A 56,061-nucleotide genomic window follows, 5' to 3' on the forward strand; every position below is an offset into this window, starting at 1 on the left:
GTTCGCGGCGGGGTGTGCGGACGCCGGTGACGGTGCCGGAGGGGGTACGGAGGATCCCGGTGACCTCTTCGCCCAGGTAGGTCGTGGCGCCGGAGGCTGCGAGCAGGTGGGCCGCCGCCTTGGCCGGCTGGACCTGGGCGTCCTGGGGGTAGAGGAAGCCGCCTGTGTGGGAGGGGGCCAGGTGGGGTTCGAGTGCGGTCAGGTCCTGAGCCTGGATTTCCTCGGCCCGTACGCCCGATTCTCGTTGGGACTCGGCGAAGGCTCTGAGGGCCTTCAGGGTGGGCTCGTCGTGCGCCACGACGAGCCCACCCTTCGGCTCGTACTCGATGTCCGGCGGGAGTGCGTCGGACAGTTCGCGCCAGAGTCTCGTGGACAGCAGCGCGAGGTCGAGCTCGGGGCCCGTCCCCTTGTCGGAGACGAGCAGGTTGCCTTCCCCGGCACCGGTGGTGCCGCCCGCGACGGGACCGCGGTCGACGACGGCGACGGAGAGGCCGGAGCGGGCCGCGAAGTAGGCGCAGGCGGCTCCGATCACGCCGGCACCGATGATCACGGCGTCCAGGGAGTGTCTCTTGGGCACGGCAGTAATATGTCACATTCTTCAGGCGGTGCCCAGGGGCTGCTGCCCCTGGGCACGATTGACGGTCGGTCAGCTGCGCAGCGGGCCCTCGCAGCGGTAGCTCGACGTGCCCGCGACCCGGTTGGACCAGATCTCGATCGGTCCGAAGCTGCAGTTCATGTCGGCCAGGTTGTTCAGCCCGGACTCACGGGCGCGGTCGAGGACGAAGTAGTCGACGGTCTCGGACATGTCCTTGAAGTTCTGGTCGTCGCTGCTCCAGTTACTCAGGTTCGCCGTGATCCTTCCGGTGCAGATGAAGCGCCGCTTGCCGGTGTCGCCGTTCTCGACACAGTCCGGGTTGCTGTACGTGGCCCCTTCGAAGGCGGTCTTCACGCCGACGACGGTCGAGTAGGTGAGCCGGTCGTTGGGGGTGAACGTGGTGTTGGGCACGTAGAGGTCGTCGACCTTGGCGATCTGCGTGTCCAGGAAGCGGTCGTACGCGGCCTGGAGGCCGGGGTCGGCGCTGAGGCGTTCGCGCCAGGCGTCGTAGCCGGCGACGTCGTTCGCGCGCAGGCGCCCGTACATCTCGCGGAGCAGGCTGGGGCGCTCGGCCCACAGGAACTCGAAGAAGGTGCCCGCGTAGTTGTAGAAGCGGAAGCCGTCGCCGTCGTAGGTGGCGTGCAGGAGCTGGCGCACGTTCATGCGGGGGCCGCCGCCGGCGGTGTCGTTGATGATGCCGCGGACCAGGGACTTGCGGACGACGATGCCGTTGTCGCGGGTGGCGCCGTCGAAGAACTCGGCGGTGCCCTCGTCCATGGCGGTGGTGCGGTCGCCCTGGTACCAGGGGCCCTCGCCGAAGAAGCCGGGGACGGCGAACCGTCCGTTGAGGTAGTGGGTGTACTCGTGCCGGAAGAGCTCTTCGAGGGTCAGCGTGGAGTCCTGCGGGACGCGCCGCTGGTAGGTGTAGAAGGTGGCGCCGTTCTCGATGTAGATGCCGCCGTTGTTGGTGTCGTACCCGGTGAGCAGCGGGTGGTAGTTCTCGTAGTCGGCGCGCGAGGCGTACAGCACGATGTTCAGGGTGCTGTTGGGGTCGCCGGTGAGGGGCGTGTCGGTGCCGAGGACGCGGTGGAACTGGGCCTTGACCTGCTTGCTGGCGTAGTAGAGCTGGTCGACGGTGGCGCGGTCGAGGGCGGTGCGGACCTTGATGCCGCCGTTGTCGTAGCTGTACGTGTAGGGGAAGAGGCGCTTCTCGATGTCGGCCTTGCAGACGTTGTAGGGCGCGCAGGCGTCGTAGGTGTTGAGCCAGCTGACGATCTTGGCCCACGGCTGGCTGCCGTAGCCGAAGCCGGACTCGACGGAGGCGAGGAGGGCGCCGAGGTCGGCGACGACGGCCGGCTGGAGGCCGGATATCTGGCCGAAGCGGCCGTACTCGGAGAGCGCGTCGCGGACCACCCAGGCGTTGGCGGTGCCCTTGAGGTGGGTGTAGCCGGAGAAGGCCTTGAAGGCGGCGCGGTAGGCCGGGTCGGCCTTGGCGGCGGCGTGGAAGGCGGTGTCCTGGTTGCCCGGGTAGATCCCCAGGTAGTTGACGGAGAGCGCGGCGAGGGCGGCGCCCGCCCAGGTGGGGTCCTGGTTGGTCGCGGAGTGCGCGCCGTCCATGGTGGCGAGGACCTTCACGATCAGGCCGAGCTGGTACTGGCGCAGGCCGGGGGCGCTGCCGATGTAGAGGGCCTCGCGCAGGGTGGCGGCGTTGGTGGCGGTGACGTCGAAGGTGTGGGCGGCGTTGCCGAAGTCGGCGATGGCGCGGCGGACGGCGTCGACGGTCGGGGCGTCGGTGATGTCGATCTCGGTGCGGGAGAAGTCGTGGTAAGCCACCGCGTGGAGGTAGGTGAACATCTCCTCCAGATGGGTGGAGTTGCGTCCGTCGTGGGCGGCCGCGAGGGACGAGATGCGGCGTGAGACGGCCTGGACGTGGGCGTCGGACATGACCGGGGCCAGTCGGGCGTCCCAGGTCCAGATGAGGTCGCGCAGACAGCCGTCGGCGGTGACGGCCGGGTCGGCGAGGAAGTCCGCGAACTGCTCGGGCGAGAGGCCGGTGACTCCGTCGAGGGTGCAGGGCACGCCGGCGGCGAAGGCGGTGCGGGCCTTCGCACCCTTGGCCTTGGGCGCGGGGCCGGGGATCCGGGCCTTGGCCCCGGCGCCGCCGGGGGCGGTGGGCGGAGTGGGCTTGGCCGTACGGGGGTTGGCGAGGTGCTCGACCTCGTCGAAGGGGTTCTGCCCGGGCGCGCCGAACGCGGCGGGGAGCGGGGCGGGCGCCGGGGCCGGGGCGGCCGCGGGTTCGGCGGCCTGGGTCGTGGCCTGGCCCGCGGCGAGGAGGGTCACCGCGACGGCGGTGGCGAGCAGGGAGGTACGCACGAGTCTGCGCTGGGACACCTGGGCTCCTGAGGAGGGCGTGGGGGATGGCTGCATGCGCGGTGAACTCCCCTGACTCATAGGGGAGTTGACGGATGTCGGGTTCACCGGCTGAGCAGTAAAATAGTAATGTGAAATTGCACTGACAAGAGTTGTGCACCCATCAGTTCGCGGCACCCGCTACCTTGACCCGATGCCCGCGCTGCGCTCGCTCGCCCTCGACGCCCTCGACGACCCGCCCCTGCCCCCGCTCCCGGAGGCCGCGGCCGAGCTCCTGATCCGGCTGTCCGCCCCGCCCCGGCTCGTGGCACACCTGCGCGCGGTGCACGACGCCGCCGTACGGCTCCTCGACGCGATCGGCGCCGACGCGGACGCGCGGCTCGCGTTCCAGGGGGCGTACCCGGTGATGTGACCGGCGGTGCGGTTAACCTGGCGCCTCGACGCGAGGAGGCAGCATGGGGCGGATGCCGTCGGCGGAACGGCGCCGGCAGTTGGTGGAGGCGGCGGTCCGGGTCATGGCCAGGGACGGGGTGGGGCGGGCGACGACGCGGGCGATCTGCGCCGAGGCGGAGGTGTCGCTGAGCGTCTTCCACTACTGCTTCGACTCCAAGCAGGAGCTCCTGGAGGCGGCCATCGGGTCGATCACCGGGAACTACGTGGCCCGGGTGATGTCGGCGGTCGAGCCGCGGGCGACGCTGCGCGAGACCGTGCGGGGCGCGCTCGGGACGTACTGGGAGCATGTGCGGGCTCATCCGGCCGAGCACATGCTGACGTACGAGCTGACCCAGTACGCGCTGCGCGAGGAGGGCTTCGAGCATCTGGCGCGGGCGCAGTACGAGCAGTACGTGGCGTCCGCCGCGGTCCTGGTGGGGCAGGTGTGCGCCGTGCTCGGGGTGACGCCGAAGGTGCCGGTGGAGCTGGTCGCGCGGGTGCTCGCGGCGACGATCGACGGGCTGACGCTGCAGTATCTGGTGCTCGGCGACGAGCAGGCGGCCGAGGCGCTCCTCGATGCGACGGCGGATCAGCTGGTGGCGCTGATCGGCGGCTGAGGGCGGCTCTCGATCGCCAACAGGTCGTTTGACCCGGACTCTTGACTCACTGGTGGTTCACCGCGATCCTCGGCGCGAGCCCACTGTTACCGCCAGAAACACCCAGGACGGCTCGCAGCCCGGTATCCCCCATGACCGAAGGCATCGATGACCATGATTCGACCATCCACACGCGGGCCGGGCGGCCGATTCGCCCTCGTGGCCCTGTTCATCGCACTGGCCACCGTCGTCTTCGGCGCCGGCCCGGTCCCCGCCGCCGACACCGGCGGCCAGTGGTGGGAGCCCACCGCACGGCCGGCGCCCGATTCGCAGATCAACGTCACCGGCGCCCCGTTCAAGGGGACGGACGCGTCGGGAAACGTGCGCGGCTTCGTCGACGCGCACAACCACCTGATGTCCAACGAGGGCTTCGGCGGCCGCATGATCTGCGGCCAGACCTTCTCCACGGCCGGAATCGCCGAGGCGCTCAAGGACTGTCCCGAGCACTACCCCGACGGCTCGGGCGCCCTCTTCGAGCACCTCACCGGCGGTGACAACGGCAAGCACGACCCGGTCGGCTGGCCCACGTTCAAGGACTGGCCCGCCAACAACTCGCTGAGCCACCAGCAGAACTACTACGCCTGGGTCGAGCGCGCCTGGCGCGGCGGCCAGCGGGTCCTGGTCAACGACCTGGTGACCAACGGGCTGATCTGCTCGATCCTGCCGCGCGACCGCGGCTGCGACGAGATGGACGCGATCCGCCTGGAGGCGCGGAAGTCCTACGAGCTGCAGGACTACGTCGACTCGATGTACGGCGGCCCGGGCAAGGGCTGGTTCCGCATCGTCACGGACGCGGCGCAGGCCCGTTCGGTGATCGAGCAGGGCAAGCTCGCGGTCGTGCTCGGCGTGGAGACCTCGGAGCCGTTCGGCTGCAAGATGATCCTCGACGTCCCGCAGTGCAGCCAGGCCGACATCGACAAGGGCCTGGACGAGCTGTACGGGCTCGGCGTGCGCAGCATGTTCCTGTGCCACAAGTTCGACAACGCGCTGTGCGGTGTGCGCTTCGACAGCGGCACCACCGGTGTCGCCGTGAACATCGGCCAGTTCCTGTCGACCGGCACCTTCTGGGCGACCGAGAAGTGCGCGGGCCCGCAGCACGACAACCCGATCGGGCTGGCGGCGGCGCCCGCCGCGATGGCCGAGAAGCTGCCGGCGGGCGTGACCGTGCCCTCGTACGCCTCGGACGCGCAGTGCAACACCCGCGGTCTGACCCGGCTCGGCGAGCACGCCCTGAAGGGGATGATGCAGCGCGGGATGATGCTGGAGCTCGACCACATGAGCGTGAAGGCCGCGGGCCGGGCGCTCGACATGCTCGAGGCCGAGGAGTACCCGGGCGTCATCTCCAGCCACAGCTGGATGGACCTGGACTGGACCGAGCGGGTCTACCGTCTCGGCGGTTTCGTCGCCGAGTACATGCACGGCGCCGAGGGCTTCATCGGCGAGGCCGCGCAGAAGGCGGACCTGCGCAAGAAGTACGGCGTCGGCCTCGGCTACGGCACCGACATGAACGGTGTCGGCGGCTGGCCGGGCGCGCTCGGCGAGGACGCGCCGAACGCCGTGAAGTACCCCTTCAAGAGCTTCGACGGCGGTGCGACGCTCGACCGGCAGGTGACGGGTGAGCGCACCTGGGACCTGAACAAGGACGGCGCCGCGCACAACGGCCTGGTCCCGGACTGGGTCGAGCAGATCCGGCTCACCCCGGGCGGTCCTGGTGTGGTGGACGAGCTGGCGAAGGGCGCGGAGTCGTATCTGCGCACGTGGAAGGCGACCGAGCAGCACGAGATGGGCGTCAACCTGGCCTCCGGCCGGCCCACCGGCGCGTCGACCACCCAGTGGTGGAACCCGTTCGTGGACTACTCGCCGGGCCTCGCCACCGACGGCGACACCGGCACCCGCTGGGCCAGCGAGTGGTCGGACGACCAGTGGTGGCAGGTGGACCTGGGCGAGTCGCGCCGGATCGGCCGGGTCACCCTGGACTGGGAGGCCGCCTTCGGCAAGGCCTACCGGATCGAGCTGTCGGACGACGGCGCGAACTGGCGTTCCGTGTGGTCCACGGACGCCGGTGACGGTGGTTACGACACGGCCGAGTTCGCCTCGCAGCAGGCCCGCTATGTGCGGGTGCACGGCGAGAAGCGGGGCACCGGCTGGGGCTATTCGCTGTACGAGGTGAAGGTCACCCGGACCTAATCAGCCGACGTACGTACGAAGGGCCCGCCGGCGCTTGTCCGGCGGGCCCTTCGTCGTGTCGCGACAGGTGCTACAGGGTGCGGCAGAGCAGGGCGTCGGGGGTCTTGCCCTTGGCCCAGGCGCCGGTGAAGGCGAGGCCCGCGACGTACTCGGTGGTGGCGCACTGGCCCTTGTAGTCGCCCTCGGCGAACTCGCCGCCGGGGGCGCCCGTGGCGCCGGCGGGGCGGTTGTCGCCGCGGTCGAACCACAGGGTGCGGCCCGTCAGCGGCAGGGCGCGGCTCGCTCCGGTGCAGAGCAGGGCGGAGACGGCCTGGCCGCGGACGCTGTAGCCGGTCGCGAACTGGCCCTGGGGGCACTGGAGTTTGGTGTAGCCGCCGGCCCAGTCGCCCTCCTTCACAAAGCGCTCGTCGCGGACCACGGTGACCGGTCCGGTGGGTGCGGTGAGGCCGCGTGCGCCGGCGTCGGTGCACAGGCCGCGTCCGTCGCGGTGGGCGAGGCCGATGAGCCGCTGCCCGTCGGGGCAGACGCCCTTGCGGGCGCCGGAGTCCCAGTCGCCGCCGGCCCGGGTGCGCAGGGACTGGACGGCGTCGGCGTGGTCCAGGTTGAGCATGTCCCAGGTGTCGGTGACCGGGACGGGCCCGGTCGTGGCGGGGGCGGTGACGAGGCGCTGCCAGTCGGGGGCCCGCCAGTCGGTGCCGTCGAGGAGGCCGGAACGCCGGCCCGCGGGGTCGTAGTCGAGGAGCTTCCAGCGTCCGTGGCCGGTGAAGCCGACGAGCGGCCAGTAGGCGAAGTCGGCGTCGGTGGCGATCAGGTAGTCGACGAAGTGGGTGAACCAGGCGCGGGCCTGGGGGTCGGTCTCGTCGGCGCCGATGCCGAACTCGCTGATCCAGACGGGGGCGGTGTAGTGCCGTTCGGTGTCGGCGGTGACGAAGAAGGCCTGGCGGTGCAGGGTCGCGAAGAGTTCGTCGCGGGAGAGTTCCTGGTAGCGCCAGTCGTGGGTCTCGCCGGTGCCGGTGGCGCCGGTGTGGTTCGGCCCGGTGTAGCCGTAGAAGTGGGCCGAGTAGACCAGTTTGTTCGAGGCCACGAGGGTGTGGGAGAGGGTGCGGGCGGGTTCCAGGGTGGGGCGCCAGTGGAAGAGTCCGTCGGCGGGGATGCCCTGCCAGTTGATGCCCTCGACGATGACGAGGAGGTCGGGGTTGGCCTCGGTGAGGAGGCGGTCGCCGAGGCGCTGGGTGGCGGTCCACCAGTCGTGGTCGTCGCCCCAGCCCCAGTTGGCGTCGTCCATGATCGTGCGGCGGACCTCGTTGTAGAGGTCGGCGCCGACGACCCGCTTGTTGGCCTTGTAGCGCTGGGCGAGGAACAGCCAGTCGTTCTCCCACTGGGCGGTGGACTGGCTGGTGTTCCAGCGTTCGTTGCCGTCGAGGCCGCAGCACCAACGGGAGGTGTTGGTGTGGTTGTTGAGGACGACCGCGAAGCCCTCGGCGGTGGTCGCGGCGATCACCGCGTCGAAGACCTGGAGCGGGGTGCGGCCGCGGAGCTCGGGGTTGGCGGCGACGGCGGCGTCCGGGACGGGCCGGGTGTCGTGCAGCATCTCGTTGGAGAAGGGCAGCCGGAGGCTGTTGAGGCCGAGGGCGTGGAAGTCGGCCAGAATTCCGGCGAGGGGTTTGCGGTCGAGGCCGAGGGGAAGCTGGTCGGACTTCTCGGCGTCGTGGTGGCTTGCCGGGTCGGCGAGGTCGCCGGAGCCGTTCCAGGAGCCCTGGGCGCCGTGCCAGTTGCCGGACTTGAGCTTGAAGCGGTTGCCGTTCGCGTCGACGACATGGCGGCCGCGGGTGCTCAGCGGGGGCTGCCAGCTGTCGGCGAGGGCGGTGCCGGCGTCGGTGACGGTCACGGATTCCGTGACGGAGGCGGGTGCGGCGGCCGGTGTCCCGGCAGCCAGGAGGGCCGCGGCGAGCGCGGCCCCCAGAAGTGTTCTCTTCACGGTGTCCTTCGGGTGAGGAACGGGGAGGGAGGGAGGGAGCGTTCAGGGGGCCGTGGGGCCGGTCCAGTCGGCGGGGACGTGGGCGAGCCGGACCCGCTGGGGGTGGTCGCCGACCTGGACGGAGGCGACCCGCCGCCCGGTCGTGAAGTCGATGGCGCTGACCCGGTCGGCGCCGCTCTCGGAGACCACGCAGGAGCGGCCGTCGCCGCTGACGGTGGCCCAGTAGGGCTTGGCGGTCTCGACCAGCGGGCCCTCCTGGAGGGTGGCGCGGTCGACGACGGTCGTGTAGTCGTCCATGGTCCCGGCGACGCACAGCTTGGTGCCGTCGGGGCTCATCGACAGGCCGTGGTGGCGGGAGTCGTTGACCCAGGTGGTGCGGTCGGGGTTCAGGTCCGGGTTGCCGGGCAGGTTCTTCAGGCGCGTGACGCGGTCGGTGGCGACGTCGTATTCGAGGAAGCCGTTGAAGAAGGACACCTGGAAGTAGATCTTCTTCTCGTCGGGGGTGAAGACGAGCGGGCGCACGGCGTCGGAGAGGTCGCCGCGGCCGAAGGCGTCGAGTCGTTCGCGCATGTCGATGACGCGCACGGTCTGGAAGGTGTTCGCGTCCACGACGGTGATCCTGCGGTCGCCCTTGGTCCAGTCGAGCCAGGGCGCGTCGAGCGCGGTGGTGACCTCGCCGATGGACATGTTCCACAGCAGTCCGTCGGAGGTGAAGACGTTCTCGTGGGGCTTGTCGCCGGTCTTGAAGGAGCCGACCTGGCGGCCGGTGACGATGTCGAGGACGTGCACCGTGTTGGCGGTGGAGGCGGAGACCGCGACCCGGGTGCCGTCGGGCGAGACGGCCATGTGGTCGGAGCGGTAACCGGCCACCGGGAACCGCCAGTTGATCCGCCCGGTGCGCAGGTCGACGGAGACGACGTCGGCGAAGCTGGGCCGGGAGACCACCATGGCGGAGCCGTCGGGGGTGGCGTACATGTCGTCGACGAACTGGTCGTGGCCCTCGCCCGGCCCGCTGCGCACGCCGAGGAAGAAGGCCAGCTTGATCGGGTCGAGGTAGATCTCCCGCATCCGCTCCTCGCGGTCGGGGATGACGTTCACCCGGCCGATCCGGCGCAACTCGCCCGCGGACTCGATGACATCGGCGGTGCCGTCCCAGTTGTTGCCGACGAACATCACCTCGCGCAGCAGTCCGTCGGCGGTGGTACGGGCGGGGGCGGGCGCCGCGGCGGCCGGGGAGGCGACGACGCCGGAGCCGGCGACGGCGGCGAGCAGCGCGAGCGCGGCGGCGAGGGAGCCGACGGGGCGCCGGCGGACCCGGCCGCGCGGGGACCCGGGGCGGGGGCGGGGACGAGGCTCACGGGGTGAGGGCATGGGGGTTCCTTCTTCCGGCTCCGGACAAGGCATTACCCGCGGTAAGCAGGCTGGTCCCCCCGAGGGAAGCATGGACCTGCCGCCCTCAACAAGCCCTCGGTACGGGCCTGTTACCCCCGAGTACGACCGGTCGCCACAGCTCGCGCACACCGCCTTCACACCGTCCGCAAAACGGCTGGTAGCAGCCCTGTCGGCGGATGCCCGCTCGGGCACAATGCGGGGCGACGGGGGCAGTCGGGCACGGTGGTATGGGAGGCACGTCTTGCCGGTGGGGTCCTTATCGATGGGGTGGACACGCGCGCTGCGCCGGCCGGAGGGAGTGGGCTCGGCCCTCCAGCGGGCCCGGTCCTTCATGATGCTCACCACCCTGCTGTACCGGGCGAGCCATCTGACCGTCGGCGTGCTCGCCGTCGCCCAGCGCCGCGACGGGCACCCCGTCCCGTACCTGGGCATCGCCGCCGCCCTCGGGCTCAGCCTGCTCACCTACGGGAGCGGGCTGCGGCGCGGCTGGTTCGACCCGCGGCACGTGCGGGCCGACGTCCTGGTCACCGGCTGCGCGCTGCCCCTCGCCCTCTACGCCTGGGGCGGGGTCCGGGAGACCCCGGCGATCGGCTGGGCGATGCTGCTCGGCGGCTCGGCCAGCGCCGTCGCCGCCGTCGCGCTCCCCCGCGCCCAGGCCCTGGCCGGCCTCGGGCTGCTCGTCGCGACCCATCTCGCCGGTTACCACCTCGTCGGCGCCGGCCGGGCCGTGCTCGGCGGACACCTCAACTCGCTGCTGTCCTCGGCCGCGATGGCCTGGGTGATGTGGTGGTACCTGCGCCGGCAGGGCCGGCTGCTCGACGAGGCCAACGCCCGGGCGCTCGCCGCCGAGGCCCAGAAGGCCCGCTACGCCGAACGGCTCGACCACCACCGCGCCCTGCACGACACCGTGCTCGCCACCCTCACCACCCTCGCGGCCGGCGGCGTCGACGCCAACGCCCCCGAGGTGCGCGAGCGCTGCGGCCGCGAGGCCGCCTATCTGCGGCGGCTCGTCCAGCAGACCGCCGAGGAGGTCCACCACCCCGGCCTGGGCGCCGCCCTGGAGGAGGCCGTCAGCTCCGTGGAGAGCCTGCGGCTGCGGGTCACCGCCCAGTACCACCGGCTCCCCGAGGTGCCGCCCGCCGTCGCCGGGGCCTTCGCCGACGCCGCCCGCGAGGCCCTGAACAACGTACGGCGGCACGCCGGCACCGGACACGCCTGGCTTACCGCGACCGGTGACACCGACGGCAGCGGGGCGGTGATCACCGTCGTCGACCGCGGCCCCGGCTTCGACCCCGAGGACCATGTGCCCGGCTTCGGGCTGCGCGGCTCGATCCACTCCCGGATGACCGAGGTCGGCGGCCGGGCCGTCGTCGACACCGCGCCCGGCGAGGGCGTACGGGTGGAGCTGCGATGGCCGGCGTGAGCGGCGTGATCAGCGTGGCCGTGGTCGACGACGACCGGATGCTGCTCGACGGCATGCGGTCCTGGCTCGGCGGCGTGCCCGGGCTCCGGGTGGTCGCCACGGCGGCCACCGTCGGCGAACTCCTGGCCGGCACACCGGGGTCGGAGGCCGGCCCGCCGTCCGACATCGTGCTGCTCGACCTGCTGCTGCGCGACGGCTCCACGCCCACCGACAACATCCGGCGGCTGGTCGCCACCGGCACCCGGGTCCTGATGATCAGCACGGTGCCCGACCGCACCCGGATCATCGAGTCCGTACGGGCCGGCGCCGACGGCTATCTGACCAAGGACAACGACCTGTCCACCCTGGTCGCCGCCGTCCAGGACATCGTGGCGGGCCACGGCTCCCACTCCCCCGAACTCGCCTTCGCCTGCGCGCACGACAGCAGCCCCTCCCGCCCCAGCCTCTCGCCGCGCGAGCGGCAGATCCTGCTCGACTACGCCTCGGGCCTGACCCTGAAGTCCGCCGCCCGGCGCGCCGGGATCACCGTGCACACCGCGAAGGACTACCTCGACCGGGTCAAGGCCAAGTACCGGCAGGCCGGCCGCCCCGCCTACACCAAGATCGACCTGGCCCGGCGGGTCCGCGAGGACAGTCTCGAGGCCTGACCTCCGCGACGGGGACAGTCTCCCCGCCGGGTGCCCCCGGCACGCAAGCCCCCCAAACGGACGGCTGCAGGGGGCACCCCCGTCCTTCCTATCGTCGTCCCCGGCACGCGCCGCCGGGCGGGGCCGGAGGGGAAGGCGCAGATGACGGAGCCGTACGCCTGTACCGATCCGGGACCCGGCGGACTCGTGGGCCGGGGCGACCGGATGAGCCGGGTCGCCGCGGCCCTCGGGGACGCCCGTTCGGGACGGGGCGCGGTGGTGGTCGTCAGCGGTGAACCGGGCGTGGGGAAGACCCGGTTCGCCGGCTCGGCCGTCGCCGCGGCGCGGGCCGCGGGGATGGGCGCGGCCCACGGCAGGACGGGGACCGTGGGCCCGGCCGTCCCCTACCGGCCGCTGGCCGAGGCGCTGCTGGCACTGGCGAGGACCGAGGGACTGCCCGCACCGGGGGGAACGGGCGGCCACCGGCGGGTCCTGGCCCGGCTCCTCGGGGGGAGGAGCGGCGTGCCGCCCCTGGCGGCGGCCGAGGCGGTCCTCCGCACCGTCGCCTCGGCCGCCGGACGGCGGGGGTTCCTGCTCGTGCTCGACGATCTGCACGAGGCCGATCCGGGAACCCTCGCCGTCGTCGACTACCTCCTCGACCAGCTGCCGTCGGTGCCGGTGGTGCTGCTCGCCACCGTCTCCCCCGGCCCGGGCCCGGCGAACGCCCTCGCCGCCGGCGCCCACCACCGTCTCGACCTGCCGCCGCTCGGCCCGCAGGACGTCCGGCGCCTGGCCGCGGCCGAGTACGGCAGGACGCCGCTGCCGGCTGAGCTGCTGCGCCGGGTGCGCGACGAGTCCGCCGGACTTCCCTTTCTCGTACGGGAGTTGGTACGCGAGTACGGGCGGGAGGGCGGCCCCGCGGACGTGCCGGAGGCGGTCGCGGCGAATGTGCGGCGGCGGGCCGAGCGGTTGGGGCCGGGTGCGGTGCGACTCCTCGCTGTGGCCGCCCTGTTCGGGGAGCGGTGCGCGGTGTACGAGGTGGCGCGCGCGGCAGGCGTCGAGGAGGCACGGGCGGGCGCGCTGCTGCGGGCGGCGGCCGACGCGCATCTGCTGGCGCCCGATCCGGACGATCCCGCGGCCTACGTCTTCCGGCATCCCCTGGCCGCCCGGGCCCTCGCCGCCGTCCTTCCCCCGGCCGACCGGGTCCGGGCCGCCCGGTGCGCCGCGCTCGCCGTGGCGGAGCTGCACCCGGGGCTGCCGGGCCCGTGGTGTGCCCGGGCCGCGGCGCTGCACGCGAGCGCGGGCGACCCGGCGGAGGCGCTGCGGCGGTATGTGGAGGGGGCGCGGCGGGCCGGTGCCGAGGGGGCTCCGGAGCAGGCGCTGACGCTGCTCACCACCGCGCGCGGGCTGCTGTCCCCGGCGGTTCCGGCGGAGCTGCGGGCGGAGGTGTGGGAGGGGCTGCTGGACGCGGTCCTGCTGACCGGGCGGCTGGACGCCCTCCCCGGGGAGGCCCTGGAGCTGCCGGCCGACGGGCCCGGGCTCGCGGCGGCCCGCCGGGCCGGTCTGCACGCGCGGATCGCGCAGGTGCACGCGCTGGCCGGGCGGCCCGAGGAGGCGCTGCGGCGCCTGGATCTGGCGCGCTGGACGCTGGGTGAGGCGGGCGGCGACCACGGGGCCACCGCCCTGGTCGAGCTGGCCGCGGCGCGGGTCGAGCCGGGCCGGCTCGCGCCCGAGCGGCTTCGCACCGCCACGGGGGCGGCCCGCCGGGCGGTCGACGCCGCGCATGCCGCGGGCCTGCCCGGGGCCACCGGGTGGGCGCTGCTCGCGCTCGGGCGGCTCACCCAGGACCAGGACGGGCAGGGCGCGGCGGAACGGTTCGCCAGGGCGCGGGCGCTTGCCGCGCTCACGCCGGGCGACGGGGCGCTGCGGATCGCCGCCGACGGGTGTCTGGCGCGGCTCGCGATGCGGCGGGACGGGCTCACGGCGGCCGTGGAGGAGACCCGGCGGGCGGCCGAGCGGGCGGGGCTCGCGCCGCAGGCGCACGAGACGGGGTTCGCGCTCGCGCTCGACGGGGTGCGGCGCGGGGCGTTCGGGGCGGCCGGGGAGCTGATCCGGGACGGGGAGGAGGACGCGGCGCGCCGGGGCATGGGGCGGGCGGTGGCGTTGTGGCGGCTCGCCGAGGCGGTGCGGGTCGCGCACCGGGGGCGGCGGGACGAGCTGCGGGAGGCCCTCGCACGGCTCGCGCCGGTGGCGGACGCGGCGCCGGGGCTTCGGGCGATGGAGTTCGGGCTCGCGCGGGGGTTCTGCTCGCTCCTGGAGGAGGACCACGAGGCGGCCGAGCGGGAGTTCGCGCAGGCCCTCGCGTACGACGCGGAGAATCCGGCGACGGGTGACTTCGGCCGGCACGGGGTGGCGCTGCTGTGCGGTGTGCTCGCGGGGCGGGCCGGGCGGCGGCACCACGACCGGGCGCTCGCGGCGGGGGCCGCGGCGGCCCGCTGGAACCGGCCGTTCGCGGGGCTCGCCGACGCGGTGCTGCTCGGCCGTGAGGGGCGGGCGGCGGAGGCGACGGCGGCGGCCGGGGCGGCGCTGGCCGCCGCGGCGCCCTATCCGCTGGCGGGCCGGCTGGGGATGCGGCTGGTGGCGGCCGCCGCGTACGAGGACGGCTGGGGCGCCCCGGCCGACTGGGCGCGCGAGGCGGAGGAGTTCTTCCACGCCGCCGCCCTGCCGGCCGTGGCCGGTGCCTGCCGCGGACTGCTGCGCGCCATGGGCGCCCCGGTGCGGCAGCGCCGCTCCGGCACCGACCGGGTGCCCGCGCCGCTGCGCCGGTGCGGGATCACGGTGCGGGAGTTCGAGGTGGCGCGGCTGCTCGCGGAGCGCTTCGGCAACCGTGACATCGCGGGCCGGCTGCACATCTCGCCGCGCACGGTGGAGAAGCATGTGTCGAGCCTCCTGCAGAAGACGGGGCACCCGAACCGGGCGGCGTTCGCGTCGGCCGCCCGGGATCTGGTGACGGGTTCGGCGCCGTAGGCCGTGTCACCCCCTAGGGGGTGGGCGTGCCCGCCCTCGCCGGTGCCCCGGCCCGTACGACCCGGTCGAAGGTGTCGTCCAGGGCCTCGTCCCCGTGGTGGACGACCAGGAGGGCGCGGCCCGCGGTGCGGTCGTGGAGGAGCTGGAGGGCACGGGCGCGGCTGCGGTCGTCGAGGTTGGCGAAGGGTTCGTCGGCGAGGTAGGCGTCGGCGTCCTCGGAGAGCAGGGCGCCGATGCCGGCGCGCTGGCGCTGGCCCGAGGAGAGGTCGGCGGGGAGCCGGTCGGCGAGTTCGTCGAGGTCGAGGGCGGTGCGCAGGGCGGGGTCGGTGACGAGGGCGCGTACGGGCAGCGGGGGCAGGTCGACGGGGGCGGTGAGGGCGGCGACCCGGGCCGGCCGGGTGACGTGGCCGGTGTCGGCGGCGAGGGTGCCGGCGACGACCTGCAGCAGGGTGGTCTTGCCGCAGCCGTTGGCGCCGCGGAGCAGCACGTGCTCGCCGGGCCGCTGGACGAGTTCGGGCAGGGCCAGTTCGGCCGGGCGCTCGTCCCCTTCCCCGTACCGGATGCGGGCGTCGTGCACCCGGATCAGCGGGCTCTCCTCGGGCAGCGGGCCGGCGGGGGCCTCGCGGAGGGCCTCGATGCGAAGCAGGACGGCGGTGCTGCGGCGGGTCTGCGGGATCATGTTGACGAGGTCGAAGATGCCGGTGACGGCCCGCCAGAGGGAGTTGACGAAGGCGAGGAAGCTGCCGAAGGTCATCCGGCCGGAGAGCACGAAGAACGCGCCGATGACCATGGACGCGGTGTCCGAGAGGTTCATCACCAGGTCGCTGAGCGTGCGTTGACGCTGTGTCAGACGGTGGTTGGTGTACGTGATGCCGAGGAAGCCGCCGAGCGCCTCGCGGTTGGCGGCGCGGGTGCCCGGCAGCAGGGCGGGCAGTCCGCGCAGGGCGTGGAAGGCGGCGAGGGTGCGGGTGAGGACGTGGACGTAGGTCGCCTCGGCCTCGCGTTCGGCGTCGGTGTTCTCGGCGATGCGCTTGGCGAGCCGGTTGCTGGCGAGGACCAGCGGGGGCACGATCACCAGGAGGATGAGGCTGGCCTGCCAGGAGAGGTAGAGCAGGACGCCGAGGAAGACGGTGGAGGCGACGGCCTGGCGGGCGATGCGGAGCGCGACGTCGACGGCCGGCAGGACGCCCTCGCGCACGTCGTTGTGGATGCGGCTGACGTACGAGGCGCTGCCGGGCCCGGCGAGCCTGCGGCCCTCCAGCTTGAGGGTGCGGGCGAGGAGTTCGGTCTCCAGGGCGAGCACGTAGGCGTTCTCGAAGCGCTTGCGCCACAGCGTGGTGCCGTAGCCGGCGAGGTTGAGGGTGAGGCCGAGGAGCAGATAGCAGCCGCCGAGGAACAGGAAGCGGCGGAAGTCGGCGGCGAGGATGGCCTGGTCGAAGAGGGCCTTGAGGAGCAGCGGGTGCAGCAGGGCCTCGGCGCCGCCGGTCAGCGCCTCGGCGGCGAGGAGGGCGGTGAAGGGGCCGCGGTGTCCGCGCAGGGTGTGCCAGAGCTGGTTCACCGGGCCACCTCGTCGAGGAGGAAGTCGGCGGGGCCGCCGTGCCGGAGGCGGTGCAGGACGCGCAGGACGCCGGCCGAGCCGGTGAGGTAGTCGGTGGCGCAGCGGAGCAGTCCTTCACCGGGGACGCCGAGCGGGGCGGGTCCGGCGGGGTCGCGGGGGATCCCGAAGCGCTCTTCGGGTTCGAAGAGGAACACCTGGCGCACGTGGTCGAGTTGGCGCAGCGCGGTCTCCCGGTGGCGGGCGTCGCCGGTGAACTCGGCGGCGTCCAGGAGGGCGTCGGCGATGCCGCTCATGCCGAAGGAGTAGCCGGGCAGGACGGAGTGGCCGACGTCGAGGCCGCGCAGCACGGTCCGGGCGGCGTCCAGGTCTCCGTAACGGAGGAGGACGCGCAGCACGCCGGCGGAGCCCACCTCCAGATACGGCTCCATGGTGCCCTCGTGCGCGAACATCAGCGGGCCGCCGTGTTCGTCGAGGGGCCGGGCGTGTGCCATCTCCCAGTCGAGGGCGGCCCGGCCGAGCCGTCGGTGCCGCTCCTCGCCGGTGATCTGGTGCATGCGCAGCAGGAAGAGGGCGGGTCCGGCCTGGCCGAAGCCGAGTCCGGTGAGCGGCTTCTCGGGCGAGGCGGCGTTCAGCCAGTAGGCGTGCGCGCCGTCGTGGTGGGCGGTGGCGTGCAGGGCCTCGGCGCAGGCGCGGGCGGCGTCGAGAGCGGCGGGGACGGGCTCGGAGCCGTACAGGTGGAAGCGGAGGTTGGTCATGCCGAGCCCGGCGAGGCCGTAGTAGAAGGTGTGGTCGGCGGCCTCGTGGCCGGCGGCGCGGGTGCGCCGGTTGGCCTGGTCGAGGAGGGCGCGGGCCTCGGTGTGCAGCCCGAGGGCGTCGGTGGCCCAGGCGAGGCCGGCGAGGCCGCTCATCAGTCCGTCGGGGTAGGCCCGGGGATCGATTTCGGCCACTCGCTCGCGCAGCCACTCCCGCCACTCGGGCCGTATCGCGTGTCCGGAGGCGTGCAGCGCCCAGAGGACGCCGCTCGCGCCGAAGCCGAGGCTGAGCGGGTTGGTGACATGGGCGAAGGGGTCGGTGGGGAAGAGCGTGGCGCGGCCGGGGTCGGCGGCGGCGGTGATGAAGGCGGCGACGCCGTCGGTGGCGTCGGCGAGCGGCGCCGGGTCGACGGTACGGGGCGCGGGTTCGCGGACCTGCCCGATCAGGCTCTCGGGGTCGGCGAGGGCGTCGAGGAGCTCGGGGATGCCGATCCGGGCGGCGGCCAGGTCGGTGATGAGGGTGTGCAGGGCCGGGGGCCAGCCGAGGTCGTCGAGGTACAGCCGGTAGCTGTCGAGGACGTTCGCGCGGAGGTACGACATGGCGGCGATCGGGAAGACGAAGTAGGCCATGGTGGTGGCGAGGGCGAAGAGGTCGCCCTCGAAGCCGAAGGTCCGGTAGATGTGCCGGGACAGGCTGAAGCCGGGCGTGAAGAGCTCGACGGGCTGGGCGAGTCCGTGTTTCGCGGCGTCCGTGCCCTGGTCCGGGGCGTCCGCGTCGGCGTCGGGCGCGTCGTCGGAGAGCCGGCAGGCCTCCAGGTCGACGACCGTCACCTCGTGGGTGTCGGGGTCGATGAGGAGGTTGGCGGCGGTGAGGTCGCCGAGCACGACATGGCGCTCGTGGGCGGCCCGCACGGCGCGGGCGAGGCTGCGGAAGACGGTGAGGAAGATCCGCAGGAACTCCTTGGACTGCTCGACGTCGAAGCCGGGGCGGGCCAGCGGATTGCGTTCCAGGAGCACCGAGCGGATGTCGGAGCCCTCGACGAACGACTCGGCGATGAAGTGGTGTTCCCAGTGGGTGAACTTCGCCAGCGGCGCGGGGAAGAAGCCGGTGCCGTCGAGGCGGTTGAGGAAGGTCCACTCCCGGGCGAGGATGTCGAGGGCGTCGTGGTCCCGGCGCGGGTTGGGGTTGGTGTACGGGCGGGCCTCCTTGAGGACCACCTTGCGGTCGCCGTCGGCGGTGTCCTCGGCGGTGTAGACGCCGCCGCTGTTGGAGAACTGGATGGCCCCGGTCACCCGGAAGCGCCCGCCGAGCAGCCCGTCCCCGGACTCGTCGTCCTCGTAGTCCTCGGGCTTCCAGTCGTCGAACGGCCAGGGCACCCACGCGGGGTGGGCCGCGCCGGGCCGCCGGTCGTCGGGTACGGGAGCGCCGTCGGGTCCGGTGATGTGCGGGACGTGGCGGCCGAGCACGTCGACGGTGTGGGTGTCGAGGAACTGCCCGTAGCGGAAGTAGAGCGCCTTGCTGTCCCGGTAGCGCAGGTCGGACAGGACGTACGGGCCCTCGGCGCCTTCGAGGAGGCGGGCGAGGTCGGCGAGGCAGCTGCGGAACCGCTCCTCGTCGCGCGGGTAGACGGTGACGAGTTTGCCGCCGCTGCCCCGTGACATGCCCTTGGAGTTGAGCATCTCGAAGATGTTGAGGTCGAGCGCGATCTTGAAGTCGTGGCCGTGGGCGGTGAGATACCCGATCACGGTCGCGGCGACCTCCCGCACGTTGCGGTGGTTGGCCGAGACGTGGATCTTCCAGCCCTGGGCGGGCAGTTCGGGGTCGTGGCGGTGGCTCCACCAGATGCCGCTGCGGACGAAGCGGTCCCGGGTCCGCCGGTCGAGGCCGGCGAGGAAGTGGTCCTCGCGCGGGATGTAGTCGACGTCGAGCGGATCGAAGAACAGCGTGTCGTTCCAGGCGAAGAGGAACCGGTTGACCCATCGTTCGTTGCGCATCTCAGCCTCAGCTCAGCCACTGCGTTCGTCCGGAGGCCGCCGCCCGCCGACGGCCGGGAGTACCGGGAATACCGGTCGGTACCGGGGGTACCGCGAAGGAACGGCGCGGGATCCGCGCGGGGGTGCCCCGTGCACCCCCGCGCGGATCACCGGCCGCTTCGTCAGACGGCCTCGGGCTTCGTGGAGCAGCAGCTGCTGCTGGAGCTGGTCAGGCTCACGACGGCGGCGCTGTTGGTGGCGGCCGTGGCCTCGAGGTTCTGGAGCTTGAGGACGCTGCTCATGCGGATCGTCTCCTCGGGTTGCGGTGCGCCTGGGGCGCACGCAGTGGATGGTGTCCGTACCGGCCGGCCGTTCGGCATGCGCCAGTCAACGCCATCCGCCGCCCCCGCACATGGGAGCTCCGCCCCCATAATCCGGCGGCCCCCACCCGCCGCGAATGGTGGGGGTGGGGGCGGGGGTGTGGGTGACGGTCAGGAGCCGCAGGTGTCCAGCATGGTGCCGAGTTCGGTCTTCTCCGCGCGGGTGACCGTCAGGCCGTAGGTCGCCTTCACCGAGGTCCACGCGCGGGCGTAGACGCACCAGTACGCGCGGGACGGCGGCTGCCACTCCTCGGGGCCCTGGTCGCCCTTGGAGCGGTTGGTCACGGCGGAGACGGCGAGGAGCTGGGGGTGGGTGAGGTCGTTGGCGAAGGCCTTCCGCTTCTCCTGGGTCCAGGTGTTCGCGCCGGAGCGCCAGGCGTTGGCGAGCGGCACCATGTGGTCGATGTCGAGGCCGGAGGCCTTGGTGACGGTCTTTCCGTCGTAGACGCTGAGCCAGCTGCCGGAGACGGCGCGGCACTGGGAGTCGCGGCGGACGCCGGTGCCGTCGCGTTCGAGCACGGTCTCGCGGGTGTTGCAGTTCTCGCCCTGCTCGGCCCAGTGCGGGAACTTGTCGCGGCTGTAGCCGGTCATCGAGCCCTGCGGAGCGACCTTGAGCGCGGCGAGCCGGGCGCGGGCCTCGGCGGCGCCGGGCAGCCCGGGCAGGGTGCCGGCGCCGGCGGGCGGGCCGCCGGGCGCGCCGCGGGTGGGCTCGGCGGTCGGCTGGGCGGTCGGTCCCTTTCCGTTCGGGCCGGAGTCGGCCTGGCCGGAGTCGGTCTGGCCGGCGCAGCCCGTGACGGTGACGAGCAGCGCTGCCGCCAAGGCCGTCAATCCCGATATGTGTCGCTGCTTCTGACGCCCCATGAGCCGAATCGTTCCCTCCGCTTGCCGCTCGTACGCGCGGAAGCGTACCGGTTCGTCCCGCTCCCGACCCCCTAGGGCCTTTTGGCTGCCTGGGTAAAGTAATTGCCAAGACGCCCGCCTCCCGGGACGTCCTCTTCCGCATGCCCGCTTCACGCCTCCCCCGCCAGGAGTTCCCCGTGCCCTCCACCCGCATGAGCCGCACCCCGCTGCCCGGAATCGGCGTCCGCTACGACCTGACGACCCGTGAGGACCGCCGGCTCTCGGTGGTCGCCGGCCGCGACGGGTCCCGGGTGCTGAGCGCGTACCAGCGCGACGACCCCGATGAATGCTCCTTGTCGGTCCGGCTGACCGCCGGGGAGTCGGAGGCCCTCATCGACGCGCTGATGCCCGCGCACCACAGCCCCAGCCTGCTCTCCACCACCGACCTCGGTCTGGTCGCCGAGCGGATCGAACTGTCCGCCGCGTCCCACTGGAACGGCCGCCGGCTCGGCGAGACCCGGATGCGGACCCAGACCGGCGTCTCCGTCGTGGCCGTGCTGCGCCGCGCCGACGCCATCCCCTCCCCCGGCCCCGACTTCCGCCTCGCCGGGGGCGACACCCTCATCGTGATCGGCACCCGTGAAGGGGCCGACGCCGCCGCCCTGATACTCGAAAGGGAGTGATCCATGCACTCGTCCGCCGTCTTCCTCATCGAGTTCGGAGCGATCATCCTCGGCCTCGGCCTCCTCGGCCGGCTCGCCGGACGCCTGAAGTTCTCCCCGATACCCCTCTATCTGCTCGCCGGTCTCGCCTTCGGCGAGGGCGGGCTCCTTCCGCTCGGCGCCAGCGAGGAGTTCGTCGCCATCGGCGCCGAGATCGGCGTCATCCTGCTGCTGTTGATGCTGGGCCTCGAATACACCGCGACGGACCTGGTCACCAACCTCAAGACCCAGTACCCCGCGGGACTCGTCGACGCCGCCCTGAACGCCCTGCCCGGCGCCGCCATGGCGCTGCTGCTCGGCTGGGGCCCGGTCGCCGCCGTCGTGCTCGCCGGCGTCACCTGGATCTCGTCCTCCGGCGTCATCGCCAAGGTGCTCGGCGACCTCGGCCGGCTCGGCAACCGGGAGACCCCGGTGGTGCTGAGCATCCTGGTCCTGGAAGACCTGGCCATGGCCGTCTACCTGCCGATCGTCACCGCCCTGCTGGCCGGCGCGGGCCTGGCGGCGGGCAGTCTGACCCTGGCCGTCGCGCTCGGCGTGGCGGGTCTCGTGCTCTTCCTCGCCCTCCGCTACGGGCGGCTCATCTCCCGCTTCGTCTCCAGCGACGACCCGGAGAAGCTGCTGCTCGTCGTCCTCGGTCTGACCCTGCTGGTGGCCGGTGTGGCGCAGCAGCTCCAGGTCTCCGCCGCCGTCGGCGCGTTCCTGGTCGGCATCGCCCTGTCCGGCGAGGTCGCCGAGGGCGCGCACAACCTGCTCAGCCCGCTGCGCGACCTCTTCGCCGCCGTGTTCTTCGTCTTCTTCGGGCTCCACACGGACCCCGCGACCATTCCGCCGGTGCTGCTCCCGGCGCTCGCGCTCGCCGTCGTCACGGCCGGTACGAAGATCGCCACGGGCTACTGGGCGGCGCGGCGCGCCGGGATCTCCGCGCGCGGGCGCTGGCGCGCGGGCGGCACCCTGGTGGCGCGCGGCGAGTTCTCCATCGTCATCGCGGGACTCGCGGTCACCGCGGGCATCGAGCCCTCGCTCGGCCCGCTCGCCACCGCCTATGTGCTCATCCTGGTGGTGCTCGGCCCGCTGACGGCCCGCTACACCGAGCCGGTCGCCACCCGCCTCACCGCTCTGCGCCGCCGCCCGGCCGGACCGGCGGCGCCCTCCGAGACGGCCGGCGGCCCGCAGGAGGAGCGGCTCGACGCGGTCGGGGAGAGCGCCGGCGGGCGCTGAGCCCGCCGGGCGGCGCACGAGAGGCGCAGCTCACGGCCCTTGGCCGTACCGCACCGCACCGCACCACACCTGAGCGATGGCCCCGCCCGGCCGGCGGCGATGTCCGGATCTGCAACTCACATGACATTGCCGCCATCCGGGTGGGGTTCGTAGCGTGGAGGCACAGTCACCGGGCCGCGTGCGCGGCCGTGTTCCGACTGCCTCACACCCTCGACCCTGAGAAGGGGCACGCGATGTCCACCACCACGCCGTCGGCCAGCCTGCGCGAGCTCAGCGGCTTCGACCAGACCCCGGCCCCGCTCGCCGGATCGACCCTGGTCCTGATCGACTACCAGAACACCTACACCCGCGGCGCGATGGAGCTGGCGGGCTGGGAGGCCGCGCTCGACGCCGCCGCCGGGCTGCTCGCCGCGGCCCGCGCCGCCGGGGCGAAGGTCGTCCACGTCATCAACGACGGGGGCGAGGGCACCCCGTACGACATCCGTGCCGAGATCGGGCAGATCCACCCGCGCGTGGCGCCGGTCGACGGCGAGCCGGTCGTGGTGAAGACCGTCCCCGACGCCTTCGTCGGCACCGACCTGGCCGAGCGCATCGACGAGGCCGGCCACAAGGACCTCGTCGTCGCCGGCTTCATGACCCACATGTGCGTGGCCTTCACGACCGCCGGGGCCTTCCTGCGCGGCAACCGTCCGACGGTCGTCGCCGACGCCTGCGCCACCCGCGCCCTGGCCACCACGGGCGGCACGGTCTCCGCCGAGCAGCTGCACCTGGGCGCGCTCGCCACCATCGACGACCTGTACGGCGTCGTCGTGCCGGACGCCGCCGCGCTGAGCTGACTCCCGCGCCGGGCCGCACCCGCCCGGCGGAACGCGTTCGGGACGGCGCGGGGGGCCGCCCCGGGCGGGTTCGGCGGCGGGGACGGGGGGCTCAGAGGCGGCGCAGGACGGACACCACCTTGCCGAGGACGACCGCCTCGTCGCCGGGGATCGGCTGGTAGTTCGCGTTGGCGGGCTTCAGCCAGACGTGCGGGCCGTCGTGGGAGAGGCGCTTCACGGTGGCCTCGCCGTCCAGCATGGCGGCCACGATGTCGCCGTCGTCGGCGGTGTCCTGCGCGCGCACGACCACCACGTCGCCGTCCTCGATGTGGGCGTCGCGCATGGAGTCGCCGACGACGGTCACGGCGAACAGCCGGCCCGCGCCGACCACCTGGGCGGGCAGCACCAGGGTGTCCTCGACCATCTCCTCGGCGGTGATGGGGACACCGGCGGCGATCCGGCCGACCAGCGGCACGGTCACGGCCTGCCGCTCACCCTCCTGCTCGAGACGCCGCTCGCGGGCACCCTCGGCCGACTCGTCCCCGGGCCGCTCGGCGATCACATAGGCGCGCGGCCGCTGCGGGTCCTGGCGCAGGAAGCCCTTCTTCTCCAGGGCCCGGATCTGGTGCGAGACGCTGGAGGTGCTGAGCAGTCCGGCACCGGCGGCGATCTCCCGCATGGAGGGCGGGAAGCCGTGCCGCCGGGTGTGGGTGCGGATGATGTCGAGGATCTGCTGCTGGCGCTGGGTCAGCCCGTCGTGGTTGATCCGGGTGCCCGGCGGCCGGCCGGCACGGGGTCTGCCCACGGTCGGCCTCCGTTCTTCCGTTTCGCCGGCGCCTGCCGCGGCGCCTGGTGTCGGCTTGTCGTCTCGTCGCGTTGTCGGTTTGTCGTTACCACGTGTCCTGCGAAGGCACACTAACCCGACCCACTGACAACGCAGCAGGTCGGGTGTACGAGGAGACCGGGAACGGGGGGCCGGGCACCGGGGCGGCGCGGGGGCGCGCCGCCGGCCGGGTCACTCGAAGCGGGAGGGGTCGCCCGCCCCGTACCGTACGATCTCGGCCTCGCCGCTGGAGAAGTCGACGACCGTCGTCGGCTCCGTGCCGCAGTCGCCCGAGTCCACGACGGCGTCGACCAGGTGGTCGAGCCGGTCCTTGATCTCCCAGCCCTGGGTCATCGGCTCGTCCTCGTCGGGCAGCAGCAGGGTGCTCGACAGGAGCGGCTCACCGAGCTCGGCCAGCAGCGCGCGGGCCACCGGGTGGTCGGGGATGCGGACGCCGACAGTCTTCTTCTTGGGGTGCAGCAGGCGGCGCGGGACCTCGCGGGTGGCCGGGAGGATGAAGGTGTAGTTGCCGGGGGTCGCCGACTTCACCGCGCGGAAGACGTTGTTGTCGACCTGGACGAACTGCCCGAGCTGGGCGAAATTCTCACAGACCAGGGTGAAGTGGTGCCGGTCGTCGAGCTTGCGGATGGTCTTGATCCGCTCGACGCCCTCGTGGTTGTCGATCTGGCAGCCCAGCGCGAAGCAGGAGTCCGTGGGGTAGGCGATGAGGGCTCCGGCCCGGAGGCTCTCGACCACGGTGCCGATGGTGCGCGGCTGCGGGGACTGCGGGTGCACATCGAAGTACTTGGCCATTTTCCGACCCTACGGGATCGGTGGCGCCGTCGTTCGCGCCCCGCCCCGCGCGGCTCGGTGCACGCGCCGCACGATGCGTTGACAGCGCCGCCCACAGCTCCCGATACTGACTGATGAGTCAGTCAGTAGTCATGCCCCACGCCGCCCGGAGGAACCGTGCCCGACCTCACCATCGAGCAGGCCCGCCTCCCCGGGCAGCCCGGCCCCGCACCCGGCCCCGCACCCTGCGCCGCGCCCGCGCTCACCGGTGGCGAGGCGGTCGTCCGGGCGCTCGCCGCGCACGGCGTGACGGACGCCTTCGGCATCCCGGGCACGCACAACCTGGAGATCTACCGGCATCTGCGGCCGTACGGCATCCGGCATGTGACGCCGCGCCATGAGCAGGGCGCGGGGTACGCGGCCGACGCGTACGCCCGGGTGTCCGGACGGCCCGGAATCGCGATCACCACGACCGGGCCCGCGCTCCTGAACATCGCGGCGGCGGTCGGCCAGGCGTACTCCGACAGCGTGCCGCTGCTCGTGGTGTCGCCGGGCATGCCGCTGCGCCACCCGCGCCAGTCCACCGGTCTGCTGCACGAGATGCGCAGCCAGACGGAGGCGCTGCGCGGGGTGGCGGCGGTCAGCCACCGGGTGGCGTCGGTGGCCGAGATCGGCGTAGCGGTGGCCCGGGCGTTCACCCTGTTCCGTACGGGCCGGCCGCGGCCGGTGCACATCGAGGTGCCGCTCGACCTCCTGGAGGCCGTCGAACCGGCGGGAGCGCCGCGGCTCGCGCCGCCCGCCGCTCCCCCGGCGCCGGACCCGGAGGCGGTCCGCGCGGCGGCGCGGGTCCTGGGCGCGGCCCGGCGGCCGGCCCTTGTGCTCGGCGGCGGTGCGCGCACGGCGGCGGCCGAGTGCCGGGCGCTCGCCGGGCTGCTCGGCGCGCCGGTGGTCACCACCGCCAACGGCAAGGGCGTCGTCGACGAGCGGCACCCGCTGTCGCTCGGCGTGTCCCTGCACAGCCCGGCCGTCCGGAGCTGGCTCGCGGACCGCGACGCGGTGCTCGCCGTCGGCACCGAGCTCGCCGAGTCCGACGCGTGGGGGCCGCTGCCGGCCCTCGCCGGCCGGCTGATCCGGGTCGACGTCGACCCGGCGCAGATGTACGCGGGGCTCCCGGCGGACGTCCCGCTGGTCGGTGACGCGCCCACCGTGCTCGGCGCGCTGCTCGACGCGCTGACCGGGGCCCTGACCGGCGCCTTGACCGGCACGCCTCCGGGGTCCGCCGGCCCGCGCGACGACGGAGCGGACGTGGCGGCGGACGTGACGGCCCTGCGGACCGCCCGCGACGACGAGACCCGGGAGCGCGACGCCCGCTGGGTGCCGTATCTGCGGGCGATCCGGCGGGTGCTCGCCGAGGACGCGGTGATCACCTCCGACAGCGCCCAGTGCTGCTACTACGGGGCGCTGCCCCATCTGCCCGTCGGCCCGGAGGGCCGCTATCTGCACCCGACCGGCTTCGGCACCCTCGGCTACGCGCTGCCCGCCGCCGTCGGCGCGAAGACGGCCTGCCCGGAGCGGCAGGTGGTGGCCCTGAGCGGGGACGGCGGTCTGCAGTTCTCGGTGCAGGAGCTGGCCACCGCCGCGCAGACCGGGCTGCCGCTGCCGGTCGTGGTCTTCGACAACGGCGGGTACGGCGAGATCCGCGAGGAGATGGCGGCGCGCGGGGACCGGCCCGTGGCCGTCGACCTGCCGGCCGTGGACCTGCCCGCGCTCGCCCGCGCGTACGGCGGGCGGGGCACCGTCGCCCGTACCCCCGGCGAACTGTCCGCCGCGCTCGCCGAGGCGCTGGTCACCCCCGGTCCCACCGTCGTCACCGTTCCCGAGGAGGATCCCCGATGACATCCCCTTCTCCCACCACTCCCCGCGCGCCGCTGGTCTCGGTCACCTGGACCGACCATGTGACGGGCCGTCAGGGCCATCTGGTGATCGACCGGCTGGTGCGCGGCGTGTCCAGCGGCGGGCTGCGGATGCGCGCGGGCTGCACGCTCGACGAGGTCGCCGGGCTCGCCCGCGGCATGACGATGAAGGAGGCGCTGCACTACGACCCGAGCGCGCGGTACGTGCCGCTGGGCGGCGCCAAGGGCGGCATCGACTGCGACCCGCGCGACCCCGAGGCGTACGGCGTCCTGGTCCGCTATCTGCGGGCCGTGCGCCCGTACGTCGAGCGGTTCTGGACCACCGGCGAGGACCTGGGGCTCACCCAGGACCTGGTCGACCGGGCGGCCGCGGAGGCCGGTCTGGTGTCGTCGGTGCAGGCCGTGTACCCGCTGCTCGACGACGAGGCGGAGGCGCGGCGGCGGCTCGCCGACGCCTTCGCGGTGGAGGTCGACGGGATCGGTCTGGACGAGCTGGCGGGCGGCTGCGGGGTCGCCGAGTCCGTCCTGACCGCGCTGGACCGGGCGGGCGTGCCGCACGCGGGGACGCGGGTGGCGGTGCAGGGCTTCGGCACGATGGGCGGGGCGACCGCGCGCTTCCTGGCCCGGGCCGGGCTTCGGGTGGTGGCCGTGGCCGACGTGAAGGGCACGATGGCCCACCCGGAGGGCCTGGACGTCGAGGCGCTGCTCGCCGCCCGGGACGCGTACGGCACGGTGGACCGCGCCGCGCTCCGGCCCCGTGACGCCGAACTGCCCGGCGACGCCTGGCTGTCGGCGGACGCCGACGTGCTGGTGCCGGCGGCCGTCTCGTACGCGATCGACGCGGACAACCAGGGGCGGATCACGGCCCGCTGGGTCGTCGAGGCGGCCAACATGCCGGTCCTGCCGGAGGCGGAGGAGCTGCTCGCGGCGCGCGGGATCGCGGTGCTGCCGGACGTGGTGATCAACTCGGCCACCAACGCCTGGTGGTGGTGGACGCTGTTCGGCGACATCGGCGCGGACCCGGACGAGGCCTTCGCGCACATCCGGCGTTCCATGCGGGCCCTGGTCGAGCAGGTGCTGACCCGGGCCGAGCGGGACGGGACCACGGCGCGCACGGCGGCGCACCGGCTCGTCGCCGACCGGCTGCCGGAGATCTCCGAGCGCTTCGGCTGGTACGCGTGAGCCGCTCCGCCGGCCACCAGGGGGCTTCCGGGGGCTGTGTAGGGTGAGGCCGTGGCCAGAGTCCGGTTGAGCGTGGAGGAGAGACGCGCGGAGATCCTGCGCGTCGCCGTCGAGCAGATCGAGGCCCGTGGCGTGGGCAACGTGCGGATCGCGGACGTCGCCAAGGAGCTCGGTGTCAGCAGCTCCCTGGTGCTCTATCACTTCTCCACGAAGGAACTCCTGGTCGCCGAGTCCTTCGCCCATGCCGCCCGAGGCGACCTCGCCCGGCTCCGCGAACTCCTCGGCAAACCCCGCAGCAGCGCCACCCGGCGGCTGCGCGCGGCGGTCCGCTGGTACGCGCCGACGGGGCAGGCCAAGGGCTGGCGGCTGTGGATCGAGGGCTGGGCGGCGGCGCTGCGGGAGCCCGCGCTGCGCGAGGTCACCCATGACCTGGACCGGCAGTGGAAGGCCGCGATCGCCGAGGTCGTCGCGGAGGGCGTCGCCGCCGGCGAGTTCCACTGCGAGCGGCCCGAGGACACGGCCTGGCGGCTCACCGCCCTGCTCGACGGGCTGGCGGTGCAGATGACCTCGTATACCGGCTCGCTCTCCCGCACCACGATGCTGGAGTGGGTGGACGACGCGCTCGTCCGCGAACTGGGCATCGACCACGAGCGGCTGCGCACCGCGCGCTGACCGGCGGTTTCCGCGCCGGGGCGCCCCCCGGCTATCTCCCGGTCACCCGGATCCGCAGCTCGTACGGCGCGCCGCTGCTGATGGCCCGCGCCTGGTCCAGCAGGTCGGCCCCGGTGAAGCCGAGCAGCGCCCGCTCCGCCGCCTCCTTCAGGAGCGGCACGATCACCTCGACCGGCCGCCCCCGGTACGACACGGCGAGCCCGGCGAACGCCTCCTGGTACGGCACGGCGTACCCGCTGCGGCTGTCCGCGAGCAGACGGTCGAGCTGCCGCCGGTCCACACTGATCTCACCCATGCCCACTCCCTCGCTCCCGGGGTCCGGCCGCTGCCGGACCCATCGCTTTCGACGGTACGAGGGGGGTCTGACAGTCAGGCCGGAACGCTCAGGCCGGACCGGCGGCCCCGTCGTCCCGGACCGAGCTGTCCCACCGCCACGCGGTGACCCTCGGGTGGCCCGGGAGCTCCGCGCGGCCGGTGGCCCAGAGGAGGGTGGGCCAGGGCGGTGTGCCGGTCGGGGCGGTGGGGAAGAGGCGGGCGAGGGCGCGGGCGCAGGGTGCGTCGGGCGGGGTCCAGGGCAGGCCGAGGCCGGCGGCGAGGTCGTGGGTGTGGACCAGGGTCTCCACCAGGCCCATCGCGGCGAAGCCCGCGGGGTCGGACACGCCGTAGGCGTGGTGGGCGCGGGTCTCCGGGGGCGTGGTGCGGACCATGGCGACGAGGAGGGCGCCGCACGCCTCCAGGACCTGGAGCAGTCCGGCGGGGCCGGCGGCGTGGTCGGCGTGGACGGCGTTCGCGGGCCCGCCGGGGCGCCGGGCCTGCCAGACGAACGGCACGTCGCCGTCCAGCGGCGGTGCGGCGGGGCCGAGTTGGACGGCGTACGCGAAGAGGTCGTCGGCCAGGTGCTCGACCGTCTCCCAGCAGTCCCACTCCAGGGTGCCCGCCCTGCCCTCCCAGGCGTCCGGCGGCGCCTCGCGGAGGGCGGCGACGGCGAGCCGTACGGTGTCGTGGAGGTCGTCGGCGGCGGTGTGCGCGGCGGCGCGGGCGGCGGTTCGGGGCATGGCGGGACCGTACCGCGCGGTGTCACCCGTGCGCCCCTCCCTTTCGGCGGCCGAGCGGCGCCTGTCAGTGCCGGATGCCAGGCTGTGAGGTGGTACGGATTCCACCCCGTGAGGGCCTGGGCGCACGCCGGCCACCGCTCGCGAGCGCCGGGCCCCGTGAAAGGCAAGGGCCATGATCACCACTGACTTCGCTCCCGGCACCCCCTGCTGGCTCGACCTCGGCGCGCCCGACGTCGCCGCCGCCGCGGACTTCTACGGCGCCGTCCTCGGCTGGGAGTACGAGCCGATGGAAGGCGGCGAGGGCGACGAGGAGATGGAGGGCGGCATGTTCCGGAAGGACGGCAAGACCGTCGCCGGGCTCGGCAAGCTCACCGAGGAGGGTGCCCGCTCGGCCTGGATGATCTACTACACGGTCGCCGACGCGGATGCGACGACCGAGGCCGTCGAGCGCGCCGGCGGCACGGTCCGGGTGGCGCCCCGGGACCTCGGCGAGTGGGGCCGGATGGCCCAGTACAGCGATCCGCTGGGCGGCCAGTTCGCGGTCTGGCAGCCGGGCAAGGACACCGGCGTCGAGCTGGTCGACAAGGCGGGTTCGCTGAACTGGACCGAGCTGTACACCAGCGACGCCGCCGCGGCCAAGGAGTTCTACGGGAGCGTCTTCGGCTGGCAGTTCAGCGACATGCCGCTGCCGGGCGGCGGCGCCGACGGCACGTACACCCTCATCACGCCCGCCGGTCTGCCGGAGGACCGGATGCAGGGCGGCCTGATGGAGCTGTCGAAGGACGATCTCGCGCTGGCCGGCGGACGCCCGTACTGGCACCCGGTGTTCGCCGTGGACGACTGCGACGCGGCGGTCGCCGCGGCCACCGGCAACGGCGGCACGGTGCAGATGGGCCCGGAGGACGCGGAGGGCGTGGGCCGGCTCGCCGTCTGTCTGGACCGGGCGAACGCCGATTTCGTCGTCCTGAAGCCGGCGGCGCAGGCCTGAGCCGGGGCCGCCGGCCCGGCTACAGGGGCATCGTCGTGGTGCCCCTGGAGCCGGTCCGGGGCTTCGCCCGGGTGGCGGCGACGGCCCGGGCGTGGTCGAAGGCCGCGACCGGGTCGCCGGTCCCGGTCCACGGGGACGCGCCGCACCAGCGGCCGATCAGCCGGAACTGCTCCAGGGCCGCCTCGTGGCTGCCCGCCTTCAGCAGGTAGTGCGCCAGCAGGTGCCGCAGCCGCGGCAGGGCCTCGTCGTCGGGGTCCACCTGCCCGAGGGACCGGGCGACCCGTGCGAGGACCGCGCGGGACCTGCGGGCCCGCAGACCGCCGGTGCCGCCGCGCTTGTCGAGCTCCTGGAGGGCGTGCAGGTAGACGCCGGCGAGCGGGCTTCCGGCGGGGGCGCGGTCGACGGCCCGCCGGGCGAAGGCCAGCATCAGCCGGTTGGAGCCGTGCCATTTGCCGCACCAGTACTGCAGGGCCTGCCAGTGACCGGAGTAGTGGTGCGGGGCGCGGGCGGTCAGCTCCTCCCACAGGGTGCGGAACTGCTGGTGGGAGTACGACATCGCGCGCGCCGCGGTGATCATGACGACCCAGGGGCCGGGGTTGCGGGGGTCGAGCTTCGAGGCGTCGACGGCGGCGCCCATCGCGGTCGGCAGCATCGCCTTGAACCGGTTCATGTCCGAGTCCAGGACCTCGTCGGCGTACCCGGAGCCCCGGATCTGCCAGGCCCGGTGCAGCAGCAGGCTCGCGTACAGCGTGGCCGCGTCGGCGTTCTCCGGCTCCGCGTACCGCCACTTCTCCACCCAGGAGTCGCCCTGGCCCGCGATCTCCTGGAGCACTTCGGTACGGGACCAGCGGGCGTCCCAGTCGTCGCCGGCGGCCGCGACGTACGAGGCGGCCGGACGCCAGTCGCCGCCCCAGGCCGCGTCGGCGACGGCCTGCATCTCCTGGAGGCGGTGGGCCGGCTGCGGCCGGCCCGGCCCGCCCGGCGTCGAGGAGTTCGGACGGCGCCAGGCCGTACGCGGCGGGCGCGAAGCCGGCGGTGGGTCCGCCGGATCTTCGGGAGCGGTCTCGGTAGAGGGCGATGAGCACGCCCAGAAGGCCGATGACCAGGGCGGTTATGGATGCGGACATGAGCGGGATCATCACCGATGGGCGTCCCCGGGGCAACCGAGATCACCGCGCCCGGCACCGCCGCCGCGGGTGAGCTGGTGGAGGCGGAGCGCCAGGTGGGTCTCCAGGGCGCGGGCGGGGTTGTTCCAGTCGGGGCCGAGGAGTTGGGCGACCCGGTCGAGGCGCTGGACGACCGTGTTCACGTGCACATGGAGGGTGTCCTTGGCGCGGGAGAGGCTGGCGCCCTGCTCGTAGTAGGCGTGGAGGGTGCGCAGCAGGTCGGTGCCGCGCTCGGTGTCGTATGCGATGACCGGGCCGAGGACCCGCTCGACGTACGCGCCGACGTCGGCCCGGTCGCCGAGCAGGACGCCGAGGAAGCCGAGGTCGGCGATGTCGGCGCCGTCTCCGGTGCGGTCGAGGGCGTGGAGGGCGGTGAGGCAGCGCAGGGCCTCGGCGTGCAGGGCGGCGTGCTGTTCGGGCGCGGTGCCGGGGCCGGCGGCGCCGACGGTGACGGGCGCGCCGAGGACGCGGGCGAGGTCGGTCGCGAGGCCGCGGGCGAGGGCGCCGGGCCGGTCGGCCGGTGCGAGCAGGACGACCCGGCCGTGCCGGGTGCCGGCCAGGCCGCCGAGCCGGCGGGCGGTGCGGGCGGTCTCGGCGGCGAGCCGGGGGCGCAGTGCGGGCGCGCAGTCGAGGACGGCGACGGCGTGCGGCCTGCCCAGGTCGACGCCGAGGCGCCGGGCGCGCAGGGTGTGGCTGCCGCCGTCCCAGTGGGCGGAGGAGGCGGGGCCGGCGAGGAGGTCGTCGAGGAGTTCGCCGCGTACCCGGTCCTCGGTCTCGGCGACGGACCGGCGGATGAGCAGCAGCATCGCGGTGACCAGTGCGGCGCGTTCGAAGAGGCGGCGGTCCGCTTCCGAGAGGTCTCCGCGTCCGGTGAGGACGATGCCGCCGAGCGGTTCGGCGCCGGCGAGCACGGCGCAGGTCCAGACGCCGTCCGCGTGGACGGCGCGGCCCTCGGTGCGGGAGGCGGCGAGGCTCGCGGCACAGGGGGTGACGGGTGCGGTGCCGGCCCGGGCGAGTTCGCTGCCGTCGGTGTCGTGGACGGCGACTCCGCCGCCGAGGAGGGCCGCGATCTCGGCGGCCATGTCGTCGATGCCCGCGCCGCGCAGCACCAGCCGGGTCAGCCGGTCGTGGGCGTCGGAGGCCCGGTGCAGGGCCTCGCTGTGGGCGCGGGCGGTGGCGTTGGCGGCTTCGAGCCGGGTGAGGGTCTCGCGGGTCTCCTCCAGGAGGCGTGCGCCGTCGATGGCGACGGCGGCGTGGTCGGCGAGCGAGCCGAGCAGGGCGATGGCGTCGGGGGTGAACTCGCGCGGGGTCCGGTCGGCGGCGAACAGCACGCCGATGATCTCCTCGCCGAGCCGCAGCGGGACGCCGAGGATGCCGCGCAGCCCTTCCTCGGCCACACCGTCGTCGATCGTCCCGGTGTGCCGGTAGCGCCGGTCGGAGCGGTAGTCGGTGCTGGCGTAGGGGCGGGCGGTCTGCGCGACCAGACCGCCGAGGCCCTCCCCCATGCCGAGCCGGAGCTGCTGGAAGGCGGCGGAGACGGATCCGTCGGTGACCCGCATGAAGGTGTCCTGCGCGACCGGGTCGTTGAGGGTGAGATAGGCGATGTCGGCGCCGAGGAGGGTGCGCGCCCGGCGCACGATGGCGCGCAGCACGGCGTCGAGGTCGCGCAGCGCGGCCAGGTCGCCGGCGGTGTCGAACAGCGCGACCAGTTCCGTCTCGCGGCGGCGGTACTGGTCGAGCACCCGCCGCACGGCGAGGGCGGCCTCGGTGGTCTCCGCGATCCGGGCCGCCTCGGCCGGTTCGGCTCCGTCGGCACGCGAGCGGGCCGGCTGGAGCGCGAGCTCCTCGGCGGGCGCGTCGGCGGCGAGGAGGTCCACCAGGCGGCGGGCGGCCGATTCGCCGGCCGTCGGCGGCCGGGTCCGCGGCCCGTTCGGCGTCCGGGGTTGTGCGCTGCGGTCCGCGGTCATGGGGCCTCGTCTCGGGCGGGTGGCTGTGGGGGGTGTGTGCACGGCGTCGCCCGGTCCGCCGTGCCCTCACTCACGGCGGACCGGGCGGCGCGGGTGCGCTGCGGGGCGCGGTCAGGCCCGGTCGCCCGCGGCGACGGCGTCGGAGCCGGTTTCGGCGTCGGCCGGCGCCGGGGCGGCGTCGCCCCGGTCGTCGCGCGAGCGGGCGAGGTCACGGCCGCGGGTCTCGCGGGTGACCGCCACGGTGACGGTGGTGACCACGGCCGCCGCGCAGAGGTAGACGGCGATGGGGGTGGACGACGCGTAGTCCTTGAGGAGTTCGACGGCGATGATCGGGGCGAGCGCGCCGGCCAGGATGGAGGCGAGCTGGGAGCCCATCGAGGCGCCGGAGTAGCGGACCTTGGTGTCGAACATCTCGGAGATGAACGCGGCCTGCGGCCCGTACATCGCGCCGTGCAGCAGCAGGCCGGCGGTGACGGCGAGGGTGATGACGGCGAACGACCCGGAGTCGACGAGGCCGAAGAAGACGAACGCCCAGACGGCCATGCCCACGGAGCCGATGAGGGTGACGGGCCGCCGCCCGACGCGGTCGGACAGGGCGCCCCACAGCGGGATGGTGACGAAGTGGACGGCGGAGCCGATCAGGACGGCGTTCAGCGCGGTGCTCTTGGGGAGCTCCAGATGGGTGGTGACGTACACGAGCAGGAAGGAGGTCAGGATGTAGTACGAGATGTTCTCGCCGAACCGGGTGCCGATGGAGGAGAGCACCTCGCGCCAGCTGCGCCGGAACACCTCGACGACCGGGGCCTTCTCCTGCACGCCCTGCGCGGCGGCGGCCTCGGCCTTGGCCTGCGCGGCGAGGAACACCGGGGACTCGGACACCGAGACGCGGATCCACAGGCCGATGACCACGAGGAGACCGGACAGCAGGAACGGGACGCGCCAGCCCCAGGACTGGAAGGCGGCTTCCGACTGGAACGCGGCGAGGAGGGCGAGGACGCCGGTGGCGAGCAGGTTGCCGCCGGGGGCGCCGGCCTGCGGCCAGGAGGCCCAGAAGCCGCGGTTCTTGTCGCCGCCGTGCTCGGAGACGATGAGGACGGCGCCGCCCCACTCGCCGCCGAGCGCGAAGCCCTGGACCAGGCGCAGCACGGTCAGCAGGATCGGCGCGCCGATGCCGATGGTCTCGTACGTGGGCAGCAGGCCCATGGCGAATGTGGCACCGCCCATCATCAGGAGGCTGACCACGAGCAGCTTCTTGCGGCCGATCTTGTCACCGTAGTGGCCGAAGACGATCCCGCCGAGCGGCCGGGCGGCGAACCCGATGGCGTACGTGATGAAGGCGATCAGGGTGCCCACGAGCGGATCGGCGCTGGGGAAGAACAGCGTGTTGAAGACGAGGGCGGCGGCGGAGCCGTAGAGGAAGAAGTCGTACCACTCGATGGTCGTGCCGATCAGGCTGGCGGCGACGATACGGCTGATGCCGCTTCTCGGCGTGGTGGTGTCAGACATGGGTTCACCGGTTTCACGAACGGACGGGAGGGGGTGGTGCGGGGTACGAGTGATGCGGGGTACGGGGTGATGCGGGGTACGGGGGCGGGTGCGGGTTACGGGGGCGGGGTCAGCCCGCGGTCCAGCCGCCGTCGAGCGGGAGGGAGGCGCCGGTGAGGTAGCCGGTGTGCGGGCTGCACAGCCAGAGGACGGCGGCGGCGACCTCGTCGGACTCCAGGAGCCGCTTGACGGGCGAGCGGGCGAGCATGACGTCGGTGAGCACGTCGGTCTCGCTGATGCCGTGGGCGGCGGCCTGGTCGCGCACCTGGCCCTCGACGAGCGGGGTGCGGACATAGCCGGGGTTGACGCAGTTGCTGGTCACGCCGTGCGGGGCGCCCTCGATCGCGGCGACCTTACTCAGCCCCTCCAGGGCGTGCTTGGCGGCGACATAGGCCGACTTGTAGGCGCTGGCCCGCAGTCCGTGGACGCTGGAGACGTTGACGATCCGCCCCCAGCCCTGGGCGTACATGTGCGGCAGGGTCCGGCGCATCAGCAGGAACGGTGCGGTGACCATCACCTTCTGGATCAGCTCGAACCGCTCCGTGGGGAACTCGGTGAGCGGCGCGACGTGCTGGAGGCCGGCGTTGTTGACCAGGATGTCGACCGCGGACGGGAGGAGGTCGACGGCTCCCCCGTCCGCGAGGTCGGTCACGTGCGCCGTGCCGCCGGCGATCTCGGCGACGGCCTTGGCCGCCGCGCCGTCCCGGTCGACCACATGGACCTGGGCGCCGGCCTGGGCCAGGGCGAGGACACAGGCCCGGCCGATGCCGCTGCCGCCGCCGGTCACCAGCGCCGTCCGCCCGCTCAGGTCGATCGCGGCGGCCGGCGGCGGCAGGGGGACCGGCGTGGGAAATGTGTTCGTCATGGCCGGAAACAGTAGGGAGAGCTCCGGGCCGCTCCCATGTGCCTGCCAGCCATAAACACTTGCGTTTCAGTGGTGGCGGACACCATGGAACGGCGTGATCTACCCGAGGGAGCAGGTGTTCGCGAGGGTGACCGGGTCGGCGCCGACGGGCTGGGCGACGGTGCCGGAGGCGGGCGGCCGCTGGCCGGTCGCGAGCCAGCGTTCCAGGGCCGTGAACGCGGTGCGGTGGCACGGCGTGAGGGGACGCAGCCGGTCGGGGAAGGAGTCGACCAGGGAGTCGGTGTGGGTGCCGCCCTCGATCCGGTAGTACCGGAACAGGGAGCCGCGGCCGGCCTCGCGGACCATGCGGGCGTAGACGTCGGAGTCGCGGCTGATCGGCAGCAGGACGTCCAGGGTGCCGTGCAGGGTGAGCAGCGGCTTGCCGATCCGCCCGGTCAGGCCGATCCTCGCCACGGCCTGCCGGACTTCGTCGGGCCGGGCGGCGTAGTCGTAGTCGGTGTCGCAGCCCGGTGTGCCGCTCGCGCAGTACGGCGTGCCGGCCTCGGTCGTGCCGTCGAAGCCGGGGTCCAGTTCCTCGCGGTAGATGCGCTGGGTCAGGTCCCAGTAGACCTTGTGGTGGTACGGCCAGAGGAACTCCGACCCGGCCGGGAACCCGGCGGCGTGCAGGGCGTCCCGGGCCTGCTCGGCGCCTTCGCCGCCGGCGGCGTAGGCGGGGTAGTGGCGCAGCGCCGGGGGCAGGAAGTCCAGCAGGTTGGGGCCGTCGGAGCGCCAGAGCGTGCCCTCCCAGTCCACTCCCCCGTCGTAGAGCTCGGGGTGGTTCTCCAGCTGCCAGCGGACCAGGTAGCCGGCGTTGGACAGGCCGGTGACCAGGGTGCGGGCCGGCGGGCGGTGGTAGCGCTGGGCGATCGTGGCGCGGGCGGCGCGGGTGAGCTGGGTGACCCGGTCGTTCCACTCGGCGATGGCGTCGCCGGGGGCGGTGCCGTCCCGGTAGAAGGCGAGGCCGGTGTTGCCCTTGTCGGTGGCGGCGTAGGCGTAGCCGCGGGAGAGCACCCAGTCGGCGATGGCCCGGTCGTTGGCGTACTGCTCGCGGTTGCCGGGGGTGCCGGCGACGACCAGGCCGCCGTTCCACCGGTCGGGCATCCGGAGGACGAACTGGGCGTCGTGGTTCCAGCCGTGGTTGGTGTTGGTGGTGGACGTGTCGGGGAAGTAGCCGTCGATCTGGATGCCGGGCACGCCGCTGGGGACGGCGAGGTCCTTGGGGGTGAGTCCGGCCCAGTCGGCCGGGTCGGTGTGGCCGGAGGCGACGGTGCCGGCCGTGGTCAATTCGTCGAGGCAGGCGGTCTGTTGGCGGTCGGCGCCCGGTACGCGGAGCTGGGCGAGGCCGGCGCAGTGTCCGCCGGGGGCGGACGGTGTCGCCGTCGCCGGGACGGTGCCGAGGGTGAGGGTGAGGGCGGCCAGGGCGAGGGCCGCCGGCGCGCCCCGCCGCCAGGGGCGGGGTGCGGAACGGAAGGTGGGGCGGTGCATCGGTGTGCCTCCGAGGCTCATGGACAGGGACCCGCGGGAGGCTATGACGCCGATCGTGCGTCAGATATGGGTGTGCGGCCCACCATCCGCTGACAGCTGGTGGGTTCGAACACCACCCTGTCAGGTGGCCGGAAGACGCCTTGCCTCGTGCCGGTCCTTCTCTACCGGGCCGCGCGCGGGCCGGACCATGGAGCGCCGTCACACTCGGCCTCCGCCAAGGCTGGCTGTCCCGCCCATGTCGCCGCCGGTGAACGGGCCCGCATGATGCACGCCACACCGGCGGCGCGAGCCGCCTTCGCCGCCGGTGTCTCTCCATCCTCATCCCCCATCGGAAGGCATCAGCCATGGGACAGCCGTACCCTCCGTTCCGCCCCGCACGGGGCCGTGTGTTCGGCGGCATCCGCCGCTGGCTCACCGCCGCGGCGGGCGCCCTCGCCCTCACCGGGGGTCTGATGGCCGTGGGCCCCCAGGCCACGGCCGCCGGACTGACCCAGGTCACCGGCTTCGGCTCCAACCCCGGCAATCTGACCATGCACACCTATGTGCCGGACGGCCTGGCCACGGGCGCACCGCTCGTCGTCGCCCTGCACGGCTGCACCCAGAGCGCGAGCGACTACCACGCCCACTCCGGCTGGCCGAAGTTCGCCGACCAGTACCGCTTCGCCCTGGTCTTCCCGCAGACCACCAGCGCGAACAACGCCAACTCCTGCTTCAACTGGTTCGATGCGGCGGACAGCACGCGCGGCCAGGGCGAGGCCCTGTCCATCAAGCAGATGGTCGACACCGCCGTCGCGCGCTACGGCAGCGACACACGGCGCGTCTACATCACGGGCCTGTCGGCCGGCGCCGGGATGACCGCGAACATGCTCGCCGCCTACCCCGACGTCTTCGCCGGCGGCTCCGTCGACTCCGGCCTGCCCGCCTCCTGCGCGACCGCCCTCAGCGCCGCGTACACCTGCATGTACAGCCCGCCGGACAAGACGCCCGCCCAGTGGGGCGACCTCGTGCGCTCCGCCGCGCCCACCGGCACCACCTCCTGGCCCCGTGTGGCGGTCTGGCAGGGCACCTCGGACACCACCGTCGCCCCGGCCAACGCCACCGAACTGCGCGACCAGTGGACGAATGTCTGGGGCATCGGCCAGACCCCCTCCCGCACCGAGAGCCTCTCCGGCGGCACCACGCTCACCGAGTACGACGACGCCGGCGGCAGGCCGGCCGTGTCGGTCTACTCGATCTCCGGCATGGCCCACGGCCTCGCCGTCGACCCGGGCAGCGGCCCCGAGCAGTGCGGCACCACCGGCACGTACTACCTCGACACCATCTGCTCCAGCTACCACACCGCCCGCTTCTGGGGCCTCGACGGCGAGGGCGGCGGCGGGGACGGCGGGGAGGATCCGGGCGCCCTGCCCGCGCCCACCGGTCTGACGGTCGGCGGGACCACGGACGCCACGGTGTCGCTGAGCTGGAACGCGGTCGCCGGGGCCGCCTCGTACACCGTCTACCGCGGCGGTACGAAGGTGGGCACGACGACGTCGACCGCCTACACCGACACGGGTCTGGCCACCGGGACCACGTACGGCTACACGGTCGCGGCCGTCGACGCCGCGGGGGCGACGGGCGCGGTCTCCGCGCAGGTCACCGCGGTCACCACCGGCTTCACGCCGACGTGTCACACGGCGAGCAACTACGCGCACACCACGGCCGGGCGCGCCTACCAGAGCGGCGGCTACACCTACGCCAACGGCTCCCAGCAGGCCATGGGGCTGTGGAACACCTTCACCACGCACACCCTGAAGCAGACGGCACCCGGCTACTACGTCCTCGCGGACTCCGGCTGCTCGGCCTGAGACCCATGGCCGGCCGCTGCCTCGGCCGCGTACCGCGGAGGCAGCGGTCACCCACACACCGGACCCGGTTGCTATGGCGACGGCAGCCATGGTCGCGCCACCGGACCGCTGCCTAGGTTGTGTGCTCGTCGCCAGTACCGGCACCGGCTCCGACCAGCGAGGTCGTCCGGCTGCCCGAGGGAAAGGGATCCGTCCATGGGTCTGGACAAGACGGTCGCGAGCGCGGCGGAGGCGGTGGCCGACATCCCCGACGGCGCCTCGCTCGCGGTGGGCGGCTTCGGCCTCTGCGGGATACCGGGCACGTTGATCAACGCCCTGTGGCAGCGCGGGGTGAACGGCCTGGAGGTCGTCTCGAACAACTGCGGCGTCGACGACTGGGGCCTCGGCCTGCTGCTCGCCGCCGGTCAGATCGCCCGGATGACGAGCTCGTACGTGGGAGAGAACAAGGAGTTCGCCCGCCAGTATCTGAGCGGGGAGCTGGAGGTCGAACTCGTCCCCCAGGGCACCCTCGCCGAGCGGCTGCGGGCCGGCGGCGCCGGCATCCCCGCCTTCTACACGCCGGCGGGCACCGGAACCCAGGTCGGCGAGGGCGGACTGCCCTGGCGGTACGCGGTTGGGGGCACCTCCCGGACTGAGTCTGGGGGAGGCACGGTCGCCGTCGCCTCGCCCGCCAAGGAGACCCGGGAGTTCGGCGGACGCCCGTATCTGCTCGAACGCGGCATCACCACCGACTTCGCGCTGGTCCGCGCGACCATCGGCGACCGGCACGGCAATCTCGTCTTCCGCTCGTCCGCCCGCAACTTCAACCCGCTGGCCGCGATGGCCGGCCGCGTGACCGTCGCCGAGGTGGACCATCTCGTCGAACCGGGCGAGCTCGACCCCGACGAGATCCAGCTGCCCGGCATCTTCGTCCAGCGCGTCGTCCGGGTCACCCCCGGCGACCCCACCGCGGAACGGCGCGTCGAGCGCCGGACCGTCCGACCGGAAGGCGCCGCCTGAGATGGCCCTCACCCGTGAGCAGATGGCGGCCCGCGCCGCCCGCGAACTGACCGACGGCAGCTACGTCAACCTCGGCATCGGCCTGCCGACCCTGATCCCCAACCACCTGCCGCCGGGCGTCGAGGTGGTCCTCCAGTCCGAGAACGGCATCCTCGGGGTGGGCCCGTACCCGACCGAGGACGAGCTCGACCCCGATCTGATCAACGCGGGCAAGGAGACCGTCACCACCCTGCCCGGCGCCTCGTTCTTCGACTCCGCGCTGTCCTTCGGGATGATCCGCGGCGGTCACATCGACGCGGCCGTGCTCGGCGCCATGCAGGTCTCGTCCGCCGGCGACCTCGCCAACTGGATGATCCCCGGCAAGATGGTCAAGGGCATGGGCGGCGCCATGGACCTGGTCCACGGCGCCGGCCGGGTCATCGTGCTGATGGAACACACCGCGAAGGACGGCACGCCCAAGCTCGTCGCCGAGTGCGGCCTGCCGCTCACCGGCCGGGCCGTCGTCCAGCGCGTCATCACCGACCTCGCCGTCGTCGACATCACCGGGGACGGCTTCGTCCTGGCCGAACTCGCCCCCGGCGTCACGGTCGACGAGGTCAGGGCCGCGACGGGCGCGGAACTGACGGTGCCGACGGGTTTCCGTAGTACGCGTCCGGGCCGTGCTTGCGCGTGAAGTGACGGTCCAGGAGGTGCTGCGGGGGTTCGACCGGGCCGAGCGCGATGGTGTGCAGGGCCATCTCGGCCACCGCCTCGCAGATCACGGCGTGCTCCAGGGACGCGGTGGCACTCGCGCCCCAGGTGAAGGGGCCGTGGTGGGCGACCAGGGCGCCGGGGACCTCCCGGGCCCGGGTGTCGTCACCGTCGAGCAGGTCGACGATGACCTGGCCGGTGTGGAACTCGTAGTCCCTGGCGCACTGTTCGGGGGTGAGCGGCGCGGTGACGGGGACGGGGCCGTTGAAGGTGTCCGCGTGGGTGGTGCCGAGCACCGGGATCGGACGCCGGGCCTGGGCGAAGGCGACGGCGTGGGTGGAGTGGGTGTGGGTCACCCCGCCGATGGAGGGAAAGGCGAGGTAGAGACTGCGATGGGTCTCGGTGTCGGTGGACGGCCGCAGCCGGCCGTCCACGACGCTCCCGTCGGACAGGGAGACGACGACCAGGTCGTCCTCGCTCAGCACCTCGTAGGCCACTCCCGAGGGCTTGATGACGAAGACGCCGGCCTCTCGGTCGACCCCGCTCACATTGCCCCAGGTGAGGGTGGCGAGCCCGGCTCGGGGGATGCGGAGGTTGGCCTCGAACACCTCTCGGCGCAGCTCCTCGGACACGGTCTGGCTCATGGAGGACTCCGTCCTGGTGGGAGTGGGGGTGGTCACAGGCTCTGGGCCAGCCGGTGGTAGGCCTGGTTCCAGCGCAGTTCGCGGGTGAAGCGCCGGACGGTGGTGTCCTCGTCGATGACGACGAGTTCGGTCCGCAGCATCTCGGCGAGGTCGTCGAGCTCCTCGCCGCCGAGGGCGGTGGTCAGGACGGTGTGGTGCGGTGCTCCGGCCGTCAGCCAGGCCTCGGTGGAGGTACGGAGATCCGGGCGGGGCCGCCAGACGGCGCGGGCGACGGGGAGCCGGGGCAGCGGCTCGGGCGGGGCGACGACGTCGATGTGGTTGGCGACGAGGCGGAACCGGTCGCCCAGGTCGGCGAGGCCCACGACGACGGCCGGACCGGGGTCGGCGTCGAAGACGAGACGGACCGGGTCCTCGCGGCCGCCGATGCCGAGCGGGTGGATCTCGCAGCTGGGCGTGCCCGTGGTGAGCGAGGGGCAGACCTCCAGCATGTGGGCGCCGAGGATGAGCTCTTCGCCGGGCGTGAGGTCGTAGGTGTAGTCCTCCATGAAGGAGGTGCCGCCGGGCAGGCCGTGGCCCATCGCCTTGAGGGTGCGCAGCAGGGTGGCGGTCTTCCAGTCTCCTTCGCCGCCGAATCCGTAGCCGTCGGCCATCAGGCGCTGCACGGCGAGGCCGGGCAGCTGCCGCAGACCGCCGAGGTCCTCGAAGTTGGTGGTGAAGGCGCGGAAGCCGCCTTCCGTGAGGAAGCTCCGCAGGCCGGCCTCGATGCGGGCGGCGTAGCGCAGCGAGTCGTGGCGCTCCCCGCCGGTCCGCAGTTCGGGCGCGAGGGCGTAGCGGTCCTCGTATTCCTTGACGAGCGCGGTGACGGTGTCCTGGTCGGCGGCGTCGACGGCGGCGACCAGGTCGTTGACGCCGTAGGTGTTGACCGAGACGCCGAACCGCAGCTGGGCCTCGACCTTGTCCCCCTCGGTGACGGCGACGTCGCGCATGTTGTCGCCGAAGCGGGCGAGCTTGAGGGTGGTCAGCTCGGCGCGGCCGACCGCGGCGCGGGCCCAGCCGGCGATGCGGTCGACGACCTCGGGGGTGGTGACGTGGCCGGCCACGGTCTTGCGCGGGACGCCGAGACGGGTCTGGACGAAGCCGAACTCGCGGTCGCCGTGGGCGGCCTGGTTCAGGTTCATGAAGTCCATGTCGATGGTGGACCAGGGCAGGCGCCGGTTGGCCTGGGTGTGCAGATGGAGCAGCGGCTTGCGCAGGGCGTCGAGGCCGGCGATCCACATCTTGGCCGGGGAGAAGGTGTGCATCCAGGCGATCAGGCCGATGCAGCGGTCGTCGGCGTTGGCCTCCAGGCAGACGGCGCGGATGGCGGCCGCGTCGGTGAGGACCGGCTTCCAGACCAGGCGGACGGTCAGCTCCGGCCGGCCGGCGAGGATCGCGCAGAGGGTGCGGGACTGTTCGGCGACCTGGGCCAGGGTGTCGTCGCCGTAGAGGGCCTGGCTGCCGGTGAGGAACCAGATCTCGCGGTCGGGCTGGGCGGCGGGCGTCATGTCGGGTGTGCTCCTCGGAGGTGCGGGGGCGGAGAGGTGCGTACGGGGCGGGGCCGGGGGTGGGGGCGGGGGGGGTGCCCCGGTCGGTCAGTCGGTAGTGGCGGCGCGTGCGCTGTTGCGGATCCGGCGCAGGCGGTGCAGGAGGAGGTCGGTGCCGGTGCCGAAGTGCTCGTGCAGGGCGCGGTACTCGCCGAACAGCGCGTCGTAGGCGTCCGCGCGTGCGGGATCGGGCAGATAGGCGTGGCGCCGGACGCTGCCCATGGCGGTGGCGGCGGAGCGGACGTCGGGGTACGCGCCCGCGGCGACGGCGGCGTGGATCGCCGAGCCGAGCGCCGGCCCCTGCTCGGAGGTGCCGAGGGAGACCGGGCGGCGGAGCACGTCGGCGTGGATCTGCATGAGCAGCGCGTTCTTCTTCAGGCCGCCGGTGACGATGAACTCCTCGACGGGGATCCCGCCGTCGTCGAAGGCCTCGACGATCAGCCGGGTGCCGTAGGCGGTGGATTCGAGCAGGGCGCGGTAGACGTCCTCGGGCCGGGTGTCGAGGGTGAGGCCGGCGACGACTCCGGAGAGGTGGTGGTCGACCAGCGGGGAACGGTTGCCGTTCATCCAGTCCAGGGCGACCAGGCCGTGCGCGCCGACCGGCTGGTCGGCGGCCTTGCGGGTCAGGAGCTGGTGGAGGTCCTCGCCCGAGGCCTCCGCCTCGGCGCGGTAGTGGTCCGGGACGCCCTGCCGGAGCCACCAGGCGAAGATGTCGCCGACCGCGCTCTGGCCGGCCTCGTAGCCGTAGGCGCCCTGGACGATGCCGCCGTCGACGACCCCGCAGATGCCGGGGATCTCGGCGAGGGCGGCGCCGTTGAGGACGTGGCAGGTGGAGGTGCCCATGATGGCGAGCAGCCGCCCGTTCTCGACGGCGCCCGCCGCGGGCGCGGCCACGTGGGCGTCGACGTTGCCGGTGGCGACGGCGATGCCCTCGGGGAGGCCGGTCCAGCGGGCGGCCAGGGCGCTCAGCCCGCCGGCGCGGGAGCCGAGCGGGGAGAGCGGGTGCTCGAGGCGGGTGGCGGGGAAGTCGGCGAAGTCCGGGTGGAGTCCGGCGAGGAAGCCGGGCGAGGGGTAGCCGCCGTCCTGGTGGATGCCCTTGTAGCCGGCGGTGCAGGTGTTGCGGGACTCGCTGCCGGTGAGCTGCCAGACGATCCAGTCGGCCGCCTCGATCCAGCGGGCGCAGGCGGCGTAGACGGCGGGGTCCTCCTCCAGGACCTGCAGGGCCTTCGCGTACTGCCATTCGGCGGAGATCTTCCCGCCGTACCGCCCGATCCACTTCTCGCCGCGGGCGTGCGCGAGGGCGTTGATGCGGTCGGCCTGGTCCTGGGCGGCGTGGTGCTTCCAGAGCTTGGGCCAGGCGTGCGGGCGGGCGGCCCAGTCGGGGGTCAGGGCGAGCGGGGTGCCGTCCGGGGTGGTCGGCAGGACGGTGCAGGCGGTGAAGTCGGTGGCGATGCCGATGACGCGGGCGGGGTCGACCCCGGCCTCGGCGACCGCCGCCGGAACGGCCGTGCGCAGCACGTCGCGCCAGTCCTCGGGGTGCTGCAGGGCCCAGTCGGGGGGCAGGGTCGCGCCGGTGGCGGGCAGGCGGTCCTCGATGACGGCGTGGCGGTACGGGTGGACCGCCGAACCGAGTTCGGCGCCGTCCCGGACCCTGACCACGACGGCGCGCCCGGAGAGGGTGCCGAAGTCGACGCCGACGGTGCAGGCCTCGGGGTGGTGACGGGCGGCGGTGTCGGGAAGGGCGTGTGCGGTCACGGTGGGTCTCTCTCGTCATGGGCAGGGGCCGGGAGGGCGGGGAGGGCGGGAGAAGCACCTTGATTGTTAGCGCTCACATTTGGCAGAGACAAGAGCTGCCAGGGAATTCGGTGAAAGATGGCCGAGGGCAGGGGCTGCGAAGTGAGCGCTCACGCACGCATGGAACGAGCGAGCGACGGGCCGGCCGCAGCCGGCCGCCGTGTCAGGCGTCGCCCGGGGGGCGGGTGCTGGCGCGCATGATGAGCTGTGGTTCCACCAGGAGGTGTTCGGCCTTGCGGGCGCGGCCTTCGATGTGGTCCACGAGGAGTCCGATGCTGCGGCGTCCGATGGTGGCGAAGTCCTGGCGGACGGTGGTCAGCGGTGGGGGGAAGTACTCGGCCTCGGGGATGTCGTCGAAGCCGGCGACGGCCACCTGGGCGGGGGTGCGGATGCCGGCCTCGCGCAGTGCCCGCAGGACGCCGAGCGCCATCTGGTCGTTGGCGACGAAGACGGCCGTGACCGGCGCCGCGCCCCGGCGGGCCAGGGCGAGCCCCGCGAGCTCCTGCCCCGCCCGGTACCCCGACAGCGGGCTCCAGTCACCCGCCAGCACACGCGGGGGCCGGATACCGCTGTCCTCCAGGACCGCGCGCCAGCCCGCGGTGCGGGCCTCGCTCTCCAGCCAGTCCTCGGGCCCGGCCACGTGCCAGACCGTGCGGTGCCCGGCGGCGAGCAGATGCTCCGTGACCATACGGGCACCGCGCTCCTGATCCAGCGAGACACCGGGCAGATCGAGCTGATGACCGCCCTCCACCGTGACCACAGGGAAGGGCGCGTCCAGCTCGGCGAGCGCCTGCACGTGCGAGCGCTGCGGAGTGATGGCGACGACCCCCTCCACACCCCAGGCCGCGAGGTGGTCGATGGCATCCTTCAGCGCCTGCCCCGCCCCGGTGCGCAGACTCACCGTGGAGACCAGATAGCCCTGCTCCCGCGCCGCCTCCTGCAGACCCGTCATCGTGCTGGCCGGACCGTACAGGGCGGTGTTGACCGCGATGACACCCAGCGTCCGCGTCCGGCGCGTCACCAGAGCGCGAGCCGCGGAGTTACGGCGGTAGCCCAGCCGCTCGATCGCCACGGTCACCTGCTCACGCGTGGCCGCACGCACATTGGGATGACCACTCAGCACCCGGGAGACCGTCTGATGAGAGACCCCCGCCTCCCGAGCGACATCGGCCATCGTCGGCGGGCGGACCTCTTCCGCGGGATGCCCCACGTTCGCCTCCCCTCTCCCTGATCGCGACTGCGTATCGACATTGCGGCTGTGCATCGATACGAGAAAAACCTTATCGCCTCTTGTATCACTCAGTTGTGAGCGCTAACAATCTAGCTCGACCGGGGCGCCGACGCCCTGGCCACCCCGCCGGAACGGTGCCGTCCGGTGGCGCGAGGACACGCGCCGCCGCCGTGCCCGTCCCCGGCCGGAGCCGCCCTCGACGACGGGATTGCCAGGTAACGCCCATGAAGAAGTTCCGATCCGTATCCGCCCTCCTGGCCGTGACCACCAGCGGTGCCCTGCTCCTGACCGGCTGCGGGCAGAACAGCGAGGGGGGCAGCCAGGAGTCGAAGGACAAGAAGGACATCACCATCGGCATCGCCATGCCCACCAAGTCCTCCGAGAGGTGGATCGCCGACGGCCGGAACATGACCGCGAGCCTGAAGAAGGCCGGTTTCGCCACGACCCTGCAGTACGGCGAGGACGACCCCGACCAGCAGGTCGCCCAGATCGAGAACATGATCACCCAGGGCGTCGACGCCCTGGTGGTGGCCGCCATCAACGGCGAGGCCCTGTCCAACGTCCTGCAGCAGGCGGCGGACGCCCACATCCCGGTGATCTCCTACGACCGGCTGATCCTGGGCTCCCCGCACGTCGACTACTACGCCTCCTTCGACAACGAGAAGGTCGGCGAGCTCCAGGCCACGTACATCGTGGACAAGCTGGGACTCAAGGGCGGCGCGAAGAAGGGCCCCTTCAACATCGAGCTGTTCGCCGGCTCCAACGACGACAACAACACCAAGTACTTCTTCAACGGCGCCATGAAGGTGCTGAAGCCCTACCTCGACAAGAAGCAGCTGGTGGTGCGCTCCCAGCAGACCCAGCTCAACCAGGTCACCACCCTGCGCTGGGACGGCGGGACGGCGCAGAAGCGCATGGACGACCTGCTGACCTCCTCGTACGCCACGGCCCGGGTCGACGCCGTGCTCTCCCCCTACGACGGCATCTCCATCGGCATCCTCTCCGCCCTGAAGTCCGACGACTACGGGAGCCCCGCCAAGCCGCTGCCGGTCGTCACCGGCCAGGACGCGGAGGTCGCCTCCGTGAAGTCGATCATCGCGGGCCAGCAGACGCAGACCGTCTACAAGGACACGCGCGCCCTCGCGCAGGTCGCCTCGGACATGGTCTCCGCCGTCCTCGCCGGCAAGAAGCCCGAGATCAACGACGACACCACCTACGACAACGGCAAGAAGGTGGTCCCGGCCTTCCTGCTCGACCCGGTGAGCGTCGACAAGTCGAACTACCAGAAGGTCCTGGTCGACTCGGGCTACATCGACGCCGGGGAGCTGCGGTGACGCCCGCGGCAGTCCCCGCCCAGCCTCCGGGTCCGGACTCGGGGCCGGGGCCGGGGCCGGACCCGGCCGCCGGGCCCATCCTCCAGATGCGCTCCATCGTCAAGACCTTCCCCGGCGTCAGGGCGCTCTCCGAGGTGACCCTGTCCGTGGCGCGCGGCGAGGTGCACGCGCTGTGCGGGGAGAACGGCGCCGGGAAGTCGACCCTCATGAAGGTCCTCTCGGGCGTCCACCCGCACGGGAGTTACGAGGGCGAGATCCTCTTCGACGGCGAGCCGTGCCGGTTCAAGGACATCCGGGCCAGCGAGCAGCACGGCATCGTGATCATCCACCAGGAACTGGCCCTCGTCCCCTATCTGTCGATCGCCGAGAACATCTTCCTCGGCAACGAGCCCTCCCGGCGCGGGATCATCGACTGGCACGAGGCGCTGCGCCGGGCCGCCGAACTGCTCCGGCGGGTCGGGCTCGACGAGCACCCCGAGACCCGGGTCGCCGACATCGGGGTCGGCAAGCAGCAGCTCGTGGAGATCGCGAAGGCACTGGCGAAGAACGTCCGGCTGCTGATCCTCGACGAGCCCACCGCGGCGCTCAACGACGAGGACAGCGCGAAGCTGCTGCGGCTGATGCGCGAGCTGAAGAGCCAGGGCATCACGTCGATCATCATCTCGCACAAGCTCAACGAGATCGCCCGGATCGCCGACTCCGTCACCATCCTGCGCGACGGGCGCTCCATCGAGACCCTCGACGTCAGGGACCCGGCCACCACCGAGGAGCGCATCATCCGCGGCATGGTGGGGCGGGACCTCGACAGCCGCTTCCCCGAGCGCACGCCGTACGAGGGCCCGGCCGACGCCGAACCCGTCCTGGAGGTCCGGGACTGGACCGTGCGCCACCCGCTCGACCGCGGCCGCAAGGTCGTCGACGGGGTGTCGCTCCGGGTCCGCCGCGGGGAGATCGTCGGCGTCGCCGGCCTCATGGGGGCCGGCCGCACCGAACTCGCCATGAGCGTCTTCGGCCGCTCCTACGGTCATTACGAGCGGGGCACCGTGCTCAAGGACGGCCGCGAGGTGCGCACCCGTACGGTGCCCGAGGCCGTCGCCCACGGCATCGCGTACGTCACCGAGGACCGCAAGCACTACGGGCTCAACCTCGGCGAGTCCGTGAGCCGGAACATCTCGCTCGCGTCGCTCGGCGCCCTCGCCCGCCGCGGCGTCGTCGACGGGCACGAGGAACGCAAGGTGGCCGAACGGTACCGGCGGACCATGAACATCAAGACGCCGAACGTCCTCGAACCGGTCGGCCGCCTCTCCGGCGGCAACCAGCAGAAGGTCGTCCTCAGCAAGTGGATCCTCGCCGGTCCGGACGTGCTGATCCTCGACGAGCCCACCCGGGGCGTCGACGTGGGGGCCAAGTTCGAGATCTACACCGTGATCGACCGGCTCGCCGCCGAGGGCAAGGCGATCGTCTTCATCTCCTCCGAGCTGCCCGAACTGCTCGGCATGTGCGACCGCGTCTACACCATGGCGGCGGGACGGCTGACCGGCGAGGTCTCCCGCGCGGACGCCACCCAGGAAGTGCTGATGCGGCACATGACGCAGGACACCCCCGCACCACCGGCGGCCGCCGCGGGCGCCGCCTCCAGCGAAGGACACCGGACATGAGCACCGACATCACCATGGACAAGAGCGCCCCGGCGCCCCCAGGCGGCGCGGCACCCGGGCGGCAGGGGACACCGGTGGTCCGGGTGCTCCTGGACGGCGTCCGGCGGAACATGCGCCAGTACGGGATGCTCTTCGCGCTCGGCCTGATCGTGCTCCTGTTCCAGGTCTGGACGGGCGGCGACCTGCTGCTGCCGCGCAACGTCTCCAACCTGGTGCTGCAGAACAGCTACATCCTCGTCCTGGCCATCGGCATGATGATCGTCATCATCTCCGGGCACATCGATCTGTCGGTGGGCTCCCTGATGGCCCTGGTCGGCGGCATCGGGGCGGTGCTCATGGTGCAGCACCATGTCTCCTGGCCGGTCGCGGTGCTCCTCACCCTGCTCCTCGGCGCCGTCGCCGGCGCCCTCCAGGGCTTCTTCATCGCGTACGTCGGCATACCGTCGTTCATCGTGACGCTCGCCGGCATGCTGCTGTTCCGCGGGCTCACGGAGATCTTCCTCAAGGGCCAGACGCTCGGCCCCTTCCCGGAGGGCCTGCAGAAGCTCGCCAACGGCTTCCTGCCGGAGGTGGGACCGAAGACCAACTACCACAACGTGACCCTGCTCCTCGGGCTGGGACTGACCGCCTATGTGATCTTCCAGGAGGTGCGGGACCGGCGCCGCCAGCGCGAGTTCGCCCTGGAGACGCTGCCCACCGGCCTGTTCGCGCTCAAGGTGACGGCCCTGGTCGCCGCGGTCCTGGTCACCACCCTGCTCCTCGCCAGCTACAAGGGCGCGCCCGTGGTGCTGCTGATCCTGGCCGTACTGCTTGTCGGCTTCGGTTACGTGATGCGCAACGCGGTGATCGGACGGCACGTGTACGCGATCGGCGGCAACCTGCCCGCCGCCAAGCTGTCCGGGGTCAAGGACCGCAAGGTGACCTTCGCGGTGTTCCTCAACATGGGAATGCTCGCGGCGCTCGCCGGACTCGTCTTCGCCGCCCGCTTCAACGCGGCCTCGCCGAAGGCGGGCGTGAACTTCGAACTGGAGGCCATCGCCGCCGCGTTCATCGGCGGGGCCTCGATGACCGGCGGTGTCGGCACCATCCTGGGCGCCATCATCGGCGGCCTGGTCCTCGGCGTGCTCAACAACGGCATGAACCTGGTCGGGGTGGGCACCGACTGGCAGCAGGTCATCAAGGGCCTGGTGCTGCTCGCGGCGGTCGGCTTCGACGTGTGGAACAAGCGGAGGGCGGGCGCCTGAGCCCTCCGCAGGCGACGGTTGTGCCCGCCGGTGCGCTCACCGGCGGGCACAACCGTCGCCGCTGTTTCCGGCTCTCCCCTGTCAGCTCTCGCCCTGTCAGCTGTCGCCCTTCGGCGGTCCCGCGTCGAGGGCGCGGGTGCGCAGGGCGACCAGGGCCTCGAAGCGGAAGGCCGGGTCGCCCAGGCGGTCGCCGAACAGCTCCTCCAGGCGGCGCAGTCGACGCCGGGCCGTCTGCGGATGGATGCCGAGCGCCCGGGCGACCTCGGGCGCCGAGCGTCCCCAGGAGGTGAGCAGGGCGTCGAGGGTCTCGGCCAGCCGGGCCGCCCGGCCCTCCGGCAGACCGTCGAACACGCCGAGCACCCGATGGCCGAGCAGCCGCCCGATCGGGGCGCCCCGCAGCAGGTGCAGCCGGGCCAGGTCCGCGTCGGCCGACACGAACACGGCGTCGTCGCCCGGTGCGCGGTGGTCCAGGGCGAGGCGGGCGCACTGCAGCGAGAGCCAGGCCGACGGCGGTGCCACGGCCGGGCCGACGGCGGCCGCCCGGCCCTTGGCAGCGGCCCGCAGGCGATCGAGCAGACCACCCGTCTCCGGGTCCGGCACGAGCAGCACGGTGTCCCCGCCGCGGGTGACGGAGAGCAGCGCGTCGTCGGCGCCGGGTACGGGCAGCCGGCCGGTGCCGCGGACGAGTACGCACGCCACGGCGGCCGGCAGCGGCCAGCGGGCCCGTTCGGCGAGCGGTCCGAGCGCCGCGAGCTCGCCCTCGACCGGGGCCCGGCCGTCCCGGCCCTCGCGGCCCTCCCTCGTCGGGTCGAGGAGGCGGTCGGCGAGGGCCCGCCGGGCCCTGCGCAGTTCGCCCTCCGAGCGGTGCCGCGCCGCGGCGAACCCCTTCACGGCCTCGTTCGACAAGGCGCTGATGTGGACCAGGACCGCCTCGTGGAGCGGTACGACGATCTGCGGCGGCAGCTCGGCCTCCTGCACGATCTCGACGTACCGGCGGCTGCCGACGCGGGCGCCGACCCGGAAGGCCGCCTGAATGCCGTCGGCGCTCCGGCCGCCCAGGAACTCGATCCGGCCCAGGTGCCGGAAGTGGCCGCTGTGGTGGTCCTGGGCGCCGTCCGGGTTCTCGATCAGCTCGGTGAACTGCCACAGCGCGCGGCGGATCGCCGCCGTGAGGTCGCGGCCGACGGCCGAGTCGAGCGGGCGGCGGTAGGCCGGGACCTCGGCCCGGATGGCCTCGCCCATCTCGGCGACGATCCCGTCGATCCGCGGCCGGATCAACTCGGCGAGCACGACCGGCAGTTCGTGCCAGGGCCGGCGGACGAACGGGTCGGCGGACGGTGACGGGGGCGACGGCAGTGGCGGTGACGGTGGCGGCGAAGCCATCGGGGACCTCCAGGGAAGCGGCAGACGGGGGCGGCGGACGTGCGGCGGCGGAACAGGGGCGGGGCGCTGCGCGAGGTGAGAGGTCGTCCGGGAAAGCGGTCATGCCCGTGACACCTTCCGGCTCCGGTGGCGGTCCGCGCTGGTGGCGCTCCGACCGCCGCCGTGAGTGTGGATGCGACGTTACGCGCCGGTAGCTTCCGTGTCTCGCCCCCGTGGCCAGGACATCGAGGCGGCCCGCGCTCCCCGCCCCGTACGGCAGAGGAGATCACCCCCATGCGCATCCGCACGCCCCGGCGCACCGCGCCCCGCCTCCTGGCAGCCGTCCTGTCCGGCCTCGCCACCGCGGCCTGTCTCGGCCTCGTGGGCACCACGACCGCCGCGGCCGGCCCCGCCGTGGACGCGTCCGCCACCGCGCCGGCGGAAGAGGCCGAGCCGGTGGGCCCGCCCCAGGACGGCTTCCCGGCCGCCCTCGGCTACTCCCTGCTCCACCCCACGACAGCGCCGAGCGGCGCGAACGACTGGGCCTGCCGCCCGACCGCCGCCCACCCCCGCCCGGTCGTCCTCGTGCACGGCACCTTCGAGAACCGGTACGCCAACTGGGCGGGCCTCTCCCCGGAGTTGAAGGCACAGGGGTACTGCGTGTTCGCGCTCGACTACGGCGGTAGCGGCTCGGGCCCGCTGATGGCCACCGGTGACATTCCCACCTCGGCCGGCCAACTCGCCGCGTTCGTCGACCGCGTCAGAACCGCGACCGGCGCCGACCGGGTCGACCTCGTCGGCCACTCGCAGGGCGGCCTGATGCCCCGCTACTACCTCCGCCACCTCGGCGGCGCCGCGAAGACCGCCCACCTGGTGGCCCTGTCACCCACCAACCACGGCACCTCGCTCTGGGGCCTCGGGCTGCTCGCCCGCGCCTTCCCCGGCGGCGACGCGCTCCTCGGCTCCTCGTGCCCCGCCTGTGCCCAGCAGGTCACCGGCTCCGACTTCGTCACGGCGCTCAACGAGGGCGACGAGACGGTGCCGGAGGTCTCGTACACGGTGATCGCCACCCGCTACGACGAGGTCGTCACCCCGTACACCTCGTCCTTCCTCCGCCCGGCCCCGAACGTCGTCAACCAGGTCGTGCAGGACCACTGCCCGCTGTCGCTCACCGAGCACACCGGCATCGGTTACGACCCCACCGCCACCCGCCTCGTCCTCAACGCGCTCGACCCGGCCCACGCCCGGCGCCCCGACTGCCTTCCGTGACGGAGCAGGGCCACCGTCTGAGGTCACCTGGTGCCGCCGGCCGCCATCCAGAAGAAGACGGCCGTCATCCGCTTGTCCTCCAGGGTCGTGCCGGTGTAACCGGTCGCCGTGTGGATGAGGTTGGCCGAGTACAGCAGCAGACGGTTGTAGCGGGGCGGGACGCGCAGGTCCTCGGTGAAGGAGTCCTCGGGCACGAAGCGGGTGCCGAGCGCGTCGACCAGGTTGTCGTGCGGGGCGAGCACCTGATTGCCGCCGAGGACGCCGCCGGGCAGGTTCTGGCGGTAGAAGCTGGTTCCGCAGTCCTTGGGCAGGTCCGGGCTGAGGTACAGCACCGCCGCGTAGCGGCACAGACTGCGGGAGTCGGTGTGCGGGCGCGGCTCGCACTCGTCCTTGCCGACGACCTGGACGCAGTTGTGGTTGAAGGTGCCACCGCCGGCGGGGTCCACGGCCCAGATCCGCTGCGCCCCCGTGGTCTTGCGGACCAGCTTCTCCACGTGGGCCAGCTCGGCCGGTTCGAGCCCCGGCATCGTGCGCAGCCCCGGCCACGGCTCGGGCTTGTGCGGATAGCCCTGCACCCAGTCGTCCCGCTCCAGCATGCGCGCCCGTACGGCGTCGGGGTCGGGCAGGACGTCGTCCAGGATCCAGTAGTCCCGGCCGCGGGTCGGCTTGCGGTACGGGAGGGCCCGGGGCGCGGCCGGGCGTGCGGGGTGGGAGGGCAGAGGCGGCATGACCGGAACGCTAGGCGCCGGGGCGGAAGGTGCCTGCCATCGCTCCGCCAAGACTGCGGCAGGACATCGTCATGCAGGCAATCCGGAGGGAAAGAAGGCGGCCGCCGCGCCCCCGCCCCACTCCCCCGCTCCCCTCCCCCTTCCTGGGGAGCCGTCAGCGACCGGCGTACGGCAGCAGGGCCATCTCCCGGGCGTTCTTGACGGCGGCGGCGAGGGCCCGCTGCTGCTGGGCGGTCACCCGGGTGACGCGGCGGCTGCGGATCTTGCCCCGGTCGGAGATGAACTTCCGGAGCAGGTCGGTGTCCTTGTAGTCGATGTACGTGATGCCGGCCGCGTCGAGCGGGTTGGGGCGGGACTTCACGGGCTTGCGGGGGTCGGGGCGTCGGGCCATGTCACGGTTCCTTCGGGTGAGCGTTTCAGTGGGGTCGTACGAGGTCAGGCGGCGTCGAGCAGCGAGTCGAACGCGGCGGGCAGGCGCTTCCACGCCTCGCGGCCCGCCTGGTACTCGGCGTCCGTCAGCAGACAGGAGTCGAGGAGCACTTCGAGCCCCTCCCGGTCGAGGCCGGGCGAGGTGAAGACGAGGTGCTGGCAGCAGTCGCCGTGCTCGGGGTGCCAGTCGAGGGCGGCCGCCGCGCGGCGGACGGGCGGGACCATCTCCCAGGCGGCGTCGGGCAGGGACGCCAGCCAGGGGCCGGCGCTCTCCACGCACAGCGCTCCGCCGGCCGCGTCCCAGGCGAGCAGGGTGTCGGGGCGGTCGGCGAGCCAGAACCGCCCACGGCTGCGGGCCGCCGCGCAGCACAGGTCCTCAAGGGCCTCGTACAGCCGACCCGGGTGGAACGGGCGGTGGCGGCGCCAGACGAAGGTGCTGACGCCCGCCTCGTCCGCGTCCTGGGGCAGCAGCGCGCAGGCGGGGTGCTGGGCGGCCGCCGCGGCCTCGACGTCGAAGCCGGCGAACGCGGCCGCGGCGAGCTCGCCGGAGCCGGCCGGCACGAGCCGCGCGGTGGGGTGCAACTGCGCGAGGAGGGCGCGGTCCTCGTCGTCCGCGTCCGCGCTGTCGACGACGGCGAGGACGGGCGCGTACTCCAGCTGACGGGCCCAGGTGTCCCCGACGGTCCGCTGGTCGGTCGGGGCGGCGGCCAGGCCGGCCTCGGCCAGGTCGTCTCCGTTGCCGAGGTACGGCAGGACGAGCGCGGGGTCCACGGCGGTGATCACGTTCGTCAGGGCCAGGCGGTCTCCGCCGTGGGCGGCGATGACCTCCGCCATGGCCCTGGGCTCGACCGAGTCCCACAGCTCGACCACGGCGAGACGGGTCAGACGGCTGTCCGCCAGCCGTTCCAGTTCCGGGACGAGGTCCTCGCGCAGGGCGCAGCAGGCGCAGTCGTTGACCAGGGGCGTCTCGCCGGAGGAGAGGGTGCCGGAGGCGTCGCGGATCAACCGCAGGACGTTGCCGCCGGATGCCCCCGCCAGGTCGTGGTGCAGGGCCACGCTGCCGGGGACGGTCTTCAGGAGTCGTTCGACGACCTCCTTGCGGGCGTCGGCGTGCAGTCCGCCGACGAGTACGACGGGGAGCCGGTGATCGCCACGCATCAGCGGGCTCCGTAGCGGCGCTGGAACTTCTCGACGCGGCCGGCGGTGTCGAGGACGCGGGCGGTGCCCGTGTAGAAGGGGTGGCTCGCCGAGGAGATCTCGACGTCGACGACCGGGTAGGTGTTGCCGTCCTCCCACTCGACGGTCTTGTCGCTGGTCATCGTGGACCGGGTGAGGAACGCGGTGCCGGAGGCGGAGTCGCGGAAGACGACCGGCTCGTAGGCGGGGTGGATTCCGGGCTTCATGGCAGGACCTTTCGATGGTCGGGGGGTCGGGGTGGGGGTGGGGCCGAGTGGTCAGCGCTCTTCGCGGAAGTCGACGTGGCGGCCGACCACGGGGTCGTACTTGCGGAGCACCAGGCGGTCGGGGTCGTTGCGCCGGTTCTTGCGCGTCACATAGGTGAACCCGGTGCCTGCGGTGGAGCGGAGCTTGATGACCGGGCGGATCTCGTTGCGTGCCATGCCGCACAGTATATGGGAACGATTTTCATTTCCAATACCGCTACAGTGGCCACCACAGTCCAGCCAGCAGGAAAGGCGCATCACCCATGTCAGCTCACTGCCAACTGACCGGCACCAAGCCGGGCTTCGGCAACACGATCTCCCACTCCCACCGGCGCACCTCACGCCGTTTCGACCCGAACATCCAGCGCAA

The 56,061-nt window shown here is 73.2% G+C and carries 48 protein-coding genes (2 of these 48 cut by a window edge); 21 read left to right on the top strand and 27 right to left on the bottom strand.

Going from position 1 to position 56,061, the window contains the following annotated elements; genetic code table 11:
* Both KV205_RS09390 and KV205_RS09395 read right to left on the bottom strand, forming a co-directional pair.
* A protein-coding gene (locus tag KV205_RS09390) for an FAD-binding oxidoreductase (protein WP_265863631.1) crosses the window boundary here: on the bottom strand, positions 1–577 show its start. 587 nt of this gene lie to the left of the window's left edge; the window shows 577 of its 1,164 coding nt (coding positions 1–577); it begins with the start codon at positions 575–577; its stop codon lies beyond the left edge, outside the window.
* Between the two features lie 69 nt (positions 578–646).
* Positions 647–2,986: a collagenase gene (locus KV205_RS09395; RefSeq protein ID WP_265863632.1), complete on the bottom strand. Its 2,340-nt coding sequence runs from the start codon at positions 2,984–2,986 to the stop codon at positions 647–649.
* 172 nt (positions 2,987–3,158) lie between these two features.
* Here KV205_RS09395 and KV205_RS09400 point away from each other — a divergent pair, with 172 nt between their 5' ends.
* From KV205_RS09400 to KV205_RS09410, 3 genes are all read left to right on the top strand, one after another.
* A complete protein-coding gene (locus KV205_RS09400) occupies positions 3,159–3,377 on the top strand; it encodes a hypothetical protein (RefSeq protein ID WP_306806277.1) in 219 nt (72 codons plus the stop codon).
* A 43-nt stretch (positions 3,378–3,420) separates the two neighbouring features.
* The gene (locus tag KV205_RS09405) at positions 3,421–4,014 is read left to right on the top strand and encodes a TetR/AcrR family transcriptional regulator (RefSeq protein ID WP_265863633.1); all 594 of its coding nucleotides are present in this window, start codon (positions 3,421–3,423) and stop codon (positions 4,012–4,014) included.
* Between the two features lie 153 nt (positions 4,015–4,167).
* Positions 4,168–6,240 (top strand): discoidin domain-containing protein, encoded by a 2,073-nt coding sequence (locus tag KV205_RS09410; RefSeq protein WP_265863635.1) that lies wholly within the window; start codon positions 4,168–4,170, stop codon positions 6,238–6,240.
* A gap of 70 nt (positions 6,241–6,310) precedes the next feature.
* On the opposite strand, the gene KV205_RS09415 is transcribed toward KV205_RS09410, so the two are convergent.
* Both KV205_RS09415 and KV205_RS09420 read right to left on the bottom strand, forming a co-directional pair.
* A complete protein-coding gene (locus KV205_RS09415) occupies positions 6,311–8,218 on the bottom strand; it encodes a glycoside hydrolase family 5 protein (protein ID WP_265863636.1) in 1,908 nt (635 codons plus the stop codon).
* A 42-nt stretch (positions 8,219–8,260) separates the two neighbouring features.
* Positions 8,261–9,589 carry a YncE family protein gene (locus KV205_RS09420; RefSeq protein WP_265863637.1) on the bottom strand — a complete coding sequence of 443 codons (1,329 nt, stop codon included), beginning with the start codon at positions 9,587–9,589 and terminating at the stop codon, positions 8,261–8,263.
* A 283-nt stretch (positions 9,590–9,872) separates the two neighbouring features.
* Between KV205_RS09420 and KV205_RS09425 the strand changes: the two genes are divergently transcribed.
* The 3 genes from KV205_RS09425 (at position 9,873) to KV205_RS09435 (ending at position 14,686) form a co-directional block, all read left to right on the top strand.
* Positions 9,873–11,033: a sensor histidine kinase gene (locus KV205_RS09425; protein ID WP_265863638.1), complete on the top strand. Its 1,161-nt coding sequence runs from the start codon at positions 9,873–9,875 to the stop codon at positions 11,031–11,033.
* Positions 11,021–11,680 carry a response regulator transcription factor gene (locus tag KV205_RS09430; RefSeq protein ID WP_265863639.1) on the top strand — a complete coding sequence of 220 codons (660 nt, stop codon included), beginning with the start codon at positions 11,021–11,023 and terminating at the stop codon, positions 11,678–11,680. The genes KV205_RS09425 and KV205_RS09430 overlap by 13 nt, the downstream gene beginning before the upstream one ends.
* Before the next feature lie 141 nt (positions 11,681–11,821).
* Positions 11,822–14,686, top strand: coding sequence for a LuxR family transcriptional regulator (locus KV205_RS09435; RefSeq protein ID WP_265863640.1), 2,865 nt, complete (start codon positions 11,822–11,824; stop codon positions 14,684–14,686).
* 13 nt (positions 14,687–14,699) lie between these two features.
* Here the strand turns inward: KV205_RS09435 and KV205_RS09440 are convergent, their stop codons facing one another.
* From KV205_RS09440 to KV205_RS09455, 4 genes are all read right to left on the bottom strand, one after another.
* Positions 14,700–16,244 (bottom strand): ABC transporter ATP-binding protein, encoded by a 1,545-nt coding sequence (locus KV205_RS09440; protein WP_265863641.1) that lies wholly within the window; start codon positions 16,242–16,244, stop codon positions 14,700–14,702.
* A complete protein-coding gene (lanKC, locus tag KV205_RS09445; RefSeq protein WP_265863642.1) occupies positions 16,241–18,991 on the bottom strand; it encodes a class III lanthionine synthetase LanKC in 2,751 nt (916 codons plus the stop codon). Before lanKC ends, KV205_RS09440 begins: the two co-directional genes overlap by 4 nt.
* Before the next feature lie 161 nt (positions 18,992–19,152).
* On the bottom strand, positions 19,153–19,272 hold the full coding sequence (locus KV205_RS09450) for a class III lanthipeptide (RefSeq protein WP_265863643.1): 120 nt from the start codon (positions 19,270–19,272) through the stop codon (positions 19,153–19,155).
* A 189-nt stretch (positions 19,273–19,461) separates the two neighbouring features.
* Positions 19,462–20,211 (bottom strand): HNH endonuclease family protein, encoded by a 750-nt coding sequence (locus tag KV205_RS09455; protein ID WP_374214650.1) that lies wholly within the window; start codon positions 20,209–20,211, stop codon positions 19,462–19,464.
* A gap of 191 nt (positions 20,212–20,402) precedes the next feature.
* Here KV205_RS09455 and KV205_RS09460 point away from each other — a divergent pair, with 191 nt between their 5' ends.
* From KV205_RS09460 to KV205_RS09470, 3 genes are all read left to right on the top strand, one after another.
* Entirely contained in the window at positions 20,403–20,873 is a 471-nt protein-coding gene (locus KV205_RS09460; RefSeq protein ID WP_265863708.1) for a cation:proton antiporter regulatory subunit, read from the top strand.
* Positions 20,874–20,876: 3 nt separating this feature from the next.
* Positions 20,877–22,130 carry a cation:proton antiporter gene (locus KV205_RS09465; protein WP_265863645.1) on the top strand — a complete coding sequence of 418 codons (1,254 nt, stop codon included), beginning with the start codon at positions 20,877–20,879 and terminating at the stop codon, positions 22,128–22,130.
* Between the two features lie 233 nt (positions 22,131–22,363).
* Positions 22,364–22,966: an isochorismatase family protein gene (locus KV205_RS09470; RefSeq protein ID WP_265863646.1), complete on the top strand. Its 603-nt coding sequence runs from the start codon at positions 22,364–22,366 to the stop codon at positions 22,964–22,966.
* Positions 22,967–23,057: 91 nt separating this feature from the next.
* On the opposite strand, the gene lexA is transcribed toward KV205_RS09470, so the two are convergent.
* Together lexA and KV205_RS09480 are read right to left on the bottom strand one after the other, a co-directional pair.
* Positions 23,058–23,750: a transcriptional repressor LexA gene (lexA, locus tag KV205_RS09475; protein WP_265863647.1), complete on the bottom strand. Its 693-nt coding sequence runs from the start codon at positions 23,748–23,750 to the stop codon at positions 23,058–23,060.
* 210 nt (positions 23,751–23,960) lie between these two features.
* Positions 23,961–24,581: an L-threonylcarbamoyladenylate synthase gene (locus KV205_RS09480; protein WP_265863648.1), complete on the bottom strand. Its 621-nt coding sequence runs from the start codon at positions 24,579–24,581 to the stop codon at positions 23,961–23,963.
* A gap of 156 nt (positions 24,582–24,737) precedes the next feature.
* Between KV205_RS09480 and KV205_RS36410 the strand changes: the two genes are divergently transcribed.
* The 3 genes from KV205_RS36410 to KV205_RS09495 are packed head-to-tail and all read left to right on the top strand — an operon-like array spanning position 24,738 to position 28,327.
* A complete protein-coding gene (locus tag KV205_RS36410) occupies positions 24,738–26,456 on the top strand; it encodes a thiamine pyrophosphate-binding protein (protein ID WP_265863649.1) in 1,719 nt (572 codons plus the stop codon).
* Positions 26,453–27,655, top strand: coding sequence for a glutamate dehydrogenase (locus tag KV205_RS09490; protein WP_265863650.1), 1,203 nt, complete (start codon positions 26,453–26,455; stop codon positions 27,653–27,655). The genes KV205_RS36410 and KV205_RS09490 overlap by 4 nt, the downstream gene beginning before the upstream one ends.
* 51 nt (positions 27,656–27,706) lie before the next feature.
* On the top strand, positions 27,707–28,327 hold the full coding sequence (locus KV205_RS09495) for a TetR/AcrR family transcriptional regulator (protein WP_265863651.1): 621 nt from the start codon (positions 27,707–27,709) through the stop codon (positions 28,325–28,327).
* Positions 28,328–28,358: 31 nt separating this feature from the next.
* On the opposite strand, the gene KV205_RS09500 is transcribed toward KV205_RS09495, so the two are convergent.
* Both KV205_RS09500 and KV205_RS09505 read right to left on the bottom strand, forming a co-directional pair.
* Positions 28,359–28,622, bottom strand: a complete 264-nt coding sequence (locus KV205_RS09500; RefSeq protein WP_265863652.1) for a hypothetical protein — start codon at positions 28,620–28,622, stop codon at positions 28,359–28,361.
* Positions 28,623–28,710: 88 nt separating this feature from the next.
* Entirely contained in the window at positions 28,711–29,382 is a 672-nt protein-coding gene (locus KV205_RS09505; RefSeq protein WP_265863653.1) for a hypothetical protein, read from the bottom strand.
* A 172-nt stretch (positions 29,383–29,554) separates the two neighbouring features.
* Here KV205_RS09505 and KV205_RS09510 point away from each other — a divergent pair, with 172 nt between their 5' ends.
* Positions 29,555–30,370 carry a VOC family protein gene (locus KV205_RS09510; protein ID WP_265863654.1) on the top strand — a complete coding sequence of 272 codons (816 nt, stop codon included), beginning with the start codon at positions 29,555–29,557 and terminating at the stop codon, positions 30,368–30,370.
* 19 nt (positions 30,371–30,389) lie between these two features.
* On the opposite strand, the gene KV205_RS09515 is transcribed toward KV205_RS09510, so the two are convergent.
* From KV205_RS09515 to KV205_RS09535, 5 genes are all read right to left on the bottom strand, one after another.
* Positions 30,390–31,307: a DUF4034 domain-containing protein gene (locus KV205_RS09515; RefSeq protein ID WP_265863655.1), complete on the bottom strand. Its 918-nt coding sequence runs from the start codon at positions 31,305–31,307 to the stop codon at positions 30,390–30,392.
* 201 nt (positions 31,308–31,508) lie between these two features.
* A complete protein-coding gene (locus KV205_RS09520) occupies positions 31,509–33,503 on the bottom strand; it encodes a GAF domain-containing protein (RefSeq protein ID WP_265863656.1) in 1,995 nt (664 codons plus the stop codon).
* Positions 33,504–33,614: 111 nt separating this feature from the next.
* A complete protein-coding gene (locus KV205_RS09525) occupies positions 33,615–35,009 on the bottom strand; it encodes an MFS transporter (protein WP_265863657.1) in 1,395 nt (464 codons plus the stop codon).
* A gap of 109 nt (positions 35,010–35,118) precedes the next feature.
* On the bottom strand, positions 35,119–35,913 hold the full coding sequence (locus tag KV205_RS09530; protein WP_265863658.1) for a 3-hydroxybutyrate dehydrogenase: 795 nt from the start codon (positions 35,911–35,913) through the stop codon (positions 35,119–35,121).
* Positions 35,914–36,012: 99 nt separating this feature from the next.
* A complete protein-coding gene (locus KV205_RS09535) occupies positions 36,013–37,437 on the bottom strand; it encodes a 3-hydroxybutyrate oligomer hydrolase family protein (RefSeq protein ID WP_265863659.1) in 1,425 nt (474 codons plus the stop codon).
* 344 nt (positions 37,438–37,781) lie between these two features.
* Between KV205_RS09535 and KV205_RS09540 the strand changes: the two genes are divergently transcribed.
* The 3 genes from KV205_RS09540 (at position 37,782) to KV205_RS09550 (ending at position 40,956) form a co-directional block, all read left to right on the top strand.
* Entirely contained in the window at positions 37,782–39,284 is a 1,503-nt protein-coding gene (locus KV205_RS09540) for a PHB depolymerase family esterase (RefSeq protein ID WP_374214651.1), read from the top strand.
* Positions 39,285–39,479: 195 nt separating this feature from the next.
* Positions 39,480–40,283, top strand: a complete 804-nt coding sequence (locus KV205_RS09545) for a CoA transferase subunit A (protein ID WP_265863660.1) — start codon at positions 39,480–39,482, stop codon at positions 40,281–40,283.
* A gap of 1 nt (position 40,284) precedes the next feature.
* Positions 40,285–40,956, top strand: a complete 672-nt coding sequence (locus tag KV205_RS09550; protein ID WP_265863661.1) for a CoA transferase subunit B — start codon at positions 40,285–40,287, stop codon at positions 40,954–40,956.
* On the opposite strand, the gene araD is transcribed toward KV205_RS09550, so the two are convergent.
* The 4 genes from araD to KV205_RS09570 form a co-directional block, all read right to left on the bottom strand.
* The gene (araD, locus tag KV205_RS09555) at positions 40,880–41,617 is read right to left on the bottom strand and encodes an L-ribulose-5-phosphate 4-epimerase AraD (RefSeq protein ID WP_265863662.1); all 738 of its coding nucleotides are present in this window, start codon (positions 41,615–41,617) and stop codon (positions 40,880–40,882) included. The genes KV205_RS09550 and araD overlap by 77 nt on opposite strands.
* 32 nt (positions 41,618–41,649) lie before the next feature.
* Entirely contained in the window at positions 41,650–43,161 is a 1,512-nt protein-coding gene (araA, locus tag KV205_RS09560) for an L-arabinose isomerase (protein ID WP_265863663.1), read from the bottom strand.
* An 87-nt stretch (positions 43,162–43,248) separates the two neighbouring features.
* Positions 43,249–44,955, bottom strand: a complete 1,707-nt coding sequence (araB, locus tag KV205_RS09565; protein ID WP_265863664.1) for a ribulokinase — start codon at positions 44,953–44,955, stop codon at positions 43,249–43,251.
* A gap of 202 nt (positions 44,956–45,157) precedes the next feature.
* Positions 45,158–46,168 carry a LacI family DNA-binding transcriptional regulator gene (locus KV205_RS09570; protein WP_265863710.1) on the bottom strand — a complete coding sequence of 337 codons (1,011 nt, stop codon included), beginning with the start codon at positions 46,166–46,168 and terminating at the stop codon, positions 45,158–45,160.
* Positions 46,169–46,449: 281 nt separating this feature from the next.
* Here KV205_RS09570 and chvE point away from each other — a divergent pair, with 281 nt between their 5' ends.
* From chvE to mmsB, 3 genes are all read left to right on the top strand, one after another.
* A complete protein-coding gene (gene chvE, locus KV205_RS09575; protein WP_265863665.1) occupies positions 46,450–47,559 on the top strand; it encodes a multiple monosaccharide ABC transporter substrate-binding protein in 1,110 nt (369 codons plus the stop codon).
* Positions 47,560–47,645: 86 nt separating this feature from the next.
* Positions 47,646–49,217 carry a multiple monosaccharide ABC transporter ATP-binding protein gene (gene mmsA, locus KV205_RS09580; RefSeq protein ID WP_265863666.1) on the top strand — a complete coding sequence of 524 codons (1,572 nt, stop codon included), beginning with the start codon at positions 47,646–47,648 and terminating at the stop codon, positions 49,215–49,217.
* The gene (mmsB, locus tag KV205_RS09585) at positions 49,214–50,461 is read left to right on the top strand and encodes a multiple monosaccharide ABC transporter permease (RefSeq protein WP_265863667.1); all 1,248 of its coding nucleotides are present in this window, start codon (positions 49,214–49,216) and stop codon (positions 50,459–50,461) included. The genes mmsA and mmsB overlap by 4 nt, the downstream gene beginning before the upstream one ends.
* A 96-nt stretch (positions 50,462–50,557) precedes the next feature.
* Here mmsB and KV205_RS09590 read toward each other — a convergent pair whose 3' ends face one another.
* Positions 50,558–51,844, bottom strand: a complete 1,287-nt coding sequence (locus KV205_RS09590) for a helix-turn-helix domain-containing protein (RefSeq protein ID WP_265863668.1) — start codon at positions 51,842–51,844, stop codon at positions 50,558–50,560.
* Between the two features lie 273 nt (positions 51,845–52,117).
* Between KV205_RS09590 and KV205_RS09595 the strand changes: the two genes are divergently transcribed.
* Positions 52,118–53,092: a triacylglycerol lipase gene (locus tag KV205_RS09595; protein ID WP_265863669.1), complete on the top strand. Its 975-nt coding sequence runs from the start codon at positions 52,118–52,120 to the stop codon at positions 53,090–53,092.
* A 23-nt stretch (positions 53,093–53,115) separates the two neighbouring features.
* Here the strand turns inward: KV205_RS09595 and KV205_RS09600 are convergent, their stop codons facing one another.
* The 5 genes from KV205_RS09600 to rpmG all read right to left on the bottom strand — a co-directional run bounded on the left by KV205_RS09600 (position 53,116) and on the right by rpmG (position 55,868).
* Positions 53,116–53,820 carry a DUF6445 family protein gene (locus KV205_RS09600; RefSeq protein WP_265863670.1) on the bottom strand — a complete coding sequence of 235 codons (705 nt, stop codon included), beginning with the start codon at positions 53,818–53,820 and terminating at the stop codon, positions 53,116–53,118.
* A 154-nt stretch (positions 53,821–53,974) separates the two neighbouring features.
* On the bottom strand, positions 53,975–54,211 hold the full coding sequence (gene rpsR / locus KV205_RS09605; protein WP_265863672.1) for a 30S ribosomal protein S18: 237 nt from the start codon (positions 54,209–54,211) through the stop codon (positions 53,975–53,977).
* A gap of 44 nt (positions 54,212–54,255) precedes the next feature.
* A complete protein-coding gene (locus tag KV205_RS09610) occupies positions 54,256–55,407 on the bottom strand; it encodes a GTP-binding protein (RefSeq protein ID WP_265863673.1) in 1,152 nt (383 codons plus the stop codon).
* Positions 55,407–55,652, bottom strand: a complete 246-nt coding sequence (locus tag KV205_RS09615) for a type B 50S ribosomal protein L31 (RefSeq protein WP_041132231.1) — start codon at positions 55,650–55,652, stop codon at positions 55,407–55,409. Before KV205_RS09615 ends, KV205_RS09610 begins: the two co-directional genes overlap by 1 nt.
* Positions 55,653–55,703: 51 nt before the next feature.
* Positions 55,704–55,868 carry a 50S ribosomal protein L33 gene (gene rpmG / locus KV205_RS09620; RefSeq protein ID WP_099198435.1) on the bottom strand — a complete coding sequence of 55 codons (165 nt, stop codon included), beginning with the start codon at positions 55,866–55,868 and terminating at the stop codon, positions 55,704–55,706.
* An 86-nt stretch (positions 55,869–55,954) separates the two neighbouring features.
* Between rpmG and rpmB the strand changes: the two genes are divergently transcribed.
* Positions 55,955–56,061, top strand: partial view of a 50S ribosomal protein L28 gene (rpmB, locus tag KV205_RS09625; protein ID WP_265863674.1) — the beginning only. Its footprint extends 130 nt past the window's final position; the window shows 107 of its 237 coding nt (coding positions 1–107); its start codon is at positions 55,955–55,957; the stop codon falls past the right edge of the window.

Origin of the sequence: Streptomyces sp. SKN60, assembly GCF_026236535.1 — a bacterium.
In the GTDB taxonomy this organism is placed as follows: domain Bacteria; phylum Actinomycetota; class Actinomycetes; order Streptomycetales; family Streptomycetaceae; genus Streptomyces.

Coding starts and splice junctions, on each gene's coding strand:
- KV205_RS09400 (WP_306806277.1), top strand. CDS start 3,159: ATGCCCGCGCTGCGCTCGCTCGCCCTCGACGCCCTCGACGACCCGCCC.
- KV205_RS09405 (WP_265863633.1), top strand. CDS start 3,421: ATGGGGCGGATGCCGTCGGCGGAACGGCGCCGGCAGTTGGTGGAGGCG.
- KV205_RS09410 (WP_265863635.1), top strand. CDS start 4,168: ATGATTCGACCATCCACACGCGGGCCGGGCGGCCGATTCGCCCTCGTG.
- KV205_RS09420 (WP_265863637.1), bottom strand. CDS start 9,589: ATGCCCTCACCCCGTGAGCCTCGTCCCCGCCCCCGCCCCGGGTCCCCG.
- KV205_RS09425 (WP_265863638.1), top strand. CDS start 9,873: ATGGGGTGGACACGCGCGCTGCGCCGGCCGGAGGGAGTGGGCTCGGCC.
- KV205_RS09430 (WP_265863639.1), top strand. CDS start 11,021: ATGGCCGGCGTGAGCGGCGTGATCAGCGTGGCCGTGGTCGACGACGAC.
- KV205_RS09435 (WP_265863640.1), top strand. CDS start 11,822: ATGACGGAGCCGTACGCCTGTACCGATCCGGGACCCGGCGGACTCGTG.
- lanKC (WP_265863642.1), bottom strand. CDS start 18,991: ATGCGCAACGAACGATGGGTCAACCGGTTCCTCTTCGCCTGGAACGAC.
- KV205_RS09450 (WP_265863643.1), bottom strand. CDS start 19,272: ATGAGCAGCGTCCTCAAGCTCCAGAACCTCGAGGCCACGGCCGCCACC.
- KV205_RS09455 (WP_374214650.1), bottom strand. CDS start 20,211: ATGGGGCGTCAGAAGCAGCGACACATATCGGGATTGACGGCCTTGGCG.
- KV205_RS09460 (WP_265863708.1), top strand. CDS start 20,403: ATGAGCCGCACCCCGCTGCCCGGAATCGGCGTCCGCTACGACCTGACG.
- KV205_RS09465 (WP_265863645.1), top strand. CDS start 20,877: ATGCACTCGTCCGCCGTCTTCCTCATCGAGTTCGGAGCGATCATCCTC.
- KV205_RS09470 (WP_265863646.1), top strand. CDS start 22,364: ATGTCCACCACCACGCCGTCGGCCAGCCTGCGCGAGCTCAGCGGCTTC.
- KV205_RS09480 (WP_265863648.1), bottom strand. CDS start 24,581: ATGGCCAAGTACTTCGATGTGCACCCGCAGTCCCCGCAGCCGCGCACC.
- KV205_RS09490 (WP_265863650.1), top strand. CDS start 26,453: ATGACATCCCCTTCTCCCACCACTCCCCGCGCGCCGCTGGTCTCGGTC.
- KV205_RS09500 (WP_265863652.1), bottom strand. CDS start 28,622: ATGGGTGAGATCAGTGTGGACCGGCGGCAGCTCGACCGTCTGCTCGCG.
- KV205_RS09505 (WP_265863653.1), bottom strand. CDS start 29,382: ATGCCCCGAACCGCCGCCCGCGCCGCCGCGCACACCGCCGCCGACGAC.
- KV205_RS09510 (WP_265863654.1), top strand. CDS start 29,555: ATGATCACCACTGACTTCGCTCCCGGCACCCCCTGCTGGCTCGACCTC.
- KV205_RS09515 (WP_265863655.1), bottom strand. CDS start 31,307: ATGCAGGCCGTCGCCGACGCGGCCTGGGGCGGCGACTGGCGTCCGGCC.
- KV205_RS09520 (WP_265863656.1), bottom strand. CDS start 33,503: ATGACCGCGGACCGCAGCGCACAACCCCGGACGCCGAACGGGCCGCGG.
- KV205_RS09525 (WP_265863657.1), bottom strand. CDS start 35,009: ATGTCTGACACCACCACGCCGAGAAGCGGCATCAGCCGTATCGTCGCC.
- KV205_RS09530 (WP_265863658.1), bottom strand. CDS start 35,913: ATGACGAACACATTTCCCACGCCGGTCCCCCTGCCGCCGCCGGCCGCC.
- KV205_RS09535 (WP_265863659.1), bottom strand. CDS start 37,437: ATGCACCGCCCCACCTTCCGTTCCGCACCCCGCCCCTGGCGGCGGGGC.
- KV205_RS09540 (WP_374214651.1), top strand. CDS start 37,782: ATGGGACAGCCGTACCCTCCGTTCCGCCCCGCACGGGGCCGTGTGTTC.
- KV205_RS09545 (WP_265863660.1), top strand. CDS start 39,480: ATGGGTCTGGACAAGACGGTCGCGAGCGCGGCGGAGGCGGTGGCCGAC.
- KV205_RS09550 (WP_265863661.1), top strand. CDS start 40,285: ATGGCCCTCACCCGTGAGCAGATGGCGGCCCGCGCCGCCCGCGAACTG.
- araD (WP_265863662.1), bottom strand. CDS start 41,617: ATGAGCCAGACCGTGTCCGAGGAGCTGCGCCGAGAGGTGTTCGAGGCC.
- araA (WP_265863663.1), bottom strand. CDS start 43,161: ATGACGCCCGCCGCCCAGCCCGACCGCGAGATCTGGTTCCTCACCGGC.
- KV205_RS09570 (WP_265863710.1), bottom strand. CDS start 46,168: ATGGCCGATGTCGCTCGGGAGGCGGGGGTCTCTCATCAGACGGTCTCC.
- chvE (WP_265863665.1), top strand. CDS start 46,450: ATGAAGAAGTTCCGATCCGTATCCGCCCTCCTGGCCGTGACCACCAGC.
- mmsA (WP_265863666.1), top strand. CDS start 47,646: ATGCGCTCCATCGTCAAGACCTTCCCCGGCGTCAGGGCGCTCTCCGAG.
- mmsB (WP_265863667.1), top strand. CDS start 49,214: ATGAGCACCGACATCACCATGGACAAGAGCGCCCCGGCGCCCCCAGGC.
- KV205_RS09590 (WP_265863668.1), bottom strand. CDS start 51,844: ATGGCTTCGCCGCCACCGTCACCGCCACTGCCGTCGCCCCCGTCACCG.
- KV205_RS09595 (WP_265863669.1), top strand. CDS start 52,118: ATGCGCATCCGCACGCCCCGGCGCACCGCGCCCCGCCTCCTGGCAGCC.
- KV205_RS09600 (WP_265863670.1), bottom strand. CDS start 53,820: ATGCCGCCTCTGCCCTCCCACCCCGCACGCCCGGCCGCGCCCCGGGCC.
- rpsR (WP_265863672.1), bottom strand. CDS start 54,211: ATGGCCCGACGCCCCGACCCCCGCAAGCCCGTGAAGTCCCGCCCCAAC.
- KV205_RS09610 (WP_265863673.1), bottom strand. CDS start 55,407: ATGCGTGGCGATCACCGGCTCCCCGTCGTACTCGTCGGCGGACTGCAC.
- KV205_RS09615 (WP_041132231.1), bottom strand. CDS start 55,652: ATGAAGCCCGGAATCCACCCCGCCTACGAGCCGGTCGTCTTCCGCGAC.
- rpmG (WP_099198435.1), bottom strand. CDS start 55,868: ATGGCACGCAACGAGATCCGCCCGGTCATCAAGCTCCGCTCCACCGCA.